Consider the following 57260-nt stretch of genomic DNA (forward strand, 5'->3'; position numbering starts at 1 on the left):
GCTTGCTCCATGACGCGGACCAGGACGGCGATGGTGTTCTTGACCGTTGAGCGGCTGAGCTCGTCGGCGATCCAGTTCTGCACGGTGCGGTCGACAGCGCCGTTGGTGATCATGCGGACCGCGAGGTGGCCCAGGGCGGGCACGACGCGCATCCGCCAGCCCGACAGGTAGGGGTCGAGTGTTTTCAGCTCCAGGCCGCGCAGGGCGAGGTCCATGTTCGCGTTGCCGTATTCGGCGAGCTTCATGGTGGCGAGCGACGGGGACAGCCCTGCCTCAGCCGCTTCGATGATGGACCGGAGCCACTCCTGCGCTTCATCCTCGTCCGCCTTCCCCTCCGACAGGGACAGACGCCGCTTCGTAGCCGGATCGAACCAGCGGACTCGCGCACGGTACGGGTTGGGGCGATCAGGCCGGTACTCGATGTCGGTGGTGAGTCGGACACCGACCGGTACCACGGCTTTCTCGGCCATCAGGCGTCTTGCCGCGGGACGGTCCGGTGGCGATGCAGCCACTCCTCAACATCGACCGCGCTGTACATGATGACGCGTTCCGACACGGAGACGAACGGCGGGCCCTGGGGAGGCCGAGCAGTGCGCCAACGGCGCAGGGTAGAGGAATCTACACGCAGGCAGGCGGCGAGGTCGCGCGTCGAATACCAAGCATTAGCAAGGAGAAACGACCGGCTGTCGTCTTGGACGAAACGGGCACCGTCCGCACTATTCGTGCGCGGCTGACGGTCTGTGTAGGCTGCTATCGGTTTGGTGGGCAAGTGTGGTGAATCTCCGGGTGGTATGGAGCACCAAAGTGATTCCGGGGAAAGCCGTCGGCGGCAGACGGCGCTGCTCGCAGGTGGATCGATCCGCCGTGGTACTCGGAGCAAACGGTGGACAACAATCGTCCGCGCAAACGCCGGTTTGGCTAACCGGCGATGTGCGGCTATGTTCCCCTCGCTTGCGACGAGATATTCGGGGGTGGCTACCGTTGGCGATGAGATTCGTCGTATGCGTCAGCCGTCGCGTACGAGACTGGGGTATCAGGGCATGTGCCGACTAACCCGATAGCCTCGTGGCCCGAGCTGTTGCGGCCCGGTCAAAGCCTCTTCAAACGCGGGTTGGCTCCGTGCCTGCAGTGAATGTTGAAGCGTTTGAGGACGCGTGGGTCCGCCCGTTCACTGTGCCGATCAACGCTGCGCGTGCATGGCAACGCCTACGAGTAAAAAGCGGTGTTACTCCTACTGGACGGCCCCTGCGTACCGAAAGAAACTACCGCAACGTGGCAGCCGGCCGACATGCCCTCCATCGCCCTGACCCGCCGCGACCGGGACTTCCTGTTCAACCAGCTGCGCTCGACCACCGCCGTACTCGACTTCCTTTGCCGAGCCGCGAAGGAACCGGCCTTCCCGCATGGTGGGGAACGAGCCCGATACCACGACTCGCCGCGACCGACGCCGACGCCCCGCCCGACTGCCTCGCGCTGGGTGGTCGACATACCGCCGGGGCTCCGCGAACTACGTTGTCGTCGCCGGAGGTGCACTCATGCCGTTGGCACCCACCGCTCTGCCGGAATCCTTCTGGGCGGAGCCAGCGGAGAGCGTAGGATTCCGGGAATATTGGTCAAGGGCCGCGTGCCGCCTGGGGGCTCCGTCTCGGAGAAAAGGGTGCCGCGGCCCCTGCTGGCGGGGGACTGTGTGTACTTGGCGCATCTGCGGGTCGAGAACTTCCGGGTCTTCGGGCCCGCAGCGCAGGGCGAGGGCGAGCGGGATGATGCGCTGAGCCTGTCGTTCACGGCCGGGACGAATGTGCTCGTGGGGGAGAACGACAGCGGGAAGACGGCGATCGTCGACGCGATCCGGCTGTGCCTGCAGTCCGCAGCATCGGATTACTACCGGGTCTCCCAGGACGACTTCCACCTCGGGAAGGACGGGAGGGCGGAGACCTTCACCATCGGGTGCGCCTTCACTGGTCTGTCGACCGAGGAGCAGGCGGTCTTCCTGGAACTGCTCACCCACGACCGCGACGGCACCGCCTGGTTGTGTGTCACGTTCAAGGCACAACGGATGGATCCACTGCGCAACCGGGTCTCGGTCACCACCCGGACCGGACCGGCCGGCAATGGCCCCGCCCTGGACGGCGCTGCTCGCGAACTCCTGCGCGCCACCTACCTGCGCCCCCTTCGCGATGCAGAGGCGGAACTGCGCTCGGGCCGCGGGTCGCGGCTGTCCCAGATCCTCGCCGGCTACCCGGCGATGAAGGACCAGGACGTCGACGACTTCGACCCGACCGGTGAGGAACCCCCGTCGACCCTGCGGGGAATCCTGAGGAGGGCTGAGTGCGATATCCGCGACAACAATGCTGTCGCGGAGGTGAGTGAAGACATCAACTCGGCATACCTGCAGCGGTTCGCGATCGGTGACGACGTCCTGCGCGCCAAAATCAGCGTCGCCACGGACGCGACGCTGGTCCGCGCACTGGAGCGGCTGGAACTGAACCTCTTCACAGCATCCGACGAGTGGACGCGACGCGGACTCGGTTACAACAACGCCCTGTTCATGGCCGCGGAACTGCTCCTGCTGGGCAAGAACGAACTGGCTCCCTTGCTGTTGATCGAGGAGCCCGAGGCGCACCTCCACCCCCAGCTGCAGACCCGGATCATGGACCTGCTGCGAGACAAGGCGCAGAGGCCGCAGGAAGGTGACAGGGCGCCTGTGCAGGTCATCCTCACCACCCACAGCCCCAATCTCGCTTCCTCGACGCCGGTCGAGTGCCTGACCCTCGTCGCCCGGGGACGTACCTTTCCGCTGCGGCGCGGTATCACGCGCCTGACCGAGGAGGACTACGCGTTCCTGACCCGGTTCCTGGACGTCACCAAGGCGAACATGTTCTTCGCCCGAGGGCTGGCGATGGTCGAGGGAGATGCCGAGGCGATCTTCCTGCCCGCGCTCGCCGACGCCCTGGGTATGCCCTTCAACGAACACGGGATCAGCGTGGTCAACGTCGGCCACGTCGGCCTGTTCCGCTACAGCCGGGTCTTCCAGCGCGACGGTGAGCAGATCCCGGTCCGCGTGGCCTGTATCCGCGACCGTGATCTCGTACCCGCCGGCACTCCAGAGGCTATGAAGGGCAAGCTCGCGCGCTGGACCGATATGACGGAGGAGGAGATCTCCGCGTACGTCACGAACCTCACCACCGGCGACGACGGCCCGGTGAAGACGTTCGTGTCCGACTGGTGGACGCTGGAGTACGACCTCGCGGTCACGTCCTGGACCATGGCCAGGCTGATGTACCGCGCAGTCAAGTTGGCATCCGTCGCGGCGCGGTCCTGGCCGGACGCCGACAAGACGAAGAAGGCCATCGCACGGGCCGACCGGGTTGTGGACACGTGGATAGGGCAGAGCCTTTCCCTGGAAGAGGCCGCCTTGAAGATCTACCGGCCGCTCAAGCTGGACAGCGTCAGCAAGCCGATCACCGCACAGTTTGCTGCCCAGTTGCTCGCCTCGACGCCGCTGGTTCGCAGCGACGTCCCGCCCTACCTGCTCGGTGCATTCACGTACCTGTGCGGCGAGGTGGCCCCGTGACCCGCACCTACCTGCCCGATGCCTTCGCCACGGACAAGGTGGAGGCCATGGTGAAACTCCTGGGGTTGGACCCGCTCGATGCCGAGCAGTGGGACTTCCTGCAGAGCGAGAGCACGCAGGACCTCCAGGCCGCCCCGGGGTCGGGCAAGACGACCTTGATCGGGCTCAAGCTCGCGCTGATGGCCGACGCGTGGACCTCCCCGACCCGCGGGGTGTGCGTGCTGTCGCACACCAACACGGCCAAGAACGAGATCGCCGACCGGGTGGGCCTTCTCGCCGCAGGACGCAGCCTGCTTCGCTATCCGCACTTCATCGGCACCATCCAGTCCTTCGTACACACCTTCCTCGCGCTGCCGGCCGTGCGGGACAGAAAAGTGGAGGTCCGGTCCGTCGACGACGCGGCCTTCGAGACCGCAGCGCTCCGGCTCCTGCAGCGCCCCGAATACTCCACCCTGCGCAGCTATGTGGAACGCCAGCACCAGGGCACCGGCATCGTCACCGGGGCGACGTTCACCTACCGGGACGGCGAACTTGTGGTTACCGGCGCGGCCAGGGATCTGCCCTTCGGCGCCCAGTCTCCCAGCGGAAAACAGCTGGACCACCTCAAACGGACTCTGGCACGCCGGGGCATCTTCCGCTTCCAAGACATGTACGCCATCGCCCAGGAGTATCTCGCCCGGCACCCGGGTATCGCCGCCGCGGTCACCACGCGCTTCCCGTTCGTTCTCCTCGACGAAACGCAGGACACCAGCGCCACCCAGCATGAACTGCTGGACCTCGTGTTTGCTTCCTCATCCACCGTGGTGCAGCGGGTGGGCGACACCAACCAGGGCATCTACAGCGACGCGGCCTCCGCAGGAGGGCCCGCCTCCCTGTTCCCGCTGCCAGGAGCCCCGGAACTGCCGGTCAGCCGCCGCTTCGGGCCTCAGATCGCGGCCGTGGCCAGCCGCCTGGCCGTCCGGCGACCCCAGCAGGTCCGCGGAGCTGGCCCCGACGGCCAGGTGGCGGTTCTGCTGTTCGACGAGACCACGGTGTCCGACGTCGTACCGACCTTTGAGCGCATGGCCGCTGTGACCGTCGCCGAGGACGTCCTGGTGCGGCGTCCACCGCGTGTACTGGGTGCGCGACAGAATCCGAAAACCTCACCCGTCTACCCGCAGTCGATATCTTGCTACCTGCCCGGATACACCCCGATCAGCCGCCCGACGGCTCACCGCACCCTGATCGGCGTGGCCCGCGCGGCAAGCGCCCGGTGGAAATCAGGCCCGGACAGCCACGAAGCGGCCACCGAGTTGTGGAACGCCGTGCGCGCGTCCGTCTCGTCGCCGACCGGCGACGGGCTCCCGGCCCTCGGTCGCCTGGAGAGGTCAATGGCGACAACCGGAGGCAGGGTGCGGATCCTGCTACGCGAACTCCTCCTCAACGCGAACGAGTTCGACGAAGCGAGCTGGGGTGAGGCCACCGAGGAGCTGGCCGTCCAGCTGAAGCTCCTCAACGGCTGCCAACTGCACGAGTCTGCTATGGAATTCACCACTGCTGCTGCGGAAGGCGTGGCCCTCGGGCCCGCTCCCGCGGCCGTCGCCGCAGTACCGGCGGCGCGGGCCGTACCAGGGACCATCCAGAGCGCGAAGGGCGAGACCCACGCGGCAACACTGATCCTGGAGTGCCTGGAGAAGACAGGCAAGAAGTTCGACGTGACCGAGGCGCTGCGCATGATCGCCGAAGGGAGCGACCCGCTGCGGGAACTGAAGAGCGTACAGGCAGCCGTGCAGCTCGTCTTCGTCGGAGCGACACGCCCTATCCACCTGCTGGTGCTCGCGGCCCACCGCGACCGCAGCAAGAAGTACGCAGACGCGATGGCCGACGCTGGATGGGATATCCGGGACCTCACCGAGCACTGAGCCTTCGCCAACTTGAATTCGCAGGTTGAGGGGCCGGGGTGGTAGATCCTCGGGATGCTCGTGCTGGTCGTGGGCGGGAGCCCTGTTGGCGGTCGGGTGCTGCGTCGTCTTCTGTGCCAGTAGGGCTCCTCGCGGTCGATGCGGGCCAGGGCGAGGGTGTTCTCGGCGACGGTGTGCCAGGCTTCGGCTTCCAGCGCGCTGCGATCTGGTCGGTGACGGTGGTGACGACGGCGTGGTAGAACAACTGGTCCGCGGAGCACAGCGCGTCCGAGCGCAGCTACGGCGACACATCGACCATCACCTGCAAGGTCCCGTCGGCACAGGAGAAATGCCCGTACTTCAGCGTCCGGCAACACGCTTTAAGGCGTAGTCCCACGCAGGTGATAAAGCAGGTGTTTAGAAGGCGCGTGCTCTATCCACTGAGCTACGGGGGCTGACCTGCGGAAACGCGGCTTCCTGGCACTGTCCCCCAAGACGCGGGGGACACATGGGGGAATCGCGGTTTCCCGGTGACCGGGGGACACGAACGCTCCGGCCGGGCCGTACGTAGGGTCTCACACCATCTTCACGTTCCCGAAGCCCCTCGCGGAAACAATTCCGCACCGCGTCGGCGTTGGTGATCTCCGAGCCGAGGAGGGGAAGGTGTCGGGCCTGAAACTGTTCCGCACGGACACGACGAACAGCGGCATGACCGAGGTCATGCCGCGTCTTGCTGAGGTGGAGGCCGATGTGCAGGGCCTTGTCGAGGCGCACATGGAGGCGCTGCTGGGCGTCCGGTTCCTGGCGAGCGAGTACGGCACCGGGCCGGTGCACGGGGGCAGGATCGACTCGCTCGGGCTGGACGAGAACGGTTCTCCGGTCATCGTCGAGTACAAGCGCGGCACGGATGCCGGCGTGATCAACCAGGGCCTGTTCTACCTGTCCTGGCTGATGGACCACCGTGCCGAGTTCGAGCACCTGGTTCGCGACCGGCTCGGGGCGACGGCCGCGTCCCAGGTCCTGTGGAGCGGGCCGCGTCTGATCTGTATCGCCGGCGACTTCACCCGCTACGACGTGCACGCCGTGCGCGAGCACCGGCGATCGATCGACCTGGTCCGCTACCGGCTCTTCGGCAGCGACCTGCTCGGCCTTGAGACCGTGGCCTCCGTGAGCAGCGGCACGCAGGTGGCCCGCCGGGCACGGTGTGATGCGACCACCAGGTCGGTGGCCGACGTCAGGGATACGGCGATGGTGGAGTTGGCGTGCGCGGTCGACGAGGTTCTGCTCGGGCTCGGGGACGGCGTGAACCGCGTCGAGCGCAAGACGTACCGGGCGTATCAGCGGCTGCGGAACTTCGCTTGCCTGTGCCCGCCTCAGAGGACCAAGGTCCTGGTCTATCTGAAGGTCGACCCGAAGGATGTCGATCTCGTTCCGGGCTTCACTCGGGACGTGTCCGGTCTCGGGCACCACGGGACGGGCGACCTGGAGGTCCAGCTCCGTACGCCGAGGGACGTGGAGCGAGCGCAGGACCTGTTCCGGGCGAGTTACGCGGCGGCGTGAACGTATGGCTGTACGTCGCCTGATGGGCTGTGCTGGGCCGTGGGCGGTTCCTTTCGACGTCCGGGCAGGTGGTGGCGGTGGACTATCTATGGTCGGCGGGATCGCCGGTTTGGCCAACCGGCGACCCCGCGGTATGTTGCCCCGTTCGTCGTAGTCGTTGATCAGCGTGACCGGCTGGCGGGGCGGCCAGCCGTGACCGCCAGGGCACTGGCGGCGAGTCGGGCCTTGTGCTCGTGGTCCGGCTGGGGCCGTCGCGTGCCGGTGTCGTGGGCGAGGGACTCGGAGAGGCCGGCCAGTAGCGGTTCCGGGGTGTGCGAGGACGCGGTGATGGCCCAGGTGGGCCGGTCCGGACCGGTGCCGGCCCAGATGGTCCAGGTGGCCGGCTTCTGGGGGCGTTGTGCGGTCAACGGGTCAAACTGGACGCCCGCGTTGCCGTCGGGAGACGTACAGCGGAAGCCTTGCCCGTTCAGGACGTACGTCCATCCGGCGTCAGCGAGTGGCTGGGTGGCTGCGGCGATCTGCTTCATCTTTGGCGTGGCACCGATAAGGGCGTCCCAGCCGTCGCCGTCGGCCAGGTGGGTCAGGAGCCTCTGCAGTACCGGGGCGGGGGTGGCGCCGGTCGCGGTGAGGACCCACACGCGGTCGGAGACGGGTGTCTCGTAGGCGGCCACGGTCCAGGCGGTCTCGTGGGCGGGGGCTTCGTGGACGCGCTCGATGCGGAGCGTCTGCGATTCGTGGATGGCGTGGGTCGTGTCGTCCGACCAGGTCCTCCATTTCTCGAACTCGCCGTGCGCGTCGAGGAAGGTGTCGAGGAGCGCGTCGTGGTCACCGGCATCGGCCAGGTAGACGGGCACGGTCTCCTGTTCCGGTCGGGAAGGTCCGGACTTGGTCGCGGTGACGTCGAAGACGGAACGAGCTGCGAGGGCGTCGCGTTCGGTCTCGGTCAGGGGCGCCGGTCCGGGCCGCATCTCGGCCGCGTGGTCGATTGCTTCCTGGAGGCGCGGGGTGATCTCGACGGTGATCCCGTCGGCTTCCAGCCGCTGGGCTGCGACCCTGGCCCAGTACGGCTCTTCGCGGTCGATGCGGGCCAGAACCAGGCGATTCTCGGCGACCGCAACCCAGTTGGCGGCCTCCAGGGCTACCTGGAGGATCCGCGCCTGGGGACCGGACAGGACGGCGGTCACGGCGCTGGGGTGTGTGGCGTGCGTGTCGAGGAGGACATGGGTGTCGAATGAGGGGGTGGCGGGCAAGGGAGGCTGGTCTCTCTCCTCTCGGTAGCAGGGCCCTTCGGCCCGGCCACCGGTGTGGCCGGGGTATGTGCACTATCGGACCCCGCGGGTGGAGCGGCCCGTCATGGTGGTCGGAGGGCCGGCTCGGGCGGGCGGCACGGGGCGCGAACGCGCCGACGGGATCGGCTCGGTGGCGTGCCTCCACCGGGTGCGCACGGATCCGAGGTCGGCGAGCGCTCGGCGAGCGCCGACGACGAGCTGGAACGGGCTGGCCGTCGGGTCGCGGGCGTATGCCTCGATGCTGCTGCCCACACGAACGGCGGTGGCCAGCAGAGAGCGCCGCACGGCGCGCTCGGCCCAATAATCCACAGCTCCGTACGGTCCGGCCAGGAGGCCCAGTACCTCGGCGGGCTCGGTGCCACCGTCCAGCAGACCCCGCTGCTGCGCCTCCCACAGAACGGTTACAGGGTCGACGGGCTCGTGGCGGCGGACCATGGCGGACAGGCACTGCCACAGCCCCGCGTGCAGGGGCCGGAGGAAGTCTGCAGGAAGAAGCCACCGTGCCGACTCGACGGCCGCGGGGCGGGCGGTGGCCGACGCGAGCAGGAGCTGCTCCTCCTCGACCGCCTGGGCGTGGTCGGGGAAGAGGACTGGTGACGGTGCCGGGGTACGGGGCAGGGTGCCGGAGCGCGGTGGGAAGAGAGCCGCGACATTGTCCACGATCGCGTTGAGTGCGTCGGCCTCGGCGAGTACCGCGCGGACGGGGTCCGGGAGCGCGGTGTCGTGGGCGGCCCGGACGAGGCGTTCGGCACCGCCCTCCAGACGGCGGCGGGCGTGTTCGCCCTGGACCATGCGCGCGTAGGCCGGAGCGTGGTCGGGCTGGGGGCAGGCGCGGATCAGGGTGTGCAGGTAGACGGGGGACAGCCCGTGCACCTCCTGGCGGGCCCGGGTGAGGACCTGGGAAAGCCAGGTGGCGGTCTTCGCATGCTCGGCCGGTGCGGGCAGGGGCAGAGTGCTGATCGCGGCGAAGACACTGCGGTGCGCCGCGGTGGAGAACGCGGCCGCGGCGATCCCGTTGACGTTGTCGCGATGGTGCGGTTGGAGGAGGAGAGCGCCGAGGAGGGCCTGCTCGGCGTGGAACACCGGGCGCGGCGAGGGCACGCTGTCGAGGTCGCCCTCCTCATCGGGCGTGGGGACAGGGGGCATCAGGCGGCCAGGGTGAAGTCGGACGGATCGAGGGCGACGCCGAGGTGCGGGGCGAGGAGGTGGCCCGCGAGCAGTGGAGGAACGGCGTTGCCGATCTGGGAGAACTGCTGCCCCTTGGACCCGGCCCACGGGTAGTCGGCGGGAAAGGTCTGCAGGAGGCCGGCCTCCTGTGCGGTGATCCTGATCGGCTCAGGCACGGCAGGACCGGTGCCGTCGTCTGCCCGGGCAGATGAGGGTTCCGCGACCCACGTGCATTCGTTCGCGCGGTGCCCGAAGAACAGCGTTCCCGCCGGCTCGTCGCTTCGCCGGACCGTGCCGTTGCTCTGGTTGTTGCTGCGCAGTGACCAGGACCATCGCTCCGTGGCGTTGCCGGACAACGCGTTGCCCTGGCGGGCGCTCCGGCGGCGGGGCGCGGCGGTACGGGCCGGCGGGGGCGCCCAGGTGCCGCGGTTTCGGGCATCGGACAGGGCCTTGCGGGAGCCGGAGGGGAACGGCTCGGGGCCGCCGCCGGGCCCGCCGCCGGCGCAGACGGTGGGGACGGGTCGGTCAGTGGCTCCCCACCCCAGCGCTTTCGCCATGCTCACCCAGCGGACGCGGCCGGGGCCGAACAACGAGTCGGGCTCCGCGACTTGGGCATGCGTCGGGGTGGGAGGGTGAGCGGTGCGGACCCGGGAGGCGAGCAGGATTGCCCTCCGGCGTGTCTGAGGAACACCGAAATCCGCCGAGTTGAGGATGCCGCACCAGACCGAGAACCCCCAGGACCGGAGGACGGCCGCGTACTGCCGCCACAACGGCAACACGTCCGGGACCTCCTCCATCGCCACCCACTCGGGTTCGCCGACGGAATGCAGGGCGTGGAGGTAGCGCATCGGCTCCGCCGCGAGCAGGGACCGAGAGTCGCGGCAGGCAGCGAGCAGCCGGTCGCGGGTGTCGCGTCCGGCGGCGAGGTCCTCCACCGCCTGGTGCACCAGCGGCTGGTCCAGCAGGCCGAGCCGCTTGCCGGCCATACTCCACGCCTGGCACGGCGGGGACGCGATCAGCCCCTGCGTCCGGCCGACGAACGGCCACGTCGGATACATCGCTACATCGGCCCGGACCGTCAGCTGCCCAGCAGCGGCGCGGGTCCGGCAGGCCCACGCGTCCCACTCCAGCCCGATGTCGCGAAATCCCAGCACACCCAGCGCTCTGCTCCAGCCGCCCGGACCCGCGAAGAGGTCAAGGATCAACTGGCCAGTCCGAAGTTCTCCTGAACCGCGTCCACGTCCCCGCGGCACGCCCAGGGCGAGCAGCCGTCCACGACGCCGTACTCCAGCTCGTCGGCCTCGTCCGCGTCGGCGAGCAGGGCAGCCCGCTCGGCGGCGGTGACATGGTCGATCGGTGCCTGGCCGAGAGGAACGCGGGACCGGTGCAGGTACGCCTCGCCGAGCAGCCGGTTTCCCGAGGCGTTGGCGCGCGCGTTTCCGTGCCGGATAGCCGCGTCGAACGCGACGACGTCCTCCCACTCGGCCGGAGAAGTGTCCCTGATATGTCTCCACTGCGCATTTCCGTGGAATGGACATCCCAGGCAGCTCGACTTCGGGGTGTCGGCGAGGCCGAGTGAGGTCAGGTATCGCGTGCAGTCGGCTCTGCTCCAGGACATATCAAGAAGAGGGTGCCGGTTGCGCATATACTTGACGTCCGCGTCTTTCGCACGATGGAATTCATCGGTCGAGATTCCTACCCACTGTTCGACGAACACCCCTTTCGGAATGGGCGTGGGGTACGGGTATCCGAGTATTTCGCGGATCTTCTGCTTGATCGGCTTTATTTTATATTCGCCAGTGCATTGGCGCCGGGTCATTCCCGGCTTCCCGTCCTTGTTCAGGATGTGGAGCGGCATCGAAGCGAACCGGTGATCCGGGTCGAGAGCATCCTCGCGGATATTCCCGGATGAAACGCGGAGGATTGGGATTCCAGCAGGTTCGGCTACTTCCTTTTCGAGCCGGTCGAGATGACGGTAGACGGATTCGGGCTCCCAGCCGGTGTCGGCGAAGATCGCGTAATCGACCTTGGGCAGGATGCCTTTCGCGGACATGGCGAGCATGCAGCTCGACTGGACGCCGGCGCCGAGGGATATGGCACGGAACCGGGGTGTCATGGAGGTGATGGAGGTGATGGAGGCGTCCTTGAGGAAGGCGTCAGCGGCTGGAACCGGTGCGGGGCCGGGGCGTGCTGACGCGAAACGGGAACGAGCGGTGATTCCGTACGCCGTCGCCGCTGCCGAGCTGTTCACTCGGGACGCGGAAGGGTCGGGCAGGTCAGACCACGGATGGTCCTGGCGGTCGGACGTGAAGCCGACGCAGAGCTCGTGTGCCGGACTGCCGGGGATATGGGCAGTCGTCCGCCAGATACTCGGATGACCAGTCGGACGGATCGTCGAGAGAGGCGATGGTGCTGCGAACGGGTTCGTACCGGGGCGGGTGGTGCGGATCAGCGAGTGCGGTGCTGCCCCGGCCCCGTGGCCGGGCCACCGGGTACGGGGGGTGAAGTCGGGCGGGTCGGCGGCGGGATCGCGCCGGGGGTGGGAATACCCAGATCGACGCGGACCGTGACACCGGTGGCATAGGCGTGAGTCTCACTGCGGACGACGGCACTCAACAGACTCGACTCCTCCGTCCTGGGCGGCTCGTAGGTTCCGTCGGCTGAGAGGACGAAGCCGTGCTGCACGAGGAGCGAGCGGGCTTTCTCCGTGAGCGCGGTCGCGGTCAGGGAAGAGCCGGTGAACATGAAGCGGAGATCGGGAGCGGGTGTGGGTGTGGGTTCCTGTGGGGCCCACCGCGTGGTCAGGGCCAGGTCGACCAGGTCGTGGGTGTGGGCCAGGAGCCCGTACATCGCCACGCCGGCTTTCTCATGAGCGTCCTCGGGGGAGCTGGGAGGCAGGAGGTAGACCGTCCGGCCGTGTACCTTGCGGGCCGTGAACCCGGCCTCGGTGAGCAGCCGGTCGGCGCCGCGGATGCGGCGGTTGAGGATGACGAAGGTGTGCTCGTCATCGGTGCTTCCGATGAATACATCGGGGATGTCCAGAATTGACATGTTGGTCCAACTGGTTCGGCGAGCGGCTCCGGTGAGGGACGGCAGTGGGCTCGCGGGGACGGACGGGAAGGAGGTGGCTTGCTGCAAGGCGGCAGGTGGGGAGGCAGGGGGTTCGCGTGTCGGCTAACGGCCGTAGGCGGCCGTCCTCGCAGGGGCGGGTGCGGGTGTCATGCCGGGCGGCCTGTGAGCAGGTGGACTGCTGATGGCGGCGGCCAGTGTGGTGGTGCCGACGGAGGTGAGACGGACTCGGTCTCGAAGCAGTCCGCCCGCGTAGGCGGAGGAGGCTGAGTTCGGGACGCGTTCCGCGAGCCCTTTCGCCTCCAGCGCCCGCAGTGTGCCGATGACCACACGCTCGTCGCGGTAGTGGACGTACTGCCGTCCCGAGGAGTTGGTGGCCACGACGTTTCCACAGGCGATCTCCCGCAGAGCAGTGTGCTGTGCGGCGGTCAGGCCGTGGTCCGGGCCGGCGCTTTCGGTCCACCGGCGGCGTCGGATCTCGTGGGCGAGGGCGTCCGCGCAGCCCATCGCCGCTTCGGGGGCCAAACCGGTGAGAGTGCGTGCCACGGCAAGCTGCTGGTCTGCGGAAGCACTGCTCAGGAAGGCGAGCTGCTGGAGGCGGACCATCGCGTCCGACAAGTTGTCACTCGGGTAGAGGCGTTCGTCGGTGACCGCCTTGAGGGCGGCGCGGGTCGCGGCGGCGAGTTGCAGGGCCGAGGAGACGTGGCTGCTGGGTTCCGGCGGCGGAGAACCAGCCCGCAAGAACCGGTCGAGCATGTCGTTGTGCTGCACGTACTGGTCGGCGAGGTGCAACAGCCGCTCGACCGGAGTCGGAGGGGCGGCTACGTCGAACAGAAGACCTTCACCGGTCGGTGTCGGTGCCGTCATGCTCGCCGCCTGGCGGCCGGGGCGTGCCGCGAGGCCGGGGCGGATGTGCTCGCGGTAGCGAGGGGGTGCTGCACGTCGAGTTCGGTGCGGGCGGCGGCCAGAGACCGCCTGGCGTTGTCGAGGTGGATCCGCAGGCTGCTGTGGTGGTCGAGCGCGTCGATACTCTGCTGGAGCGTGTCCTGCGTTGTGGTGGTGAGGGTGATGAGCGGTACGAGTGCCTGGGTGTAGTGGGCGACTGCCCGTCCGAGATGGGCGGCGCTCGCACAGAGGGCCTTGGCGGGCGGCAGGCCGGTGATGTTCGGTGCGAGCTGGTACTCGGCGTCGGCGACCATGCGCGTGGTGAGGTGGCACAGCAGGTCGACGTGCCGCATGACGTTGAACAGGCCGGTGCCGTCTACGGTGATGCGGTGGTCGAGGATGTCCGCAGTCACGGAGTCCACGGCATCGAGCGCGGTCATGTTTTCGAGGTCGCGGGGTTCGTAGGTGTGCAGGTCGTCTCCAGACATGTGGTTCACGCAGGCAACGGGCCGGCCGACGATCGCGAAGATCTGCCCAGCGGGTGGTGGTGCCAGGCTTGCCAGGACTCCTTCGCCTGGTGCGAGCGGACCGGAACGAGGTGCAGCGCGGTATTCACACGGCCTTCCCGAAGTCGGACTGTGCTGGCGCGTGCTTCGCGATGGCCCGGACGGTGATCGCTTGCGACGCGCGGGCCGACGCTGCGGACAGTTCCTCTGCGCCGGGCTCCCGGTACCACGGCCGTAGGTCGAGCATGGCGGCGCGCATGCCGGTGGCGAAGCAGAGCGCGGTGCCCTTGGGGAGGGCACGGATGGCGTCGGCGGGCAGGATCCGCTCCTGGCGCATGCTGACCGAGGTCGACTTGCCGGACTCGGAGTGCGAGGTGGACGTGGTCTCCACGTCGTGGTCGCCGATCAGACGGGAGAGCTTGTCGGCGAAGTCGGGGTCGTCGATGCCGGAGCCGATCACCTTGACGGTGGAAGCGCTCCACATGGCGTCCATGCCCGTGTCTCCCCAGACCTTCTGGCCCTGACGGTAGGACTGGAGGATGGTGATCGGGATGATCCCGCGGCTGCCGAGGTGGGAGTACAGGTCCGGGAGGTCCGAGATCTTGCACACGTTGGCGGCTTCGTCGAGGATCGCGAGCATGGGCGGGTCGAGGCGTCCGCCGACACGTTCGGCCTGCGCGGTCGCGGCCCGCATCACGGAGTCTGCGCATGCGGCGATCAGGGCCGAGGCTCCGCCGCCGCCGTCCTTGCTGAGCAGGAACAGTGTGTCCGTGGACGTGACGAATTCGGCGGGCCGGAATTCCGGTACGTCCTTCTGCGGGGTCACCCATGCGCCGATTTCCGCGTTGAGGAGGGTGGAGGCGTACTGCCGGGCGGTTTCGTAGATGCCGTCCCTCGTCTCCGGGGGGCCCTCCACGGTTCCCTTGAGCTGTGCGGCGACGGCGGTGAAGCCGTGGTCGCGCAGGATGTCGAGCGGTGTGCGGTCGGCGGGGAAGGCGAGCCATTGCATGATGTCGGTGATCGGGCGCTCGTCGAGGGCTGCGGCCAGGAGCAGTTGGGACAGGATGTTGCTGCCGGCCTTCGACCAGAAGTCGCCCTGCTGGCTGGCGTCGACCGAGGCGGCGAGGAAGTGTCCGGCGAGCCGGCCCGCGCCGTCCAGGGTTTTCGCGGAGGCGAGGGGGTTCCACCACATCTCGCGGGCGGCGTGCGCGATCTGCTGCGGGTCCATGGTCCACACCGTCCCCGCCCGGGCCCGTGCCTCGTAGGCGGTGGTGAAGGCGTCGCCGGCGGCCTTGTTCGACGTCAGCAGGACCGGGCCGGGTGCGCCGAGCATGGAGGGGATGGCGAGCGAGGTGGTTTTGCCGGAGCGGGGCGCCATGATCGCGACGGCGACGTCCTCGAACCCCATGCGTACTTCGTGGCGGCTGCCCTGCAGGTTGCCGAGAAGGATGCCGGTGGCCTTCGCGTCGATGTGCTTGGCGCCCTTCAGACTGGGGCGCAGGGATCGGGCTTTCTCGGTGATCGCCTTGGCCATCAGCGGCTCGATGTCCCGGGCCTTGGCCATGTCGGTGATCTTTTTCCGGCCACCGCTTCGGTTCTTGTGCCGGACCCACAGGACACCCGCCCCCGCCCCGAGGGCGAGGAACAGGAGAACGGGGACGACGCGGGCGCCGATGAGCAGGGACGTTTCCCCCGCGGTGGGCCAGACCTGCTCGGGATGGAGCAGCGCCTTGGTCGGCTGGTACGGGGCCGGACTGGTGCCGGTGAGGAAGGCGGTGATGTTGCCGGACAGCCAGGCCAGGTGGGACAGGGGGACGACGACGGCGAGTGCGCCTAGCAGGAGGCGCAGGACGAGGTCGTATCCATCGGTGTTGCTGCTGGAGGAGGGAGGGGGCAAGGGCTACGTGTTTCCGGGCGGGGAGGTGGGGATCAGAGGCTGCGGCCGTGTCTGGGCGGCGGTTGCTGAGAGGGGACTGGCGCCGGTGGCAGGGGGGTGTGCCGGGCAGCGAGGGAGTGGACCCGGGCTTCCAGCGCTCCTGCGATGTACGCGGCGGGTAGGGCGACGAACTTGCGGGTGACGACGTCCGGGTCGAGAGTCGGCAGACCGCGTCCGCTGTTGGTTCGGTGCACCGGCCTCGGGTCGGTCAGCGCGGCGGTGAATGCGGCGACGAGGCGGGGCGGGGTGTGGGCGTCGAAGCGGGCCTGCCAGACACTCTCCCGGTACGGACCGAGACTGACGGAGACGCACCAGGCTCCCGGATCAGCCGGTGTTCCCAGCCGTGTGACGCACACCGTGTCGTCGGGAGAAACGAAGTCGGTCTCGCCGTCCGTTTCCCAGCCCATCTCCCGGAGCGCTTCGTACGGGTCGGACGGAACATCCGGGGTCGGGGCCGGGTCAGTGAGGGCGTCGGTGAAGGCGGCGATCAGTTCGACGGGGGTACGGGCACTGAAACTGGCGTACCAGGCGGGGCGGGTGGGTTCGGCGGCATGGCGCAGGGTCCACCACTGGCCGTCGGGATGGGGCTCCAGGCGCAGGAGGGCCTTCTGGTCGGGGCTGGAGAGCAGCACGCGCGGCATCAGAGGATCGTCGCCATGGCTCCAGCCGCAGACGCGGTGGAGGGGAACGGTGATCCAGGAGGGGTCGCCCCCGCCGGCGAGGTGGGGCGGAGCGATGAAGCCGACCTCGACGGTCTCTGGAGCCGGCGTGGTCACTTCCGTGCCGCCGTTCGCCGGACGGGCGCAAGGGCCGGTGCGGGGGTGAGGGACGAGGGGGCCCCGCGGGCTGCGGTGTTGATCTCCCGCAGCGCATGGCCGTGGCTGGCCCAGTCGTCGAGGTAGCTCCACGATTCGGCCTGATGGAGTGCGAGGGCGTTGTCGAACTCTGCGGTGCCCGGGCGGAGGGTGGAGCTGTTCTCCAGCCACTCGTCCCGCAGTTCGTCGAGCTGGTCGAGTGCGGAGCGGAGCACACCGAGCTGGTAGACCCAGCGGGACTGCGCAGTGTTCGCGGGCAGGCGAACCAGCTGTACTTCGGCCGTGGCGAGAAGATGCCGTACACCTGCCTGCAGCGGTTCGAACGCGGACATGGTGTCGGCGTCGCGCTGACTGGCGCGCAGCCCGTAGGCAAGCTCGTCGTGGGGCCAGCCATCGAGGTCGGTGTGCTCGTCGGAGTAGAAGTCCCAGGCTTCTAGGATCTTCGCGCTCTCGCTCACGTAGCTGTCGAGGTGGGCCAGGAATTCTTTGTGCGTGCGGTGATTGGCGGAGATGGGCGGTTCCTTGGGTTCAGTGACGGACAGCGGGGCGGGGGATGCGGGCCAGCAGCGGGGAAGTTCGGAAAACTTGCCTCCGGCGAGTGGTGCGTGCGTGATCACGGAGCGACGTGATGCGGGTGACGTACAGGTCGGCGACCAGCTACCGGTTCAGGGCCGACGAGCGCGGTGGCAAACGCGGCCACGAGGTGCTCGGGCGTGCGCCCGTCGAATACGGCGTGCCACAGACGAAGGCCGTCGACAGCAGGCTCGAACGTGTCGAGGACCTCAAAGCGCCAGTACCCCGGAAACTCTTCACGCCAAGGCGCAGTGCAACGGACGCCGGAGGCATCCCGCCGCTCCACCACACACCCCAACGGGGCGGAGTGGGCGCTGTCGCGGGCATCGACGAGCTATCCCGCAGCCTCCAGAACCTGCTCAGCACGGGCCGGATCGACGGGCGTAGCGACGAGCGCGTCGGTCAGTCCGACAAGGGCCTCGGCAGGCACCATCTCTCCGAATTCGGCATACCAGCCCGGCTCGTTGCCGTCAGGCTCGGCGAGCAGCCGCCACCACAGACGGGGCAGCGTGTTCCGAGACGTATGGCGACGCGTCACAGAGTGCTGACCGGGCCCGCCTATGTGCTTGTCGAGCGGGAAGTCCCTGAGGAGGGCAGGGGACGTGGGACCTGCTACGGCGTCGGCCGGGTAAAGGCGTTCGGACATCGATCCTCGTTGATCCAGGAGACGGGTGGGCAGCCGGATCAGCGGCTTCTGGAACTGTCGGTGAGGCGGGGACGGCTGGTCGCGGAGCGCTGCCGGACACGCGGTGCGTTTGCTCGTGCCCAGGTAGCGGCACGAGCGGCGGTGATCCGGGCCTGCTGCCACGCGGCGAGCTCGGAGGGCAGAACGGAAACCGACCGCGTGCGGATCCGGGTGCTCGCCGGAACATGTCCCAATGGACGCATCACCGGCTCGGAACTCGCGAGTTCGGTCGAGAACCCCTGAACCAGGTGCATTGGGGTACTGGCGGACATCGCCCCGGTCCAGCCATTTCCGTGCTCGTCTCGTGAGCCGGTCCACCAGATCGCCTCGCCGCCCTGGCTCTGGCGAAACTGCATCCAGGCCGCGCCGTCCGGGCTGATAGCGGTGTAATGCCCTTTGCCGCTCGCCGTTGACCAATTATTTTCCACCAACGGGGCCCAGACATTGGGGGCGTGCGCGGAGCGGGGGCGGGCGAGGGCATCGGTCAGGCCGGCGACGGCTTCGACGGGGGTCTGTTGTCCGAACTGAGCCCACCACTCCCTGTGATGTGCGGTGGCTCTGCCGCGAATGGTCCAGCCGCCGGGCTGGGTGTATGGGTCGTACGCGACGCGGATCGCACGGTCCGGACTGTCCATGACGAGGGGGCCGCCCGTTTTGGACCTGTCGCGCCAGCCGGAGGCGCGCAGGAACTCCGAGATGTGACGGACATCGCCTCCGCCGGCCAGGGCGCGGGGCTGGACGAGGTAGTGCTGCACGGCCTGCTCGCCGGATCCCCAGCCTTGCCACTGCTTCTTTTTCACCGGCGGCGCCGTACGACGAGTGGTGCTGGTGCCGGGGGCCTCGCCGCCGTAGCGGCGGGCTGGGCACCGATGCGCTGGAGGGTATCTATGTGTTCGTCCATATCGAGGGCGATGTCGCCAAGCGCGTTCGAGGCGTGGCCCAGGGCGAGCCACACGTCCGCGGGGAGTGCACCGCGTCCGGCCTGGTCCTTGGCGAACATGCTGCCGGTGGCGACGAGGTGGGTGACGCCGCCGAGGACTCCGTTGTCCGGGTCGAGCGTGCGGGCGATGACCTGAGCGGCCTGCGGCGGGGGAAGCTGGGCGAGGTGGTCGGCGAGCTGGCCGAGCCGGCGGGTGATCTCGTCGGTCAGTCTCACCGCGTAGGGGGCGGGGTGGGGCATGCTCCTCCGTGTTGATGGGCGGTCAGCGGTCAGGGCGCGGGTCGATGCACGGTGGCTTGGCGAGGGCAGCCTTCGAGTGGAGCGCCGTCAGCGGGGAGCTGTGGTCAGGACCGGTCGGGATGCAGGCGCGCAGATAGCGGCGGAAGTGGGCCGTGGCGATTCGAGGCTTGAGTCGACTGCTGATCAGTGGGGGCGTGCGGGTTACTACGGGTTTCTCCTGGTTCGGGTGGTGAGGCGGTGGTCGGCCGATCTGGGGACGTATCGGTTTGCCCGGAAGCCGGGCTCCTTCCAGTTCACCGAGAATGCGTGGCCGGTGTACGGGGCCCGGTCGGGACAGGCGGCACGGAAGCGGGCGTGGCGGTGGGCGTGGTCCGGCCTGCGGGATGCTGGAGGGCGGTGCCGATGCCGAGTGCGTCGAGGCGCGGGCTGAGTCCGCGCAGGGCGCGGGCCTGGGCCTGGGTGTCATCACCATTCAGGCGGTAGATGCCGCTCTGCGGGTCCTGGACGAAGCCGTGGGCCGTGAGGACAGCGTCGGCGCGGTTGTCGGCGGGGGCGGTGGCGATGCTGCCGTCCGACTGCCAGGTCAGGACGAGACGGTCGGGCTGGGAGGGCTGGATGCCGCCCAGAGCGTTGTGGCGGACCTGGGCGAGGGCGGTGTCGTAGCGGGTGAGCAGGTCGTGGGCGACCTGCTCGGCACTCAGGAACGGGTCATCCACCAGGGCGATGCCGTTGGGCTCGGGGACGGCTCGGTACGCCTCGTCGGGCAGGGAGCGTGGGGCGATGGCGGCGACGAGGAAGCCGTCGCGCTCGTCGTGCCGCTCCACAACGACGAGTTGGGCGCCGTCGGGCCGGCTCAGGACGGCGGCCTGCTGCAGGGGCTGCTCGGTGAGGGAGGCGGCGACCAGGTCGAGGTCCCAGATGCGGTCGGCGAGTTCGGCGAGGGCGTCCTTGGCATCGGTCGACAGGTAGGTGCTGGTCCAGCTGTCGGGGAGTTCGCCGGCGAGGACGTCGGCGTAGGAGGCGAGGCGCTCGGAGGTGTCGGAGTGGTCGGGCATGGTGTCCTTGGGCGAGGTGGGAGTCAGCGGCGCAGTCCGGCGGCCAGTGGGGGCGGGGGGCCGGAACCGCGCGCGGCGGGGGCGGGCAGGCGCACACGGCGGAGCGTTCGTACTCGGTGGACGAAACTTCCTCGGTGCAGGTGCTGCGGCCGGGGTGCGGTGCGTGACGGTCGGCGAGCTGGTTGCGGGCCTCGGAGAGGTCGACACGGAGAACACGAAGGTGCTCGTCGGCGAGGTAGCGGAGACGCCTTGCGATGTAGGGGTCGGCCGCCTGGCCGAGACCGTCGTGGAATTCGGCGGCGGCGGTGAGGATGTCCTCCAGCGCGGCGAGGACACCATCGTGGGCGGCGGTCAGTTCGGTCAGCGCCTCGGCGGCCTCGTCCGTGGTGGTGGCCCCACGAAGACGCTCGGCGACGTGGGCGACGGAGGCGCCCAGCGGTAGGTAGCTGGCCGGACGCGAGCCGGTGTCCAAGGCCGTGTCGCAGTCGACGTGGTACCCGGCCGCTCGCAGGCGGGCGACGGCGTCGGTGGCGAGACGGGACTCGTCGTCCTCGGCGAGGCCGGTGGGGACACGGTGATACTTCTCGTGCGGACGACGGCGACGAAGCCCGCGCGCTGGAGGATGCTGTGTGCCTCGGGGTCACCGCCGCGTGCGAGGAGTTCGTCGGAGTGCGGATCGCGGCGGATGTCCAGGAAGCGGTTGGTGCGGGGCAAGGAGACGGTTCTCCTACGTGTTCGGTGGCCGTCGTGCCGTACGGCGGCTGGGGGTAGAACGGCACGGGACTGGACCAGGAAGGTGCGGTGGTGTCCAGGTCCTGCTGGATGGCGTGGAGGTGGTGGACGATCGACTGCAGGCGGTGTGCCGCATCCGCGCTGGCTGTGCCCGGCTGGCGGGCGATCCGGTGCGAGGTGTGCTCGACGAGTCCGCGCACCACGGCCAGCGGGCCGTTCTGCTCGTCGGCCAGCTGGGCGAGGATGGCCGCGAGCTGGGTCGACGCCGTCAGCGGCGCGTGGATGGCAGGCCGCGAAGAGGGGGAAGGGGCTCTTGAAGGTGCTCGGCCCACCGGACGGACGTCCAGGCCTTCTGTTCGTCGCCGAAGGTGAAGCGATCCAGGCCGGGCCAGTGGGCGACGACCGTGTGCTCCGGCAGACCCTCGTTCGGTGAGACCGGCCGGCCCAGCACCTTTTCGAGCGGGCCGTGCGGAGCGTGTGTCCGCACGTCCAGGCAGGGAATCACCGACCGTTCCGGATGTCCTCGACGTGGACCAGCTGGCCCAGCGCTGTAGTCGTGTACCAGCCGCAGTCGACCATCTCGTCGCGGCCGGCGACCCGTGTGAGCAGCGCCTCCTCCATGGCCCGGAGGTAGACAAGACAGTCCGGGCAGCGGCGCGAGAGGTGTACGAGATAGCGGGGATGGGCGGTGACGTAGGACTGGGCACCGCCGGTCGCATCGCGCAGCCGCCACCCGTCCTCGTCGGTCGGGGTGTGCCAGGACGGTGCGACGATCCGCATCGCGTCGCCCCACAACTCTCCGCCAGCCAACCCCTTCAGAACGATGACAGTGTCACCTGCCTGGAAGTGGGCGTGGCTGACGTTCCGGTCGGTGGTGAGCGGATCGGGTGTGGGTGCGAACGCGGAGGTGGGCGGGGGCTGGGACATGAGTTCCTTCCACGCGGTTGCTGGCGGGGTGGGAGCATTAATAGTCCGGAGGAATGCCGGTTTGGCCAACCGGCGATTCCCGGCTATGTTGCCCCGCCATCAGCGGAACGGATTCTCCGTCCCGCGGTCCGCCTCGCTGGCCGCGTCGAGGAGTTCGAGCAGGTCAGTGCCATCGGCGTCGCGCTGATCGATCCACCATCCAGCACGCGTGATGCCTCGGGCCTTCTCCTCCAGCTCCGCCCAGTCCGCGTCGTCCCACGTGCCCTCGACGACGAGCGCGGTGTGTGCGGCGGACATCAGCTGGTGGCGGGAACGCCCGCCCCAGTCCAGGGTCTTCTCCGAGCCCTCCAGATCCGGCATGTCGAACTGCGTCGCCCACGCGACGGCCGCCTCCTGCTCCTCGGCCCGCTTGGTCGCGAGCCACTCCTCCTTGGACTCGGAATCGGCGTCCCGCGCCGCCTTCCAGCAACTGGTGCAGTCCTTCGACGCGAGCCAACGGGCAAAACCCGCCCGCTTGTCGGCAGGACGGCTGGACAGATCGTGATCCACGCTGTGGGAACAGGCGTGATCCACGGTCCAGAGCGTACGTACCCCCGGGGAATTCCGTTTGGTGGGTCCTGCGTTCGAGGTCGGGCTGCTGGTCTGGGGCTTCAAATCGAGGGCCTTTCGTCGGCGGTTGGGGTGGTGGCCGGCGTCGTTGCGGAGGATCGTGCATCAGATGCACGATTCATGCGGCGGACGGAGGTTGTCTGGCGTGCTTGGCGGTGGCCTCGGGGGCGCTTCCGCCTTCTGCGTCGTCTCAGCGCGTCCTGCGGATGGCGTCGGTGGCCGCCGTGGCGATGGCGACGGGAGCGCTGGAGGGCCGGGGCAGGTGCAGCAAGGTGGTCCCCGGCAAGTGGCGGGACTTCGCGGTGAGGGTGAGCTGGAGTACGGCGCAGCCGGCGGTCGTGAGCTGCTTGACGCGTGTGACGGCTTGAGCGGTTTCGTCGTTGTCGTAGTGGGCGTCGGTGACGATCACGAGGAGGCGGCCGGCGCCGGGGCGGCGGAGTTCGAGGCCGTGGTCGAGTGCGTCGATGGCGTCGCCGAGGTTGTGGTGGCCGCCGTCGGCATCGAACATCTTTACGCGCTCTGGTGCTCGGTGGGTGGGCCGGGTCAATGCGGTCAGGTGCCAGTCGTAGGCGATGGTGGCGGTGAGGGAGTCGGGGTCGGTCAGGGCTGCTGCGCGGGCCACGATCCAGGCAGCGGACGCGACGGGCGCGCAGGCGGCACTCATGGAGCCGGAGACGTCGACGGCGATCCCCACGCGCAGCGGTGGGGTGGGGGAGTTGCGGCGGCGGGTGTGGGTGAACGGTTCCGCGGTGGGGACCGATCCGGCCGCGCGCTGGGCGTCGCGGGCGAGGGCCGCGCGCATGTTGAGGCGGCCGGGCGGGGTGGTGCTCGTGGTCCGCTCCTCGGTCCGCTCGCGGTAGGCGGCGGCACGCAGGGCGCGGCTCAGGCGCGCGGCAGCCTTCTGCTCGGCGGCGGTGGGCCGGCGGCTGCCGGTGACCGGATTGCTGCGGGGCGCGGGTGTGCCGTCGGGGTTGACGGTGGTGCCACGGGTGTTGAAGACGCTCTTGGCAGTGGCGGCGGCCTTACGTCGCTGGCCGGCCCGCTGGGCGCGGTCCTCAGCCTGCGCTTTGGACTTCGCGGCCATGGAGTTGGTCGCTGCTGCCTGGGCGGCGAGGTCGGCGGCGTCGGTGGCGGCCGTGCTGTCCATGACGACCCCCACGGCGCCGGACAGCAGATCGACGAGGTTCCCCGGCACGGGCAGGGCGGGAATCGCGGTGTCCAGAGCGTCGCACCACCTTTGGCCGTGCGCGAGCATGGTCGTGGCGTCGTGGTCGGCGCACTGGTGGGCTGCGGTCCAAATGCGGGTGAGTGTGGCCAGCAGGTCTGCGCCCAGCACCTTTTCGCACAGGTCGGCGACGGCCCGGGTCTCGCCGGCGTCCAGGATGCCGACGTCACGGCGGCCGAGGATCAGGGCTGCCACGGCGGCGGCCTGCTCGATCCCCTGGAGAGTGGGATGGGCGATGTCGGGCATGACCAGGGTGCGGGCGCTGGTACGCAGGTACGTGCGGTCGGTGGGCCGGGTGATCAGATGGGCGCCTTCGACGCGGCTCTCCTCCAGCAGGAGCGCGGCCTCGACGACACGGGGGTTGGCTCCGTCAGGCTGGGTCCAGACGGAGTGGGCCGCGTGCGCGGCCTCGTGGACGAACACTCCCCAGGCGGCGGGATACCGCTCCTCATCGCCCACGATCCGCGGATGGACCTCGTGGGGCTGGAGCGGGGCGAACAGCCGGGCGTCGAACTCGACCTCGCCCAGAATGGGGAAGAACGCGGCCGGTGCGCCGCTGCGCGTGCCGGGGCGGCAGGTGACGAGGAGGTCCTGACGGCCGGAGAGGGCGACGAGCCGATCGCCGAGTTCGGCTCCCACGCGCAGCCACGCGTCCGGGGAAGAACGGGGTCGCGCGGGCGGGGCGCCGTCGTCGTCCCATCGCGCGAGGTCGGCGTCGTCGTCCGGCGTGGTGGCGGGGGACTGGACGTGATGGTGGGCGCTCATCGTGAGCGTCCCCGGTGCACGGAGCCGATGCTCGGGGGCTGCCGGACGGCCGAGGCGGAGAGTTGCTTGCCGAGGGTGAGGGGCGCGACCTCCTTGACGCCGGCAGCCTTGATGACGGCAGCGGCGACGGCGTCGCGATCCTCCACAGGAGCGATGCCGACCAGGTTCGCGAGCGCGGCTTTGGTGCCGAGGACGGCCTCGGTCTTCTGGTAGCTGAGCAGTTCACGCAGTTGGGGGGCCCAGCCCAGCTCGCCGAGTTCGACCTGGTGGGCGAGGTTTCGGGCGACCCGGACCACCCGGGCATCGATCCTCAAGGCCAGGGCGAGGTCATAGTCCGTGCCGATCTGGATCTGCACGCTGAACCGGCTCGCGAGCGCCTCCGTCAACACTGCCCCGTGGACGCCGGGATTGTGGCCCGCCACTACGTAGAAGCCCGGCTCGGCCTTGATGGTCTCGCCCTTGTGGGCCTTGACCTGGATCTGCCTGCGCCCGTCCATCGCGGGATACAGCGCCGCCAGAACCTTCGGTGAGATCAAGGTGGCATCATCGATCAGCAGGGCGCGGCCCTCGGTCATCGCGGTGACCAGCGGACCGTACTGGAAGACGTAGGCTCCCGCGTCGTCCTGTGTGTACTCGCCGATCAAGTCGCCGACCGTGGTGTCGCCGTCACCGGCGACGGTGAGCAGGTCCGGGAACGCCGCCTCGACCAGACTCGTCTTGCCGGTGCCCGGAGGGCCGTAGAGCAGCACCGGCACGTCGGCGTCGCGCAGCCGATTCAGCGCCTCGACGTCGGGCAGATCGGCCAGCTCCCGGGGGTGGTAGACCTGGCCCCCCGCGCGGCGGATCGGGCCGGTCTGCCTGGGCGCGGCTGCTGGGGGAATGGTCGTGCGGGCCGTGGCCGCCTGGGCGCGGGGAGCGTGGGTGCCCGGTGGGCTGATCACAGCGGTCTGCGCGGCTGCGGCAGTCTTCGCGTTCGCGCAGAACGACGGTTGTCCGGTTCCGTCTTGGTCGGCCTCGCCGCGTCGCACCAGAGTGAGGGCGGCGTTGCGGACGGCGCCGTGGGAGTGGCCCAGCTGCCTGGCCATGTCCCCGATGGTGAGCCTATCCGCCGGCCGGTCGGCCAGCAGTCGGGCCACCTTGGCCCGTAGTTCGCCGCCCTTGGTGCGCGCAGGACTGGAGGGCGGTCCGGGTGTGGTCAAAACGAAGCCCCTTCAACAGGTGCGGCTGCGGCCGGGGTTGGTGATGACATGGAGAAGCTGCCGCGCTCGGAGCGGGTCACGGACTGTGCCGACATCGGCGACCGGGCCAACCGGGACATGCTGTCGGCGCTCACCGGCCGACCGCGGGCTCGGACCAGGTGCAGGGGATGGTCGGCGACGAGCAGCTCGCCTGCTGGCGAGCACGCCCGTGCGTCCGCCCCGTACCGGGTTCCGTCGCTCGGCAGGCGCAGCCTGGCGTCTCTTCGAAACCGTCCTGGAGCAGGATCCGTAGGGCGGCGGCGTTGTAGCCGGTGGTGGTGATCTCGCCGGTGATGGTGTGCCGGATCGTCATGAACGGCTCTGCTGGTACATCGGGCAAGGCGGAACTCCTATCGGTGGTGGTGGGAAAGCGGTGGATTGGCGCGGGGCGGTGGCGTAGACGGCGTGGTGTCCACGGCCGGGCGCGGCCGGGAAGGCAGGATGGGCGTGCGGTGCGGGGGCAGCACGGCGACGGTCGCACCGAGGTCCTCGGCCGCTCCTTCGACCTCGCGGATGAGGAACTCGATCTGCCGGCCCAGCGCTGAGAGGCGGGCGGCGATCTGGCGCCCCTGAGCGGTCTCAAGAGCGCCGGAGAATTGGGCGCTCGCCTCCAAGAGCTCCTGCAGCCGAACCATGGGGCCGGCACCGAAGCCGCGTTGGACGGCCTCCAGGAGAGCATTCGACGCGTCACTGGCACTACGGCCTTCGACTACGTCCCGGATGAGGTCCTGCAAGGACAACTCCGGAGCTGGCTCCGGGCGGTTGAAGCGCGAGGCATCTGCCCGCAGCACGCCGGGCGGGACCGGAACAGGAAGGACCTTCCCTGCCTCGTAGCTATGGGCGTAGTGCCCGACCACCTGCCAGCCGGGTACATCCGGATCGCCGCGCAGCGCGACCACTGTGGAGTCGTCGTCTTCGACCAGGTATGCAAGAGTGATCGGCTGCCCGTCGGCGGCGTACCACGACTCTGTCAGCTCCAGGTCGCCGCGCAACTGTGCGGCCCGGGCTCTCTCGGCCCACCTCTGCTGTTCCTCGCCGGTCAGCGGAGCCTTGTGGTGCCGGCCGTCGCGCTGGCCGACGAGGTTGCTGGCGATCGGCCCGTGTTCCGCCCAGATGACGAGGTACGGCCACAGAGCCGTGTTCTGAGCACGGTCGGCCGGGGAACCAGGGACGGCCGGCCGGTCCAGGGCCAGGCGGATCTCGGCGGCGGAGGCGGCCAGGCCGTCCAACACGGTCCGCCACCCGGCCAGGTACCGGGCTGGGGGCAGTTCGTCGAGCACGAGACGGGCGGCGTCGAGGAGAGCCTCGGCGTGCGGGGCGAGGTGAGTGGCGTACGCCTCGACCGCTGCTTTGTCGCGGTGGGCTCGTACGGCTGCCGCGGCGCCCTCGTTGACGGTGCGGCCGTACCGATTGCGTGTCGCATCGAGTGCGACCTCGGTCTCGCAGTCGATGCCCTCCATACGCGCGCAGAACCTGAGTGCTGCGTCCGCCAGATCGGGGGCCGCCTGCACGGGATCGCCGGAGGCTTCCCCCTTCGCTGCTGTCATCGGGACCGCCCGTCGGTTGCGGCCGTCAGGCCGACGGCCGGAGCGTGGGCGGGCTTCGGCGGGATCGGCCGGCCCGCCGACGGGGAGGTGACAGGAGGTACGGAGCGCTGAGTCGTCCGGCCGGTGGCGGCCCGGGCGAGCCGACGTCGGCGCTCCTGGAGCCCGTTGGGTCGTGCGAGGTGTGACGGTCCGGCCGAGAGGGACGGGTCGAGACGGATGTCGGCCTGCACGGTGTAGCCGTGTCGGCGCAGGCTGTGGACGGCCTGACGAGTGCGGCGGACTCCGTCGCGGTCGGGCTCGCTCAGCCGGTACAGGCCGGGCTCTTCGGGGACGGGCTCGAACTGCTGGCGCTCCAGACACCATTGGGCAAGACGAGAGGGCAGGGAGGCGGGGAAGGAGGCCACGAAGCCGTGTTCCTCGTGGTCGTGGAACGCGAAGTGGGTGCCGGGCTGCAAGGGGGCGGGACTCTCCTCGGGGCGTGGGCGTGGGCCGTGGGGCGAAGGGGATCAGAGGCCGCGGCGCGGGGCCGGGGCCGCGGTGAGGGGGAGAGCTGGCGCGGCGACGGGCAGGGCCGGACGTTGGTGGGGTGCGCTGATGCGGGCCTGACGAGAGAACCGTTCGCCTTCGACGAGCCAGGTCTCGATGGCCGGCCACGCGCGCGCCCAGCGCTCCTGCTTCGGCACGGAGCCGCTGTGGACCGTGTCGTCGACCAGGGCCGCGGCGTTGGCCATGGCGTCGGCCAGACGGGAGAGGGCTGTGGCGTCGTCGGGCCACGGGCTGCTTTCCGGTCGGCACCGGCCAAGCAGCGTCGGGGCGTGGTCGATGACAGTCCGGAAACGGCGCCAGGCGTGGTCGAGGAACAGCTCCGTCGCGGCACCGAAGTCGGCGGCGCTCACCGGGGTGGCGTCGCCGTACCGGCCGGAGGCATCCACAGCCTGCCAGGTCGCGTGCTCAGAGCGGATATCCCCGAGTGCACCGGCGATGGCCGCCGCCCGACGGGCGTGGACGGCCTGGTCGTAGGCCGGAAGGAACTGGTCGGTGAGGAGCTGGGCAGCCAGCCCGGGGAATGACGGCAGGACAATACTGTGCGGGGCGTGGGGATCGCCGTAGCCCTCTTCGAGCCCTTGGGGGGAGAAGGCTCCGACCAGGTAGCCGGGCTGATGGCCGGGCCGCTCGACGAAGAGCAGCGCGGTGCCGTGGACAGTGTCGGTGAGGGTGGCGGTGTACGGGATGCGTTCGCTCTGGAGGGCGCGACCGAGTTCGCCGCTGTCCCAGATCCAGGGAACCAGGTCCTCCTGCCAGGCGGGATGCGAGTAGATCTCGACCGAGGCGTGCCACTCGCCCGGCAGGAGGCGCGCGAGGTCTCGGGCAGCGTCGCCGATGAACCGTCGGCTGCTCGTGCGCACGCGGGTATGGTGCCGCTTCGCGCACTGGACAAGGTCGGCCATGGTGGTCTGGGTGCCGTCCGGGGGCAGGTGCCAGACGCCGTCGTCGTCCCGACGGAAGCCGCTCTTCGCGAGAGCGGTGTGTGCCCACGGGTACTGCTCGCCCGAGGCGATGGCGACGATCCCGGACTCGCGGCTCTGCGACAGGACGATCTGCGCCTCAGCCATGGAACGGGTCTTCGCAGTGCAGAACGGCGCGGCCGTACGTCCAGACGGCGTTGAGTCGTGTGGCCGTCGTTTCGTCGGAGGCGATCCGACATCGCCCGCCGCAGGGGCCGGGGGCGGAGCCGAGGGAGAAGTGGTCAGGCAGAGGAGGGTCCTTGAAGTCGGCGCTCAGGGCGACCCCGAGCGCGGGGGCGGCTACATGTTCCTGAAGGGAGGCGGCGGAGCGGCCTCAGCGTGTGAGCCGCGGCGGCGTCGGCGGAAGGGCCCGTGGCGGAAGAGACGGTGCCCGAGCCGGTGTGGAGCATGCCTGCGGTGAGGGCGGGACCGGGCTGAGGGCCCGCATCCGGTTCTCGGCCGCGTGCAGGACTTCGCCGAGGGCGCGGATCTCGGCGGCGGCGTCGGCGAGGTCGTACGACAGGTCGAAGCCGTCGTCCTCCTTGGCTTCCTTCGCCTTCTCGCCGGCCGCCTCGAAGAAGTCGCCGAGCTGCGCCAGCAGACCGTCTGCGGGTTCCAGGACCTGGTGCAAGAGGGCAGCAGCATCCGCATACGACTCGGCTCCGTTGAGCTGGTCGGTCAGATCGCGCAGCGCGTCGCCGTGGACGGAGACGAGGCCACGGTCTGGTGTGTCGGAGGCCCTGCGGGCGGGGTGCTCGGGTGCCGGGTGGACGCGGGGGCTTTCGGGGAGCGGGAGAGGGTTTGGCAGCAGGCCGAGTCGGGAGAGATGGTGGTCGATCGCCTCGATCAGGGGCTGGACGCTGCTGCCGTGGCGAGCTTCTGGCTGTTCGGGGCCGCCAGCGTGGCCGGGCGGAGCCGAGTCGTAGATGCGCTCGAACAGGTGCGGCCGGTCGCTGCTGTGCTCGCGGGTCACGATCCAGCCCTCGGGGTCTCCGGGCGGGCGGTCGGAGGGCGGCTCCTGCGGTGGGCCGATGATCAGGTAGCTGTCGTCAGGGAGCGAGACGCGCACGATGTAGGCACTGAGGCCGAACTCGATATCGCACCGAAGTCCACGTGCTCGCAGCGGAGTGGTGATGTGCGCGTGGCGACGCCACAGCTCCTGCCACCATGGCGTGTTGACGTCGCGGTGGTCAGGAAGTGGCGCGAGGGCATCCACGGCCTCTGCCTCGTCAGCGGCCACGGCTTCTCCTGCGGTGCGCCGGTCGGAACGGCGGAGGCGTTCGGCGAGCGAGGCCGGCTTCCGGTGCCGGACCCGGACCGACGCCGAGTTCGTATTCGTCGCAGTCGTTGATCAGGTCGTGTTCTCTCTGGGTTTCACGGTCGACTTGTGCCATGAGGTAGTCGTGTTCAGCTTGACGCTGCTGGAATTCGGCCCAGTCGGCGTCGCTGATGTGAGCGGGGCGGTTCAGAGCGATCCTTCGGGATGGGAAGTGGACGGGGCCCGGTTGGCGCGCTCAGCGGTGGCGACCGCCTGGATTGGGTGGCGGAGGTGCTGGCGGGCCTTCCTGACGCATGAGCGTCGTGAGGAATCGTTGGAAGTCGAGGTGGTCGTTGAGTTCCTTGACCGTGTTACGAAGGGACTCCGAGGTGCGGCGCAGGCAGGCCCGGGCCGAGGCGTGGTCGATGACCATGCGGTTCGTGAGGTCGTGCCGGTCGGTCGGGGTGGCGCACCGGGCCAGGGCCAGGACGCACTCGGCAGTCTCGGCGAAGAGCGGCGCTGCGCGGCTCGACGTGGTTGCCGCCACGCCGAGATGCCTCAGAACCGCGCTGCCGACGCGAGTGGCATGGTGAGGGCCTCGGGCGAAGGCGGCCGTAACCCGGAGGATGTCTCGGGAGAGGTCCTGCGCGTCGATGGCGTGCTGGATCAGCTCGGTGTAGGCGGGGGCGTCCGGAACGTGTCCGTTCTCGTCGAGCAGCTCCCACTGCTGGGCGGCGTCGCGCGTTTTGTCCGCCAGTGCGTACAGCGCACCGACAAGGCGGTGGGCGGTGTCGCGCGGGATCAGGTCGCGTGGGGAGTCGGGCGGCACGGGCCCTTGCTCCTGTCTCCACTCTCGTGGGTTCGGTTGGAAGCGGGAGGAGGGTCACCGGCGACGCGGTGCACGGTTGGGAGGCGCGCTGGGGGCTGCCGGGCGGATCGGGGCTTGGCCTGTGTGATGTGCGGGTTGCGCGGTGCCGTTGTCGAGGCTCGCCATGTGCTGGTAGGCATGGATGACCTGTTTGAGGCGCTCGACGGCGTCGGCGCGGCGGGCGGCCAGGATGTCGATCTGAGTGGCGCTGTTCTGCAGGACGCCCAGCGAGTTGATCTGTGCCTTTCCGGTGGCCACGCGTGTCAGCACGGAGGCCGCGTTCTGGGCGGCGTCGGTGAACTCTTCGTGTACGTGGTCCAGGTGGCGGGCGGCCACGTCCACGAGGCGGGCGACGACACCCTCGGCGGAGTTGGTTCCGTGGAGTTCGCCGAGGCGCCGCGGCGATGTGCCGAGCGTCTCGACCACCATCTGGGAGCCGACGGCGAGCCGGGGAGCGGGGCCTTGGGCAGGATGCGTCATCAGCCCATCACCCGCGGGTTCATAGGGATTGAGACGTCAGTATTCGTGAACTCACGGACCTTTCATTGCATGCGGGCGTCGGTGTCGAAGAGCGCCAGTTCGTGGGTGTGCAGGAGGTGCTGCACGATGAAGCTTCTGCCTGCGACCTTCCATAGACCGCGCCCTCGGTTGAGGTGGGCGATGGCGTCCATCTCGACGGAGGTCAGGCCGAGGAGTGAGGCCGCGGCGCGGAGCTGGTCCGTTTCCTGGCGGTAGATGATCCGGGTGCTGCAGTCGGCGAGGAGTCCTTCGGCCAGGGCACGGCCCTGTGATCCGGCGTCGCCGGCGGTGAGCAAATCGCTGAGCCGGTGGATCACCAAGAGGTTGGCGATGCCGAGGCCGCGACTCAGCTTCCACTGGGCCTGCATCCGCTGGAGAAGGCCAACGTGCCGCATAAGCCTCCACCCTTCGTCATACACGATCCAGCGTCTGCCGCCACCAGGGTCGGAGAGGGCGGACTCCATCCAGGCGCTCGCGCAGGTCATCGCGAGGACAAGGGCGGTGTCGTCCCCGCTGCCGCCGAGGCGGGACAGGTCGATGGTGAGCATCGGCGCGTTCGGGTCGAATCTCACGGTGGAGGGGGCGTCGAACATGCCGGCCAGGTCGCCGTGGACCAGGCGACGCATGGCGTGGGCCAGGTCCCGGGCGGCGTCGCCGAGTTGGCCCGACACCATCCCGGCGGCTTCGTCGAGTGCCAGCGGGTTGTTGAGGGTCGCGGCGACGTCGCCGAGGAGCGGGGTGCGGTGCGTGTCGGCGGCGCGGGTGACGACGGCGTCGAGGGCGATGTCCAGGGCGGTGTGCTCCATGGGCTTCAGGTCCCGGCCCAGGACGGTCCGGGCGAGCGAGCCGAGCAGGAGGAGGCGTCGTTTGCGGATCTCACCGACCCAGTCGGCCTCGGGCACGCTCTCCGGCCGCGGCGCCGCGTCCAGGGGGTTCAGGCGTCCGGGCAGTCCGGGACCGAGCGCGACGGACCGTCCGCCGAGGGCTTCGGCGACCGGTGTCCATTCGCCTTTCGGATCGCACGGGACGTAGACGCGGTATCCGAAGGCAACCGACCGCAGCGCGAAGGACTTGGCGAGGGCGCTCTTTCCCTGCCCGATCACGCCAGCGAGCAGGAGGTTGGGGTTCGTGAACCCCTCGACGCGGCCGTACAGCGCGAACGGGTCGAAGACGAACGAGGCTTCGGCGTGGACATCACGGCCGATGTAGATGCCCTCAGCGCCGAGTCCGCCCTCGGCGAGGAAGGGATAGGCGCCACCCGCGACTGCTGTGGTCATGCGGTGGGCGGGCAGCTTCAACCGGTTCCCGCGAGCGGAGGCGGGTCCGGGGCGTCCGCTCGGCGGGTGGAGCGGGGCGGGCATCTGGCGCTCGGTGACGGTGCTGTCGTCCTGGTGGGCGCTGGCCTCGGCGCGGGCTTTGGCGGCGGCCTCGGCGAGCCGGCGGCGGGCGGCCCTGCGGCTGGCGCGGTCAGCGCCGTGGGGAGTGAACAGGGGGCTGGTGGAGGCGCGGCGGGCGCGGCGGGCGGGCCGGTGGTTCATCGGGGGCTGTCGATTCTGCGGGTGGTGCTCATCGCACGCAGGCCGTCGTGGTGTACGGGCGGAGGTCCGTGGGGGTGGTCTTGCGGCGCACGACGTGTCCGGCCGCGAGGTGTCGCTGGCAGATCGTCAGTACGGGTGGCCCCTCGGGGAGCCGCTCCGGGTGGCAGGAGCTTGTCTCGGTGCCGGTCGGGAGCGGGCCGGGCAGCAGGTGGAAGGCGGCGTGGACTTCCGTGGTGGCCTGCCAGAGCCTGGTGTGGGCGGTGGCCAGGTGGTGTCCGGCGGCCGGGTGCGGGGGCCGGGTGTTGATAGCGAGCCGGTCCAGTAGGTGGAGCAGGGCGGTCAGGTGGGCGTGGAACACGTCGAGGTGCGGACGGTCTGCGGGTGTGAGGGCCCGTGCGTGATGGCGGATGCCGGCGCTCGCGGCGCGGAGGTAGGGGTGTGCGTCGTCGGGCCGGGTGGGAGACGTCAAAGGGGTGGTTGTCCTTCCTGCCACCGTTGGGCTGGGCGGTGAGGGGCGTCCTGCTGCGGGTGAACCGGAGTGCGCGGACTCAGGCGTACGGGTGCGGCTGGTTCACAGGGCGGTGCGGGCGAGCGGGAGTGCGGCGAGAGTGAAGGCGTCCGGCTGCTGATAGTTGAGCCGGCGCAGGTCGACGCCGGAGGTGATGGCATGGGTCTCGATCTGTGCGCAGGCGGCGTCGAGGAGGGTGTCAGTCTCGGCGGTGACGGTGACCAGGCCGGTCAGCGCGACATCGGCGTGTCCGGCGATGAGTTGGCGTTCGCGGGCCTTGACATCGGCGTACTCGACGGAATCCTCTTCGGAGTCGACCTGGCCGCGGCGGGCTCGCTCGTTGGCGTCGGAGATGATCGCGGCCTTCTTGCGCTGGACGTCCCGCAGTGCGGATTCGAGCCCCTGCGGCACGTATATAAGGGAGAGGCTGCGGCGCACGCCGGCCGTGAACATGATCCCGTGCAGGAATCCGGCTCCCGTCTCGGTGCGCGGCCAGTTCTCCACCCAGTAGGTAGCGTGCCGTGCGCTGTCGGTGGCGAGGCGGTCGTACTCCTCGAACTGGACGACGGGGCCGGCGGCGGCGGGGTCGGCCTCGGCATGGCCGGTGTCAGACCACTGCTGGAGGGCTGCGAGGGCCTGCGGGTCGTAGGCGGTGCGGATGACGGCGGCGACCTCCCGCGCGCTCAGCCAGCCGGTGACCTGGAGACCTGCGGTGCGGGCGGCCTGTGCGATGGAGGCGGTGGTCTGCTCCATGACGGTGAACGCGCCGGGTAGTCCTCCGCCGGCCTGGGAGATCAGGCGCCGGGCGCTCTTGAGGTCGAGGGAGATGGCGAGGTAGGTCTCGTGCGGGGCTGCGGCGGGACCAGCCGAGGCGACCAGCTCGGAGTAGATCTGTCCGGCGACGGGAGTCTGGGGCTGTCCGTGTTGGGTCCAGTGACGGGTGAGGGTGTCGCCGCTGTCGGGAACGGTGCGTTCCAGGACCTGGACGGTGGCGATGTGCCCGGTGCGGGCGATACCCGCGAGCGCGCGTCCCCAGCTGGCCACGTTGTGGTTCTGCGTGGCGGGATCGAGAAGGACGAAGGCCCGGGAGGTAACGCGGGCGATGGCTGTCAGGGTCTGCCGATGCGGGTCGTGGACGGCTGCGGCCCCGTTGGCGGAGTCGCCGGGGGTGACGACTTTCAGGGAGGCGGCGGTGCCGGGCAGATGGAGGATGCCGTCCTGCCGGGGCCGGGTGACGGGCCGGGCGAGCCAGAGGATTTGGCCGCTGCGGCGGCGGTGCGCGTACCGGGCCGCGATCGGCGCCCAGTCGATGAGGGAGCGTCCGTTCCGGCGGATCGCGACGAGTGCGCCAGACGTGGCCCACAGTGGTGCCAGGGCGATGGCACCGAGCAGTCCTGTGGAGATCACCGTCATCAGCAGGAGCGCCAGTGTGCCGGATACGAGGAGGAGTTGGGGCAGGGAGAGGCCGAGGAGGATGCCGCGGCGGGACCGGTGCGGGAACTTCACCGTGACCGGGGCGACGGAGAGATCAGTCAAGGGGCGGGTCCTGGAGGCGCGGGTGGGACCCAGGGGCGGGACGGAGAGTGCGCGTCCCGCCCCCGGGAGTCGGGCAGAGGGTCAGAGGCCGGTCTGCGGCGGTGGCGGGGAGCCGCTCGCGCCGCTGGACGCAACGCCCGTACTGGAGGACGGAGGCGCCCCCTGAGGCGGTGGGGTGGTGGTCGGCGGGGTGGACTGCCAGCCGCCACTGCGCCCCGATGCGGCACTTGCGCCGGATCCGGCAGGTCCCGGGCTGCCTCCCACCTGCCCGCTGGTGTCATCGGACACGCTCGTCGGCGCGGGCTGGACGGCCTTCTCCAGGCCGGACTTGACCGCGGTGCCGCCGGGCGAAGCACCCGTTCCGCCGCTCTGCGATCTCCCCTTGCCTTCGCCGCCTCCACCGGTTGGGTTGGCGGCGATGTCACCGGGGAAACCGCCTCCGGCTGCGTCGGCGCCCTGTGGTGCGGCGCCCGCACCGCCTGCCGCACCGCCGGCTCCGGCGGTGGCAGCGGCCGCCGTTTTACGGGCGGCCTTCTCGGCGTGGGCCTTGGCGATCTGGGCTCCGGCCCCGCCGGCGCGGTGGATGGACTCGCCGTCGGTGCCCTCGGCCGCCCAGTGCACGAACTTGAAGACCGCGTAGGGACAGAGCAGGACCAGGACCATCACGACGATGCCGGACATGACGTCGGCGAGCGCGGCGATTCCGTCCTTGGCCTCGGACTTCCCCATGGCCGCGATCCCGAGCACGAAGATCACGGTCATCAGCAGCTTGCTGACGACGAGGGTCGCGGTGGCCTCGATCCAGCCACGGCGCCAGCGCCGTGCAGCTTCCCAGCCGCCGCCGGCCCCGGCGAAGATCGCCAGGGTGACCATGACGAGGATGCCGACCTTGCGGACCATCATCACGCACCAGTAGAGGATCGCGCCGACGGCTGCGCCGAGACCGGTGACGACCGGGACGAGCCAGCCCAGCCCCGACAGGGAAGCGATCATGTTGACCATCACGATGCGCCGCACTGCCGACTCGATGCTCAGGTGCGCGGTCTCGAAGAGACCGTCGCTGATGACGTCGACCACCTCGACGGCGACCGTGGTCAGAGCGATGGCGCAGAACGCGAAGAGCACACCACTCGCCGTGCCGGTGAACGCCTGGGCGAGGGCCTGGCCGTCGCGCCGGATCGCGGCACGGACGAGCTGGGCGCAGAACGTCGCGACGAGCAGGGTCAGCCCCAGCGGCAGCAGCATTTCGTAGTTGTCGCGGAACCACGTCGCGTTCAGGTCGACGCGTGTGGTGGTGTTGACCGCCTCGGCGGCCAGGTCGGCCGAGGTTGCGGCGAGCTCGCCCGCGGACCGGGCCAGCCATTTGCCAATGGCCGCAGCGGGGTTCGCGGCGAAGGAGATCGCGTCACCGGCGTCGCACAACTTGTCCGCCACGGGAATGTCGCAGAATCCCACGAGCTACTCCTCCTTTCTGTCGGGGCGGGCGCGGGTCACTGGATGACGCCCGGAGCGATGGCGGCCAGCGCACAGTCGTGGCCGGGGCGGCACTGCACAGCCAGGGTCACCGCGCGCTCCTCGGCGCCGCTTCCGCCGCCCTTCCAGCTGATCTCCTGCTTGCCGTTGACGGTGACGACGTATACGTACGCCTTCGTGATCGCGGACGGGTCGTCGGCAAGGGCGTCCTTGAATGCGGTGGGGTAGTGGCCGTCGACGACCGAACCGGTGGCGTGCTGGTCCTGGTCGGCCATCCGGGACCACAGCACCGGGCCGGGCACCTGGCCTGAGGCAGAGGTCCAGTCGGCGTACGTTCCATCGGTGGTCATCCAGGCGCGCATGCCGACGAGTTGCTGGTCGCGGCTGGTGGTCCGGGTGTCGTAGGACCACAGCATCTCGGCAGCGGCCCTGGCGTAGGCAACCGGCTCGGAGATCTGCGGGGGAGCGGGTACGGAGCCCGGGCCGACCGTGGCCGTGGGGGCGGCCGGAAGGATGGTGGGGCTGTGCGACGGGGGTGCAGCAGTACGGTCCTGGCGACCGTCCTCGCTGCCGGTCAGCCAGGCTACGACCGCCGCTACGGCGATGAGCAGGGTGACGACAATGGCGACGGTGGCGACGCGCCGGTTGGCCGACCAGCCCGTGCCGTACGACGGCAGGGAGGGAAGTCGAGTCCGCATCAGTGGACCTGCGAGCCCAGGCCGGAGAAGAAGGCCACGATGCCGTTTGCGGCGCCGAGCCCGAGGGCGGCGCCGGCGGAGACGAGGACGCCCTTCTTCCCGTTGGCCTCGGCCTGGTGGCCACCGGTGTGGTGGCCCCAGGCCCAGACCCCGAACGAGACAGCGAGGGCACCGACGACAGCGATGATCCCGAACATGTTGATCGAGTTGACGACGTTCTTGAGCACGCTCAGACCGGGCAGGCCACCGCCCTTGGGTGAGATGCCTGGGTCGTAGGCGAGCTGGATGACGCGGTCTGCGAGGGGGATGGACATAGGGGTGGTGGGGCTCCTTGCATGCGCGGGCCCAGACAGGGCCGGCGGGAAGGCGAAAGCGGAGAGGGAGGTGCGCGCGAAGTGCGCAGAAGTGGCCGAGGGGCCTGGCCGGCCGGGCGGGACGTCAACGGATTCGTCCGGCCGATCTGTCGAATTCCCCAGCTGACACAGCCCATTCGGGCTCGGCTGACAGTTCGGTGGCAGGTCGGCCGGACACTGATAAATTGGGTCGGAACCTACACAAGGCGAGTGCGGCGTCAGAGGATGCGGCGGGCCGCGAGGATCGTCCAGTCCTTGATCGGGGTGATCCGGACCGGTTTGGTGGTGCGTGGCGCCTCGATGACGAGGCCCTCGCCCATGTACATGCCGACGTGGTCCGGCCGTGCGGCGCTGCCGCGGCTGAAGATCAGGTCACCGGGCCTGAGGTCTTTCGCCGAGATGGCCTTGCCCTCGGTGACCTGCGTGTACGTGGTACGCGTGAGCGTGACACCGGCATGGGCGTACGCCTGCTGCATCAGGCTGGAACAGTCGCAGCGGCCCATGGGGTCGGGACCGTGCGAGTTCGTGCAGGATCCGCCCCACTGATAGAGCGTCCCGAGCTGCTGCATCGCCCAGACGATGGCCTTGTGCGCCTTCGGATCCGCGTCCTTGGGGATCGAGTAGCCCTTCGGGACGCTCCCCTCGGGGATACGGCCGAACCCGGAACCGTCCCGGCAGCCGGCCGTGGCCGACGGTTCCTTGTCCCGGTCCGGTTCCTTGCCGCCCGTGCCGCTGCTGCCGGGAAAGGTCTTGGCAATGGCGGCTTGCAGCGCGGTGGCCAACTTCTCCCATTGCGCGTACGCGTCCGGCAGACCGGACTTCTGGACGGCTTGGGCAGCCTGAGCGACCGTCATCTGCTGCCATCCGTTCACCTTGAGTAGATGCTTGTAGAACTGCTCGCTCGCGTAGGTGGGGTCGCGGATCTGCTCGGCACTGCCCCAGCCCTGAGAAGGGCGCTGCTGGAAGAGGCCGAGGGAGTCGCGGTCGCCGTAGCTGAGGTTGCGCAGTCGGCTCTCCTGCATCGCCGTGGCGAGCGCGATGACCTGCCCCTTGGCGGGGACATCGAGGGAGAGACCGGCTGCCACGATCGTCTGGGCGTTGGGGATCTGCTCGGCCGGCAGGTCCAGGCCCTCGACGTGTATGTCCTTGCCGGACGCGCCGTCGAGGATCTCGGCGACCTGTTCAGCGACCTTGTCGCTGTCGATGTCGGTCAGGCACCTCGTGACGGGGCCGCTGCTCTGTACGGCGTCGGCCGAGACAGCCAGCACCATGCCGGTGCCGGCGATCAGGATCGGGGAGAGGAAGACGACGCCGATGCCGGCGGCGAGCCCCTTCAATCCGAGCGGACCGCGCGCCGGTCAGCGGGGTTCGGAATGGGTCGGTAGCGCGATGTCATGAACGTGTCCTTGGGGGTGTGTCCGGCGTGCCGCGTGCAGGGGGACGCTTCGGAAGGGCGCGACAGCCGGGGTGGGCGATAGGGGAGCGGATTGCCCGGGGCGAGTTGCCGCTCGCTCCAGGAGGCCGAGTCGCGAGTTAGGCGCTCCGGGGCATGGGACCTCCGTTAGGTGTTGCAGAGGATTCGCCGACAGCGGAGTGCGTCGGGCGGTTCAAAAACAGTAGGCGTGGATCGGCGGTTGACCAAAAAAGTGGCGTGAGGTGCCGGAGATCGATACCTCGACACGCACTTCTTGGTCGTCGGCGTTTTCGCCTCTACAGTTTTTGAACTCCCCCTCGCCCTCCTCGGGCTGCGCGATTGGGCTTCTGAAAGCCCGCTTCCGGCCCCGAGGACTCCTGCGCGAGGCGGCAGTTCCCTCCGCTTTTCCGCACTCGAATTGAGGTTCCTCTTTGCCTTTTTCCCTTCATCAGGGCGACGCCCTGGCCGTGCTCTCTGATCTTCCGGACGACTGCGTCGACTCCGTCATCACCGACCCGCCGTACAACAGCGGCGGCCGGACCGCGAAGGAGCGCACCGCTCGCTCTGCGAAGCAGAAGTACACCTCTGTCGACGCCAAGAGTGACCTCGCCGACTTCACCGGCGAGAACATGGACCAGCGCTCCTACGGCTTCTGGCTGACGCAGATCATGACCGAAGCGCACCGGTTGACGAAGGCCGGCGGGACCGCGCTCCTGTTCACCGACTGGCGCCAGCTCCCGACGACCACGGACGCGATCCAGGCGGCCGGCTGGCTGTGGCGCGGGATACTGGCCTGGCACAAGCCGCAGGCCAGGCCCCAGAAGGGCCGTTTCACGCAGAACTGCGAATTCGTTGTGTGGGGGTCGAAGGGGCGTCTCGACGGCTCCCGGAATCCGGTGTATCTGCCGGGGATGTACTCGGCGTCGCAGCCCTCGGGAGCGAAGCGCCAGCACATCACGCAGAAGCCGGTAGAGGTGATGCGCGAGCTGGTCAAGATCACCCCCGAGGGCGGCACGGTCCTCGACTTCTGCGCCGGCTCCGGCTCCACCGGTGTGGCCGCCCTGCTGGAGGGCCGCGACTTCATCGGCGTCGAGAAGACCGCGCACTATGCGTCGATCGCGACCGACCGGCTCACCGAGACGGTCCGCGCAACCCTCACGCAGGACGACGTGATTCTCACCGCCTGATCCCTGACCGCCGCCCGGACGGCCAGCCCCCACGTGAGGCCGTCGCGCGATCCAGCCGGAAAACCGTGGAATCCGCCGACGGCTCCGCGAGGGCCCCGTATTTCTCTCATTCCGTTTCCTGTAGGAGGGTGAAATCCTCAATGCCTGAACCAGAAATGCCAGACGGACAGTTGGCCCCGATTCGCCTTTCGGATCAGCATCTGGAGGGAATCGAGGCGAGCGTGCGACGGCTCATGGAGCAGTCGGCACAACAGGCCCAGCAGCTCGACCACCTCGCCTCCGCCCCGTCTCCGGGTGCCCCACCGTTCGCCGCGTTCGGCATGCCGGGACTCGGCGGTCTGCCGACCGCCGTTCCACCGGAGCCCCGTCCCATCCTGGAACTTGACGGGGAGGCGCGTGAGGACGAACTCGACGGCCTGTCCGACTGGGTTGACGACTTCTTCCTCCCGGTCTACGGAGCGGAGGTCACCACCGCGGCGCCCTGGTGCCTGCAGTGGCAGGAGCACGACGACGTCGTCGCCTGGCTCCACGCCTTGTGGCTGGCCTACCAGCATCACAAGGACCCCGAATCCGGGCCCTCCGGCCTTTTCGTGTGGCACCGGGACTTCCTCACCCACGCCGTCGCGGCGATCCGCGCACCGGGCGGCCCGCTGTCGGCCTGCATGACCTCGCCCGACCGGCCCGCACACCGCCGCCTGCCCGGCCCGCCGCCGTCCGTACGTGCGGAAGCGGCGACTATGGCACATGCCGCCGGAGACGCCGAGCCGGACGAGCCGGCGCCGTGAGCGCGGGGCAGCCCGCCTTCGGGCTGAGCTTCGACCCTCGCGCGCTCACCGACCTCCTCCAGGCCCCCGGCGACATACGCGACCTCACCCTCGCCTACCTGCAAGAAGTCGTGAACGCCGAGCGCTTCGGCCTGCGTCTCGACGGCGATCTGGAGGGCTTCCGGAAGCTGGTCGTGGACTCCCGCAAGGACTGGCGGGCCGTCTACGCCGTCCGCCCGGCGCCCGCAGAGTCCGCCCACCGCAAGGAGATCCACGTCGTCGCGATCCGGCCGCGCGCGGGCAACGACATCTACGACGAGGTCGGCCGCCGTCTGGGCATGCGCCGCCGACCGCTGAGCGCCCGCACGCACGCGGCACGGTCCCGGTCTCCGCAACTGGTCACCCGGCCTGGACTGCAGCCCACCGCAACGCCAGGTCTGCCCCGTCCCGTACCGAACCCCGCGCACCACCACTCCATCCGCTGACCGCACGGAGCCTCGCCTATGCCCCCTGAACCCGCGCCGGCCACCCGGCGCGCGGTCTCCCCGCTCGACCACCGCCTCGAAGCCGCCACCGGGCACGACATCGACACCTTGTGGGCCTACCGCGACCGTGGTGTCCTCGACGACCAGTACGCCCTGCTGGTCGACCGGCACCGGGAACTGGCGAAGGCCCAATCCGGCGTCCTCTTCCATCTGCGCCTCCTCAACCGGCTGTCCAGCCGTGAGTTCGAGGTCGATAGAGCCTTGCTCACGCGCATCACCCGCACCGTGAACCAGCTGGAAGAGGCCGTTCGCGCGCGGGATACCGCCGCCCGGGCCATGCTCGCCGCCCTGGAACCCGCCGAAGCCGCAGCAACGTCCACCAGGCCCGAAACTCAGCCGCTCTCGACGGACGATCAGGCAGCTCTGCTTGCCATCGCGGGCGGCGCCAAGCTCTACCAACACTTGATGACCGGCCGGATGTCTGTCACAGCCGCCTCCGGAACCCGTATCTCCCACGTCAAGCTACGCCGGCTGGAAGACGCCGGCCTGATCGCCCGGGACACCGGCCACCCCGTACACGCCGGCCAGCCGGTCGTGCTCACCGACGCCGGACGAGCAGCGCTGTTCGCCGCCCGCCGCGTCCCCACGACACAGAAGCCGAGAGGCCCGGCTCGCCCCGCCGCATCGCCGTCACCTACGGCGCACCGCTGACCTCAACCGAAGGGTTCCCTTTTGCCTCCCACCGAGCCGACGCCGGCCCGGCCCTCCATCCCCCGGGTCGATTTCGATCTGGACGGCCTCGGCGCCGACAAGGAGAAGTGTCTCGACTTCTACCGCAAGGTCGGTGTCCATGAGGACATGCTGGTCCCTCTCGCCGAACACCACGACGGGCCGCACAGCTACTACGTCCTGTTCGATCGCACCGCGACCTGGGGACACCCCGGCATGCCCCAGGTGCTCGCCGTGCATCTGCAACGGGATCACGAGAAGCAGACGTTCAGCTTCGAGCGGAACCAACTGCCGCTGCCCGCGCTGGCACAGTCCTGGCTCGTCCACCGAGGTTGCCCGCACGACGCCATCGGCCTTGATCCGAAGCTCGGCCCGCCGCCGGCGGACGCCGCCACGCGAGCGCTGGAGCAACGCCTTGTCGGCGACGGCGATCACTACGCCATGGGCTACTCCTACACCAGCGACGACCCGGACGACATGGTCATCGTCGTGGTTCTGCGCGCCCTGGACGAGCACGCCACGTCGCCGTTCCGCGTCGTGGTCGACGAGGTCGACACCGAGACGTGGACGCACACCCTGCGCGAAGGCGGCTTCGGCACGGTGGGTGAGGCCCTGCAGTGGTGTGACGACCGGCTCACCGGAGAGGCCGGCCCTCTCCCGCCGGTCCGCCCGGCAGATGCCGTCAGCCGTCCGACCGGCGTGGCGAGAGCCCATGTCGCGCGACCGTCCGGCCGATCGCGTTGAGTGCTCGGCCCAACAGGGCGACGGAACATAGCCGACGATCGCCGGTTAGCCAAACCGGCGATTCTCCGGACTCTTATACGGCCGCCGGGTCAACCCCCGAGGCACTCAACTTCCCTGCGTATCGGCCTACCCAGAACAGGAGACCTCTATTGCCGGACGGCATATCCGAAGATTCCGCAGATGTCGTGGCTGTGCTCACCGAACGGATCGAAGCACGTTTCGACATGGGAATGGACCAGCTGAAGGCTGCGGTCGCCGCCGCGCCGACCGCGAACCCTGACGCGACCGACGTCGTCAAGTGGCACGGCCTTCTCGTCGAGGCCCAGTCCACGCTGGACCGTGCCGAGGAGGACCTCCTCGCCGCACTGCAGACCCAGCCCAGCGAGGTCGACGATCCGACGATGGGCCTCGCGTACCGGGTGAACGCAGCCGTCACCGCACGCGACGGGCGGGCCATAGTCGTGCGATGGCTCCTCGACCCTGACGCTCCAGGGAAGAAGGGTGTCGCCGCAGAACGCCTCGCCCGCCTTCGGCCCCGTACCGGGCCAGCGGTGCAGACCACCGCCCCCAACCCGCCGGCGGCTACCACCGCACCGGCGTCGGCGTGGCCACCGGCACGGGCCGCCCGATGACCCGGGACAAAGCCAGCACCCTGGACGCCGAACTGCAGAAGGTCTTCGGGAAACCGGTCCCCGGGCTGTACGAGGAGGCTGTCGGGCAGGATGCTTCACCCGCGCTCGCCCGAGCCCTGGAGCTGCGCTCCTTCCTGGCGCTCGCCGAGGAGCAGGTCGCCCGGGTCCGCGACCGTGTCCACGCCGACATGGATCCGGACCGCGACATGGGCGAACTGTCCGCAGACAAACTCCGGTTCGACGCACAGTGGCTGGCCGCAGCGCTCGACGCCCGCGACGGCTACCGCACCGCCCTGGGTGAACTGCTGCGCACCATGCCACCGCCCGCCCAGCAGGCCAGGCCCGTCCTCACGGCCCAACCCAGGATTACCGCCCCCCGGCCGCCGACTGCCGCCCCGCCCCAGCGTGCCGGGGTGGCCAGGGCCCGCCGACCGTGAAAGCCCACGCTTGCTCCATTCCACGTCCACCGACATAGCCGGACGGATCGAGGACCTGTACGGCGCACCGCTCGCCGACCTCAAAGCCCACGTCCGGGACCAGCCGCTCGACATGCTCTCCGCCCTGCTCGGCATGCACGACGACCTCGCCCTCGCCGAACGCAGCATTGGCTTCCACCGCGACCGTCTAGCCCGGCTCATCCACCCCGAGCGACAGATCGGCCCGCACGACGTCTCCCACCTCCTCGACGGGACCCGCCGACTCGCCGAAGCCGTCGCCGTCCACGAGGTCCAGGCCAAAACGGTCGTCGCCGTCTTGCAGAGCCTGGCCCCGATCCCGGCCCCCGCCGCTCCCTCGCCGCCGGTCCCGGCTCCGCCTCTTGCGGCGCCGAGTCCCGCGCACAGCCGCTGACCCGCAGACGACCCCCTCATCCACCCAGGAGTTCCTGCCTTGACCATCACCGCTCTGCCCCCGGACACCGACGCTGACATCTCCCGGGTCACCGAGGCCCTCGCCATGATCACCCCGCGCTGGAACGTGAGGATTCTTCTGGCGCTCTCCGGCTCGCCGCTGCGCTACAGCGAGCTGGCGGCAAAGGTGCCCTGGCTGCAGAGCGGCCAGCTCCACCCCAAGCTCAAGAGTCTGTGCGACGCCGGCCTCGTCGAACGCACCGAACACACCACTCGGCACGTGACCTACGGCCGCACCGAGCGTGGCGCAGCCCTGCTTCCGGTCCTGCCGCTGATCGTGACCTGGGCCGAAAAGCACCTGGAGAACGTGGACCGCCCGCTGCCCGCGATCGAGCAGATCGAGGACAGCCTCACCCTGCTCACCCGGCGCCATGCCGCCGCCATTTTGTGGGTGCTCAAGTCCCGCCAGGACGTCAGCGGCCGAGCTCTGGCCCGGATCGTGATGCCCGCCCAGGACTGGACCAACGTGTACCCGCCTCTGCGGCAACTCGTCTCCGACGGTCTGGTAGACACCGACGGTGTAGGCCAGCCCTACCGGCTGTCCGCAGCAGGCGACGGCCTGGGCCCCGTGCTCGGAACGCTGTCCGCATGGTCCGCCGGGAAGTCCCTCGACCAGGCGGCCGGGCATCCGGTCTGGGGGCATCCGCAGACGAGGCCCGCGCCGAAGCAGTGGACCAGCAGCCAGCCCCGGTCGGCCCTCACGGCACTTCCAGCCGCACGGACAGTTCTGTCCCTTCCAGCCTGGCACAACGGGGACCTGTTCTCCCACGCCACGGCAGCCCGGCCGAAGGCCGCCATCCCGGCGGGAGGGCCGCGCCGATGAAGATCCCCTTCACCGCCACCGAAGCGCGACGCACCGTTGAACTGCTCGCCTCGCGGCCCTTGGTCCGTCTCGTCACCGAGATCGACGACAATGGCGCCATACCGCCCCGGCGGCTGGCTGGTACCCTGCCCGACCTCTCCGCGCACCAACTGCGCAGCGCCGTCGATACAGCCCGCGCCCACAGCCTCGTCCGGATCGCGCCCGGCACCGGTCTGGAACTGACCGAGACCGGGGAAGAACTGGCCGACCTGTACGACGCAATGGCTCGCTGGGCCCGGCGTCGCGCCCTACCGGCCACCGTCTGTGACTTCAACAGCCGAATCCAGTGCGTCCTCGATCTGCTGGCACCGTCGCTCACCACCGAACACACCAACAGCTCGGATGAGGACCTGGGCCGTATCCGCACGCTTCTGATCCAGTGGCTGGCCAACACCCCTCGGACAGCCGAGGTGTTCGAACCTGAGCTGGCGGCGTGAGCGAAGCGATCACACCCCGGCACGCATGCCACAACGGCGGGCTGATGCGGAGCATCTACCTGCCGCGCACAACCGATGCGATGGCGCTCGCGATGTCCACCTACGGCATCCCGCTGCTCGTCCTGGCCACGACGCGTTCCGCCGCTCTGACGGGCGCCGCCTTCGCTCTGGAGTGGATCCCGCGGCTCAGCACGTTCGCATGGGCCGGATCGGTCGTCGACCGGCGCGGAGCTGCCGTCGTGCTGCACCTGGCGTCCCTGGCACGCGCGCTGGCCCTGGCCGCCGGCGCCGTCGTGCTGCACCTCCACCCCTCTGGGACAACGGCGATGGTGGCCGTGCTGGTGGTCGCGGCGGCGACCGGTGTTTGCAGCGAGTTCGGATACATCGCCGCCGAGACGGCCGGCGCCGCAGCCAGCCGCAGGGCCGGTGACCGGGCCCACCGCATCCAGGCCGCCCTGCTCGGCATCGACCAGACCGCGACCCTGGCCGGACCCGCGCTCGCCGGAGTACTCCTGCTCGCAGGACCGTCGACGATGCTTGCCGTGATCACTGTCCTGTCGCTGCTCACTTCGGTCCTCGCTCTGCGCACACCGCCCTCACCCGTCGCTCCGGCCCGCGCTCCGAGAAAGGGATATCTTTCCGGACTTGGCACTGGATGGCGCACCATCCGCGCCCTGCCCGCACTCGGATGGCTCGTGTTCGGACTGACCCTGTCGAACCTGGCCTCCGGCATGCTGCAGGCCGCTGGTCCCGTGATCGTCGTCCAGAGGCTCGGCCAGACCACCACAGCGGTCGGCCTGGTCTGGTCCGCAGCCGCCGCGGCCACCGTCGTCACCGTCGCCCTGTGCCGGGTCGTGATCGACCGCGTGGGCCTGTGGCCCGTGGGCGCCGCGTGCGCCGCCGTCGCCTCGCTCGCCTGCTTCGCCGCCGCCTGGGCGCCCGACTACTGGACCTACCTGGTCCTGGTCGCGATCCTCATGGCAGCAGAGGGCGGCATGTCCGTCGTGCTGCGGACCGTACGCTCCCGCCTCATTCCAGCGACCGGTCAGTTCGGCAGCGCGCTGAGCGTGAGCATCCTCATCCTTCTGCTTCCCTTCCCCGTCGCCGGGATACTCACCGCCCTCACCCCGCCGACCGCGCTCGGCCACATCATCACCGCCTGCGCCGCACTGCAGGCCATCGGCCTGCTCTGGGCCTTCGCCCGGCTGCGCACCGACTCCGCTCTGCGTACCTGAACCGCGCCGTTCCATACGCGCTTGGTATGCCGACGCCAGGCCAGCGGACAGATCGAGTCGATCGTCCGGACCCTCGCCAACCAGGGGCTCGCCCTGCACGGCTTCGGAGTGAAGACAGCTGGCCTCACCTCGTACGCCGACGGCCTGGTCGAGGCCGACTCCATGGCGTGGCCCATGGGGCCCGACGCCGCCCTCCGCTGTCCGGCCACCGCCACAAAAGCTGCAGCAACTGCCGGGAATGGGCGCATCGCTGGTACGACCGCGTGACCGCCCAGCTCCCCGAATCTCACTGACAACCCAGCAAGGAGCACCCCCATTTCCGCCTCGCAGACCCGCCCCGTCGTACTCGTCGTCTCCCCGGGCGACGAGGTCTATCGCCGCTACTGCCTGGAGCAGGTGGCCACGGAGTACCGGGTGGTGGCCATCATCGACGCCCCGCCGACCTGGCACACCACCCTGGTCGACGACTGGGAGGTAGCCGACCTGTCCGACCCGGACAGCGTCGTCGCCGCCGGCCGAGAGCTGGCCGCCCGCCACGACGTCTCCGGCGTGCTCACCTGGGACGAGTACCAGATCGTCCCCACCGCCTGCCTCGCGCAGGACCTCGGCCTTCCCGGGCCCAACCCCGACGCGATGCGCGCCTGCCGGGACAAAACTCGAACCCGTGCGGCCCTGGCCGAGCACCGGGTCGGCTCGGCTTCCTCGATCCGCACCACCTCGCTCCTGGAAGCCGTGCTCGCAGCCGAATCCATCGGCTACCCCGTCGTACTCAAGCCCGCCTCCAATGCAGCCAGCCTCGGCGTGATCCGCGTCGACAACGGCGAAGACCTGTCCGAAGGATGGCAGTTCGCCTCCGCTGCCGTCGGCGGCGTCGGAAGCGAGTGCGACGACATCCTTGTCGAGGAGTACCTCGACGGCCCCGAGGTCTCCGTGGAATGCGTCACCCACCGCGGCGTCACCGCCGCCGTCGCCGTCACCCGCAAGACCGTCGGATTCGCCCCGTACTTCGAGGAGACCGCCCACTCGGTCGACGCCCACGACCCCCTGCTCGTCGAAGTCGCCCCCGTCGCCACGGCCGCCGTCGCCGCACTCGGCATCAGCACCGGCATCCAGCACGTCGAACTGCGGCTGACCAATCGCGGCCCGCGCGTCATCGAGGTCAACGGGCGCATCGGCGGCGACCTCATCGGCCGCCTCGTCTCCCTCGCCACCGGGCTCGACCTCGCCCGCATCGCGGCGGACGTGGCCCGCGGAGCAGCCCCCGACCTCACTCCCACACGATCCCGGGCCGCGGCCATCCGCCTGCTGTACCCGGACACCTCCGGCACCCTCACCGCCCGCTCGATCGACCCGCAGCTCGTCGACACCGCCGACTGGCTCGAAGAAGTCCGCTGGCTCCGCGACCGCGGAGACACGGTCACCCTTCCGCCCTACGGCGACCTCGACACCGCCCGCATCGGCCACCTCCTCGTCACCGCCCCCTCCGCCGATACCGCCCAGCAGCGGCTTCATCATGCTCAGACCCGCGTGACGCTCACCATCGAAGCACCGGTCGACGCCCCGCACGACTGACCGCCTCCCGATGCAGATGCCGACCCCGGAAGAGGTGACGCCCTATCAGCACAACTGATCTCGACGGTGACGTTTACGTCTCCCCCCGATACCTGGCCGGAACCACCGGCATCGGCGACCCGGCTCTCGCCCCGCTGCTAGACCTCGGCTGGGACCTGCGGTACGACGACGGAAATGTCTATGTGAGCGCTCCCGACCACCGTGTACGCCTCGGGTACCTGCCCGAGGGCGACGACGACGGGCTGTGGCGCATCAACGCCTACTCTGACCCGTTCGCGCCGCCCGTCTGGGGCGTCTGCTTCAACGACCGCGTCCCCACCGAGTTCGTGACCGCGGCCACCACCGTCCTCGCGATAGCGTACGAGCAGGGACCGGACGTCTACCTCGCCCGGCCGGTCCCCGGGAACGACGAGCACGATCCCTTCCGCGTGGTCTTGCCTCTGCTCAAGCAGGGCTGGGAGGCCGATCGCCCGCGCGGGGGCGTCTTCGCGGTCCAGTCCCCGGACGGGCACGCCTGCATGGAGTTCACCACGGGTGACCTTGACCCGGAAACCGAACTGACCACACGCGAGGCCCGCTGGCAGCTGTGGGCGGGGAAGTCCGTCGACCGGCCCGTCTGGTACGCCACGGCCAGCACCGGTACCCCCGTCGCCCTTCTCACCGCAGTCACCGAGTGCGTCGCCGACCCGGCTCCACTGCCCCGGTGGCGCGATGCGACCTCCACCTACATCAAGGGCATGGCCCAGCTCACCCCGATCCTCCCGCCAGCACCCACACCGCTAGACGTGCGGCGGGCCGTCCCCTCCCGCCGCCCGGCTGCGCTGCCCGCCACCAGCGTCCCGCGCTGGAGCACCACCACCCGCCCGGCCCTTCCCGGCCCGCGCCGGTAGAACCAGCCCCACCCGGAGAACCATCTTGTCCTTGCGAGCCCCAGAGTTCTTCGCCGAACTCCGCCTTCCGTTTCCGAGCGGGACGACTGTAGGCAGCACCTACTACGCCACCCCCATCGCGGGCGCACCGCTACGTCTGCAGATCAGCTTCACCGGTACGAGGTACAGGAACACGTACGGCGGTCTGCGCCTGGCGGTGGTGCACTCGGACCGAGGTGAGATCGACGCCGTAGCACTCAGCTTCGCCGACCACGGAACCTTCTCCCACGAAGGCCCCACGCGCCAACGCAACCAGCTGGACACCTTCAACATCACGCTCGCCACACCAGGCCAGCCCTCCTGGGAAGGGGCCGACACCACGGGACTGCGTGATGCCATCGAGCGGTACACCAGCATCTGGTTCCCCGGCGCTTGGACCGCGAAGGCCCCCGGTCGCTCGGCGGGCCGCACCGCGCTCAAGGCCGCAGCCCCACCGGCCCCTCACAGCGGTGCCCGTACCCGCTGATCCCTCACCCAGTCTTCCCGTTCCGCAACTCTTCCCCCTCACCCGATTCAAGGAGTCTCTTCGTGCCCCGAACCGTTCGTCGCGGTGCTCTCCGATCCTTGGCCGTGATCACTGCCGCAGGCGTGGCGGGCACTCTGGCCTGGGCTCCCGCCCAGGCGGCCCCCGCCATCTCCCCGGGCCCCGGATACACGATCCCCGACTCCGACGGCAACGCCGACGCGTCCCACATCGGTGCCTACGGTCCGCCGGGCCCGGCCGTTCACGGCGACACCGAGACGTACTGTGCCGACCCCGAACGCCGGGCCCCGGCCGACGCCGACGGCTACAGTGCCCCGAAGCCCGTCACGTCCTGGACCTCGTCGGTGACCGGCAGGACCGTGCCCAGGGAGCGTCTGGAGCAGGCGGCGTACATCATCGGCAAGTACGGCCAGACCCGCGACAACGCGAGGGCGGCTGCGGTGGACGCCGTGGTGTACGAGTACCTGGCCGGCGGCGTCTACGCACTCGACGGCGCCCGCGGCAAGGCACGTCTGGCCTACCCGGTGGTCTCCCCGACCTCCCGCACCCTGGCCCAGGGCTATCTCGCCGAGGCCGAGCGCCTGGCCGGCCCCTACACCCTCACGATCACCCCCGCGACCAAGACCACCACCGCGGGAACCCAGGTCGCCGTCGCCGTGAAGATCACCACCAGCGCCGGCACTCCGGTACCGAAGGTGAGCGTTGCGCTGGCCGAGTCCGGCTCCGGCACCGCTTCCGGCAAGGTCACCACAGACAGCACCGGTACCGCGCACTGGACGTTCACCGCGAAGACGGCGGGCACCGCGAGCGTCACCGCCACCGCCGACGGCCTGCCGGCCACCGACCTGCAGGTCCTCACCCCGAAGAACCCCGCCGCCCAGCGCATGCTCCTGGCCGGAGGCGCCACGAGCATCAAGGACGAAGCGACCGTCGCCGTGGGCGAGGCGACCGGCGGTCTCACCATCCGCAAGAAGGACATCGAGGGCACCCGCATGGTCGGAGCCTCCTTCCAGCTCCTGGACAAGGACGGAAAACAGGTCGCCGAAGGCACGACCGACAAGCACGGCGTCCTCGTCCTCGACGGACTCCGGTCCGGCACCTACCAGTTGCGCGAGACCTCATCCGGCAGCCCCCTGCACGACCTGATCCCCGAGCAGACCATCACCATCACCGCCGGCCGTACCGCCCAGGTAAACCCCCTCGACCTGATCGACCCGTTCAAGAAGGCCGACTTGTCGGTGAAGAAGGTCGACAAGAACACCGGCCAGCCTCTCACGGGCGCGGTCATCACCATCCGCGCCGACGAGACGAACAAGGCCGGCAAGCACAGCCCCGGCAAGATCGTCACCACCCTGACGACCGGAACGAGCGGCACCGCCCGCACCGCGCTCGACGTCACCCTCCGGGCCGGCACCCGCTACTGGGCCGCCGAGACCACCGCCCCCAACGGCTACCAGCTCGACACCACCCCGACCGCCTTCACCGCGAAGCCCGGCGCCGATGTCGCCGTCACCCTCGCCGACCACCCCGTTCCGACCACGCCGCCCACCACCCCTGCGCCGAGCCCGAGTACCCCGCCCACCACCCCTCCGACCCAGCCGAGCACCCCGTCCTCCGGCTCCCTCGCACACACCGGAGCCAACACCACACCCTGGCTCCTGGCCGGCGCCACCGGCCTGCTCCTGGCAGGCGGCACCCTCTACCTCACCGCCCGCCGCCGACGGCAGACCAGCACTCCGCCGGCCAACTAGCTCCCCTTACCCCGACGTCATCGGAGAGTCAGGACGTCCCCGACGCCACCCGCCGCGCCCTCGACAGGCAAGCACCAGCACGGCATCACACCCACAGCTCCTGGCCTCCGGCCACACCCGATGACCCTCCCCGTCCCCTGCCCCAAGGAGCATCCTTCCCCGTGCACGCCCGTCTCCTCCGGTTCGCTGCAGCCGTCGCCATCGCGGCGGCCGGCACTCTGACCTGGGCACCGGCCGCCAGTGCCGAAGCCTCCGAAACACCCCCCCCGGCCTCCGCCGCCCCGGCCGAGACCCCCGCCCCGGATGCGGGCACCGTCGAGATCACCACGAAGGACACGGCCGGAGACCCCGTGCCCGGCGCCACGTTCCTGCTGCTCGACTCCGCCGGCCAGGAAGCCGGACGCGGACAGACCGACGCTCAGGGCAGGGTGACCATCCCCGACCTCGCGCCCGGCACCTACCGGATCAAGCAGACGGCCTCCGGCAGCCCGTTCCACGAGGCCGTCGCCGACCACGACGTCATCGTCACCCCAGGCGCGACCACCCGGCTGACAATCACCGACCCGTTCAAGGCCGCCAAGGTCCTCCTGCAGGCCAAGGACGACACGACCGGCAAACTCCTGCCCGGCGCGACCGTGAACATCGGCACCGGCACCTCTACACTCCTCACTCTGACTACGGGAGCCAAGGGGACCGCGTCCGGCGATCTGCCCGTGCCGAGCCGCAGCACGAAGTTCTGGGTCGTAGAGACCAAGGCCCCCATCGGGTACGACCTCTACAAGCCGAAGAAGACGTTCACCGCAGGCCCGGGCGCCCCGGTGACCGTGACCGTCACCAACGCCAAGACGACCACTGCTCCGAAGCCCGACCCTTCGGACAAGCCGACACACAAGCCCACCAGTTCCCCGTCAGGCCCCGACGAACCGAGCAGCGGCACCGGAGGGGGAACCGGAGGAGGAACCGCGACCTCGGCTCCGAGCAGCCACGCACCGGATGCCGACTCCTCGTCCGTGTCCGCCACCCCGGTCGGGGACTCCACGTCGAAGGCGCCGACGGGCTCCCTCGCCCACACCGGAGCCGACGCCGCACCGTGGCTGATCGGTGGCGCGGCCGCGTTCATCGCAACTGGAGGAGGTGTTCTCCTCCTGGCACGCCGCAGTCGCACGGACACTCGCCCCGACGATCCGGCCGAGAGCTGACCCGCCCTTCACACCCTGAACGAGCCCTCGGATTCCGCAGCCCGGAATCCGAGGGCTTCGTCGTACGCCGTGGCACGTTCTTGCCGCCCGGCACCTCAGGTCCGGCCCTGCTGCCGCCCGCGGCCAACCTCCACGACGGCAAGGACTTGAAACCGATGCCGCGCTCTCCCGTATGGGAACGAATCCCACGCGACGGGATCGAGGACCAGCGGCTTCACGAAGGCAAGGGCCTACGGCATCCTCATGACCGCAGCGAGCGGCTCGGCCGTCACAACTGGGCTGTCGAACTTACACATCCCGGCTGGCCAGTGCTGCCGACTCAGCCACTGCTGCTGGAAGAAACTGGGCAGCCACTTGGCCTTTCTCGGACCGGAAGCTTCTGCTGCTTCAGGAGGCTCCTCAGGCTGACCATGCAGGGAACGATCCAAAGCTCTGTCTTGGCACCCCATCGGCGTGAGAAGACTTTGGCGACCTTCACCCTAACGGGTGCATACCTAGCAGGGTGGCGCAGGCCAGCTTTCACGGTGGCGCGCAGGCTTTCGGATCGGAACTGGTCGATTGGTTTCGTTCATGCACGGTTTCTTCGCCTGCGGGGCTGAAGCATCCTGGCTCCGTCGTACTGGCGCGCCTCGAAGTAGAAGTTCCCTGTTCCGTTTTCACAGTTATCGGGGAATCCCGCTGATCAGACGCTGCGACTAGTGTCCGGGCAGGCACGGAAAAGGGGCCCCGAGTATGGTTGACGTCAGCCTCGAAGCCCCTCCATCCGCGCTGGAACTGTCCAACGACCTATGGAGACGTCGATGATCCAGCACGTCCGCCGAAAGCTCGCTAGCGCTCTTCCGGCGGTGCCAGAGATTAGCATTCCAATTCCGAGCCTCTTGCAAACCGCTGTGGAAAGTGTTCTTCTGCTGCGGTTTCGCTTGGGCACCGCCCTCATGGCTGGCGTGATCGCCACGTCCCTGGTCAGGCCGGAGTCGATTCCCACCCGGGTCCTGCTTACCGTCTCGGTCGCCGTATGCACCGACCGTAGCGGCTTGGTGTTCCTCAAGGTCCGCCGCTTCCGCTGACCCCGCGCCGCTGCTGGCCGACGCGTTGTTCACGTGGCGGCCGGCAGTTCGGCGCCTCCACGGAGTCCGTCTCCGTAAGAGCCGGGGGTATTCCGCGCCCGGTCCGAATCGAGGTGACGAGCATGCATCAGTGCTCCAGCCGACCGAGGCTGAGAGCGGACGACGAGCACGATCACTGGATGTGCCGCCTCGACGGCGAGCCACCGGGCCGCCGCTGTGCCGAGACCGCCTACGCCGCCTTCTGCCGCGAACACTGGTGTCTCTACTGGCAGTTCGCTGTGGCGGTAACTGGTGGTGCAGCAGCCGCCCCGAGCCTGGCCCGAGCCGCCCTCAACATGTTGGGGGACCAGTGGGGGGCCGCTCTGCGAAGCGCGTCGCCCTCCGGCTACTCGTGGACCCTGCTGACGGATGCCCTCGCACCTCATCGAACAGGGGGTGTTCGAGTCCTGTACGGGGACCTGCGAACGCCGGAGGCCGACGCCCTGGTGCTGCGTCACCGGCTGGGATGCTCTGCGGCCGCCGCAGGCCGTGCCATGGGTCTGTCGCCCGATGCCTTTGAGCTGCTGCGGCGTACGGCGCTGACGAACGCCGTCGCCCTCGAAAGTGATTGTCATATGCCTGCGTCGGATGCCGTCTGACCTGCAGCGGCGTGCGCCGGGCGCGCTTCGGGTCGATGCGGGATCGCTTTCGCTCCGAACGTGTTTCGCCCGTTGGTGGCTCGGGTAGCCGTGGAGCGAGCTGCCCTCATAGCATGTGGTCCCTACCTTCGGAGAGCCGCTGCCCCCAGGGGAGACGTGTGGCCGAGAGCGTGGGGAGCCTCTCATCCTTGACCTCAGCAAGCCCAGCGTCGCGAGAATGTATGACCATCTTCTCGGTGGAACCGACAACTATCAGGTAGACCGGGATGCCTGCGCGGAGTTGCTTCGAATGGCACCGAGTACCCGGGATCTCGCCCTCGTGAACAGGGCGTTCCTCGTACGTGCTGTTCGGTATCTCGCGGACCGCGGAGTGCGCCGGTTCCTTGACCACGGATCTGGCCTGCCCACCAGCCCGAACGTCCACGAGATCGCGCAAGCGGTGGACCCGTCGTGTGAAGTCGTCTACATCGACAACGACCCCGTTGTGGCCGCCCATGGAAACATGAGCCTGGCCGAAGACCCGTCAACGACCGCTGTCCTGGAGGCCGACATGCGGGAAACGGAGAAGATCTTCGAATCCCCGCAGGTCAAGCGGCTTCTGCGCGGGCAGCAACCCGTTGCGGCACTGTTCGTCTCTGTTCTTCACTGCATTCCAGATTCCGACGACCCGTGGAGGCTGATCCGCCGGGTCGCCGAACGGCTTCCGGCCGGGAGCTACATGGTCATCTCCCAGCTCGCCAGCGACGACGCCGATCTGCGTGACCGGATCACTCGCTTCATGGCCGAGTCGACCGGCAACAACTGGGGCGACGTTCGTTCGTTCAGCGAGGTGAATCGCTTCTTCACGGACCTGGAACTGCTGGAGGCGAAGGAGCAGAAGCCGGTGGAGGTATCCCGCTGGCGGCCCGACAGTGACCTCGCCCCTCGTCAGAACAGCGAGGAATGGGTCGAGTACGGCGGTGTCGCACTCATCAAGTAGGACCTGGGGCGGCGGACTCAGCCACTGAGCCGGTCGATGTACTGCTGGAGCAGCGCCATGGACTCCTCCTTGTCGCAGGCGGCCGTCCAGAGGTCATCTTGCGAGGCCATATAGGCTTCGACCTCGCCCTGATCGGTGATCATTTCGCCGCCCCGGTTCCTGTTCTCCAGATAGACCGCCCGGCCTCTGGCCTCGTTGAACGGCTTGAGGAGGGTCATGGCGTTATGCAATGCCGATCCCGCATGAGGGGATGAGCCGCGCAGGATCCGAAGGCGCACCCGGGGCTTGTTCTCCGCCACGCTGTACAGGTGCCGCAACTGTTCCCGGTGAACGCGGCGGCCACCTACCTGCATGAGAAGGGCAGCCTCAGCAATGACCGCCTCGTACCAGGGAGCGTTGTCCCCGTCGATGAGCATCTGACGCCGCATCCGGAACTCAAGACGTTCTTCCAGCTCTTCCCGGCGCCTGTGCTGCCGGTCGACATCGGGCTGGGCCCGACTGAAATCACCCATCAACGCCTTCGCGTAGGAACGGGTCTGCAGCATTCCCGGAACGCTGGACTCCTGATAGACCCTGATCACCTTGGCGCACGACTCCATCGCGAACAGCGCGCGGAATGCTTCGGAGGAGCCGGGGGGTGGGGCCCAGCCCGGTATCTGCTTCGCTCGCGCCAGGCACTCCAGTGCCTCGTCGACATCCTTCTGCTTCGCTTCGTAGTAACGGAGCAGCGCGACGACCTTCTCCGGCTTCATCTCGACGCCGGCGTTCTCGTAACGACTCAGTGTGGGAACGGAGCCGATCTCCGGAACGGCAGCGACAACATCGCCCTGCGGCTGATCGCCGCGGTGCTGCTTGAGCATGTCCGCGACGGCCTGCTCAAGCAGGTGAACAGACCGTCGCGGCTTCTTCCCTTCGGAAGTCACCAGCGAAAGCGGATGACGGGACAAATCCAACTCCCTGAACGTGCACGGCTTTTGCCGCCCATTTAATCAGAGGATGGACAGATCAACGGCATCCTGGCAACCTATGGCCGAAGCATTTCAGACAGTCATGGCATTGAACTCGCCCTTTGAGGCCCCGTCGACGAAAGCGGCGAGTTCGGTCCGGGTGAAGATCAGGGCCGGACCTTCAGGGTCGCGCGAGTTGCGCATCGCCACATTTTCACCCACCTCGGCAAGCTCTACGCAGTCATCCCTGCCATCGCTCGCGGACGCCTTACGCCACTGCGCGCCGACCAGTGATCCGGCGGCCACCCCGTTGCGGAGAGTCTCCACTTTCATACCCGCTTTCTGTATTCGGCCAGCGCTAGCGCACGCCAGCAGCCTGTCGAAGATTCCTGATATCGCGACGCCGTGAAATTTTCACGATCAAGTGCGGCCGGATGAAATGCTAGACCTCGACGGTGGGATGCCGCTGTCCCTCGAAAGGGCGTTATCAGCGGCATCGAGAATTCACACATGGTGATTATCTTAATAATGTGTCGTGCGTGGTGGGCGGTGTCCCGTCGGCGTGCGCGAGGCCCTCTTTGTCCGGCGGTGCGAGCACCGTGCCGGCTGGCGCAGAGCAGGCCGTTCGCCGGTCACCGCGCAGGGCTCGGGCAGTTCGCCGGGGGCAGACAGGAAAGATCGCAGAAAGACTGGCCAGCGAGTGCGAGGGCATGCCAACGTAAACGACCCTGCAGAAAACCCCAGGTCAATGAGGTGATTGCCTGTGACCGTAGCCCCTGTGGGCCCCGGTTTTTCCACTACCCCCCAGGCCCTGCGACTGCGGG

Annotated in this window: 60 protein-coding genes and 1 pseudogene (1 of these 61 running past the window's edge); 24 read left to right on the plus strand and 37 right to left on the minus strand. The window is 69.3% G+C overall.

The annotated features are described in order from the left end of the window. Nucleotides 1-470: pseudogene (locus ACIQGQ_RS34800) on the minus strand (site-specific integrase); the annotation flags it as partial. Beyond that, nucleotides 470-880 (minus strand): helix-turn-helix domain-containing protein, encoded by a 411-nt coding sequence (locus ACIQGQ_RS34805; protein WP_402403921.1) that lies wholly within the window; start codon nt 878-880, stop codon nt 470-472. The pseudogene ACIQGQ_RS34800 and the gene ACIQGQ_RS34805, both read right to left, overlap by 1 nt. An 813-nt stretch (nt 881-1693) precedes the next feature. On the opposite strand from ACIQGQ_RS34805, the gene ACIQGQ_RS34810 reads away from it, so the two are divergent. The 3 genes from ACIQGQ_RS34810 (at nt 1694) to ACIQGQ_RS34820 (ending at nt 7014) form a co-directional block, all read left to right on the plus strand. Next, nucleotides 1694-3574 (plus strand): ATP-dependent nuclease, encoded by a 1881-nt coding sequence (locus ACIQGQ_RS34810; protein ID WP_402403924.1) that lies wholly within the window; start codon nt 1694-1696, stop codon nt 3572-3574. Then, entirely contained in the window at nt 3571-5475 is a 1905-nt protein-coding gene (locus tag ACIQGQ_RS34815; RefSeq protein WP_402403926.1) for a UvrD-helicase domain-containing protein, read from the plus strand. Before ACIQGQ_RS34810 ends, ACIQGQ_RS34815 begins: the two co-directional genes overlap by 4 nt. A 642-nt stretch (nt 5476-6117) precedes the next feature. Next, nucleotides 6118-7014 (plus strand): DUF5655 domain-containing protein, encoded by an 897-nt coding sequence (locus ACIQGQ_RS34820; protein ID WP_402403929.1) that lies wholly within the window; start codon nt 6118-6120, stop codon nt 7012-7014. A gap of 161 nt (nt 7015-7175) precedes the next feature. On the opposite strand, the gene ACIQGQ_RS34825 is transcribed toward ACIQGQ_RS34820, so the two are convergent. From ACIQGQ_RS34825 to ACIQGQ_RS34895, 15 genes are all read right to left on the minus strand, one after another. Next, nucleotides 7176-8264, minus strand: coding sequence for a DUF317 domain-containing protein (locus ACIQGQ_RS34825; protein ID WP_402403931.1), 1089 nt, complete (start codon nt 8262-8264; stop codon nt 7176-7178). Nucleotides 8265-8336: 72 nt separating this feature from the next. After that, nucleotides 8337-9449 (minus strand): DnaB-like helicase N-terminal domain-containing protein, encoded by a 1113-nt coding sequence (locus tag ACIQGQ_RS34830; RefSeq protein ID WP_402403934.1) that lies wholly within the window; start codon nt 9447-9449, stop codon nt 8337-8339. After that, nucleotides 9449-10675 carry a DNA cytosine methyltransferase gene (locus tag ACIQGQ_RS34835; RefSeq protein ID WP_402403936.1) on the minus strand — a complete coding sequence of 409 codons (1227 nt, stop codon included), beginning with the start codon at nt 10673-10675 and terminating at the stop codon, nt 9449-9451. Before ACIQGQ_RS34835 ends, ACIQGQ_RS34830 begins: the two co-directional genes overlap by 1 nt. Further along, the gene (locus tag ACIQGQ_RS34840; RefSeq protein WP_402404073.1) at nt 10672-11532 is read right to left on the minus strand and encodes a hypothetical protein; all 861 of its coding nucleotides are present in this window, start codon (nt 11530-11532) and stop codon (nt 10672-10674) included. The genes ACIQGQ_RS34835 and ACIQGQ_RS34840 overlap by 4 nt, the downstream gene beginning before the upstream one ends. 386 nt (nt 11533-11918) lie before the next feature. Then, nucleotides 11919-12521: a hypothetical protein gene (locus tag ACIQGQ_RS34845; protein ID WP_402403939.1), complete on the minus strand. Its 603-nt coding sequence runs from the start codon at nt 12519-12521 to the stop codon at nt 11919-11921. Nucleotides 12522-12644: 123 nt separating this feature from the next. Next, the gene (locus ACIQGQ_RS34850; RefSeq protein WP_402403942.1) at nt 12645-13406 is read right to left on the minus strand and encodes a hypothetical protein; all 762 of its coding nucleotides are present in this window, start codon (nt 13404-13406) and stop codon (nt 12645-12647) included. Then, nucleotides 13403-13912, minus strand: a complete 510-nt coding sequence (locus ACIQGQ_RS34855; RefSeq protein ID WP_402403944.1) for a hypothetical protein — start codon at nt 13910-13912, stop codon at nt 13403-13405. The genes ACIQGQ_RS34850 and ACIQGQ_RS34855 overlap by 4 nt, the downstream gene beginning before the upstream one ends. 124 nt (nt 13913-14036) lie before the next feature. Further along, nucleotides 14037-15827 (minus strand): type IV secretory system conjugative DNA transfer family protein, encoded by a 1791-nt coding sequence (locus ACIQGQ_RS34860; RefSeq protein ID WP_402403946.1) that lies wholly within the window; start codon nt 15825-15827, stop codon nt 14037-14039. A gap of 32 nt (nt 15828-15859) precedes the next feature. Then, a complete protein-coding gene (locus ACIQGQ_RS34865) occupies nt 15860-16642 on the minus strand; it encodes a DUF317 domain-containing protein (protein ID WP_402403949.1) in 783 nt (260 codons plus the stop codon). Next, on the minus strand, nt 16639-17139 hold the full coding sequence (locus ACIQGQ_RS34870) for a hypothetical protein (protein ID WP_402403951.1): 501 nt from the start codon (nt 17137-17139) through the stop codon (nt 16639-16641). Before ACIQGQ_RS34870 ends, ACIQGQ_RS34865 begins: the two co-directional genes overlap by 4 nt. A gap of 155 nt (nt 17140-17294) precedes the next feature. Continuing rightward, complete coding sequence (locus tag ACIQGQ_RS34875; RefSeq protein WP_402403953.1) at nt 17295-17543, minus strand: DUF317 domain-containing protein; 249 nt, start codon at nt 17541-17543, stop codon at nt 17295-17297. 45 nt (nt 17544-17588) lie between these two features. Next, the gene (locus tag ACIQGQ_RS34880; protein WP_402403956.1) at nt 17589-17900 is read right to left on the minus strand and encodes a DUF317 domain-containing protein; all 312 of its coding nucleotides are present in this window, start codon (nt 17898-17900) and stop codon (nt 17589-17591) included. Between the two features lie 38 nt (nt 17901-17938). Continuing rightward, nucleotides 17939-18739, minus strand: coding sequence for a DUF317 domain-containing protein (locus ACIQGQ_RS34885; RefSeq protein ID WP_402403959.1), 801 nt, complete (start codon nt 18737-18739; stop codon nt 17939-17941). Further along, entirely contained in the window at nt 18736-19119 is a 384-nt protein-coding gene (locus ACIQGQ_RS34890) for a hypothetical protein (protein ID WP_402403962.1), read from the minus strand. The genes ACIQGQ_RS34885 and ACIQGQ_RS34890 overlap by 4 nt, the downstream gene beginning before the upstream one ends. A gap of 293 nt (nt 19120-19412) precedes the next feature. Continuing rightward, entirely contained in the window at nt 19413-20174 is a 762-nt protein-coding gene (locus tag ACIQGQ_RS34895; protein ID WP_402403965.1) for a hypothetical protein, read from the minus strand. Nucleotides 20175-20337: 163 nt separating this feature from the next. Here ACIQGQ_RS34895 and ACIQGQ_RS34900 point away from each other — a divergent pair, with 163 nt between their 5' ends. After that, nucleotides 20338-20616, plus strand: coding sequence for a hypothetical protein (locus ACIQGQ_RS34900; protein WP_402403968.1), 279 nt, complete (start codon nt 20338-20340; stop codon nt 20614-20616). Nucleotides 20617-21407: 791 nt separating this feature from the next. Here ACIQGQ_RS34900 and ACIQGQ_RS34905 read toward each other — a convergent pair. The 18 genes from ACIQGQ_RS34905 to ACIQGQ_RS34990 form a co-directional block, all read right to left on the minus strand. Continuing rightward, nucleotides 21408-21833 (minus strand): hypothetical protein, encoded by a 426-nt coding sequence (locus ACIQGQ_RS34905; RefSeq protein ID WP_402403970.1) that lies wholly within the window; start codon nt 21831-21833, stop codon nt 21408-21410. A 99-nt stretch (nt 21834-21932) separates the two neighbouring features. Next, entirely contained in the window at nt 21933-22406 is a 474-nt protein-coding gene (locus ACIQGQ_RS34910; RefSeq protein WP_402403973.1) for a hypothetical protein, read from the minus strand. A gap of 226 nt (nt 22407-22632) precedes the next feature. Further along, nucleotides 22633-24432 (minus strand): hypothetical protein, encoded by a 1800-nt coding sequence (locus ACIQGQ_RS34915; protein WP_402403976.1) that lies wholly within the window; start codon nt 24430-24432, stop codon nt 22633-22635. Then, nucleotides 24429-25568 (minus strand): AAA family ATPase, encoded by a 1140-nt coding sequence (locus ACIQGQ_RS34920; protein WP_402404076.1) that lies wholly within the window; start codon nt 25566-25568, stop codon nt 24429-24431. Before ACIQGQ_RS34920 ends, ACIQGQ_RS34915 begins: the two co-directional genes overlap by 4 nt. Nucleotides 25569-25761: 193 nt before the next feature. After that, the gene (locus ACIQGQ_RS34925; RefSeq protein WP_402404079.1) at nt 25762-25983 is read right to left on the minus strand and encodes a hypothetical protein; all 222 of its coding nucleotides are present in this window, start codon (nt 25981-25983) and stop codon (nt 25762-25764) included. A 37-nt stretch (nt 25984-26020) separates the two neighbouring features. After that, nucleotides 26021-27130, minus strand: a complete 1110-nt coding sequence (locus tag ACIQGQ_RS34930) for a hypothetical protein (RefSeq protein WP_402403979.1) — start codon at nt 27128-27130, stop codon at nt 26021-26023. A gap of 83 nt (nt 27131-27213) precedes the next feature. Next, nucleotides 27214-27672 (minus strand): hypothetical protein, encoded by a 459-nt coding sequence (locus ACIQGQ_RS34935; RefSeq protein WP_402403982.1) that lies wholly within the window; start codon nt 27670-27672, stop codon nt 27214-27216. A gap of 51 nt (nt 27673-27723) precedes the next feature. Beyond that, on the minus strand, nt 27724-28830 hold the full coding sequence (locus ACIQGQ_RS34940; protein ID WP_402403985.1) for a hypothetical protein: 1107 nt from the start codon (nt 28828-28830) through the stop codon (nt 27724-27726). Nucleotides 28831-29056: 226 nt separating this feature from the next. Next, nucleotides 29057-29962 carry a hypothetical protein gene (locus tag ACIQGQ_RS34945; RefSeq protein WP_402403988.1) on the minus strand — a complete coding sequence of 302 codons (906 nt, stop codon included), beginning with the start codon at nt 29960-29962 and terminating at the stop codon, nt 29057-29059. 274 nt (nt 29963-30236) lie between these two features. After that, nucleotides 30237-30809 carry a hypothetical protein gene (locus ACIQGQ_RS34950; RefSeq protein WP_402403991.1) on the minus strand — a complete coding sequence of 191 codons (573 nt, stop codon included), beginning with the start codon at nt 30807-30809 and terminating at the stop codon, nt 30237-30239. Nucleotides 30810-30863: 54 nt separating this feature from the next. Then, nucleotides 30864-31328, minus strand: a complete 465-nt coding sequence (locus ACIQGQ_RS34955; protein WP_402403994.1) for a hypothetical protein — start codon at nt 31326-31328, stop codon at nt 30864-30866. 62 nt (nt 31329-31390) lie between these two features. Beyond that, nucleotides 31391-32905: a VirB4 family type IV secretion system protein gene (locus ACIQGQ_RS34960; protein ID WP_402403997.1), complete on the minus strand. Its 1515-nt coding sequence runs from the start codon at nt 32903-32905 to the stop codon at nt 31391-31393. A 28-nt stretch (nt 32906-32933) separates the two neighbouring features. After that, nucleotides 32934-33374 (minus strand): DUF6238 family protein, encoded by a 441-nt coding sequence (locus tag ACIQGQ_RS34965; RefSeq protein ID WP_402404000.1) that lies wholly within the window; start codon nt 33372-33374, stop codon nt 32934-32936. 102 nt (nt 33375-33476) lie between these two features. After that, entirely contained in the window at nt 33477-34949 is a 1473-nt protein-coding gene (locus tag ACIQGQ_RS34970; RefSeq protein WP_402404003.1) for an SCO6880 family protein, read from the minus strand. A gap of 81 nt (nt 34950-35030) precedes the next feature. After that, nucleotides 35031-36404: an ATP-binding protein gene (locus tag ACIQGQ_RS34975; RefSeq protein WP_402404006.1), complete on the minus strand. Its 1374-nt coding sequence runs from the start codon at nt 36402-36404 to the stop codon at nt 35031-35033. 35 nt (nt 36405-36439) lie between these two features. Continuing rightward, nucleotides 36440-37120, minus strand: a complete 681-nt coding sequence (locus ACIQGQ_RS34980) for a hypothetical protein (RefSeq protein WP_402404008.1) — start codon at nt 37118-37120, stop codon at nt 36440-36442. Further along, entirely contained in the window at nt 37120-37434 is a 315-nt protein-coding gene (locus ACIQGQ_RS34985; protein ID WP_402404011.1) for a DUF6112 family protein, read from the minus strand. The genes ACIQGQ_RS34980 and ACIQGQ_RS34985 overlap by 1 nt, the downstream gene beginning before the upstream one ends. A gap of 257 nt (nt 37435-37691) precedes the next feature. After that, nucleotides 37692-38810, minus strand: a complete 1119-nt coding sequence (locus tag ACIQGQ_RS34990; RefSeq protein ID WP_402404014.1) for a C40 family peptidase — start codon at nt 38808-38810, stop codon at nt 37692-37694. Between the two features lie 508 nt (nt 38811-39318). Between ACIQGQ_RS34990 and ACIQGQ_RS34995 the strand changes: the two genes are divergently transcribed. The 19 genes from ACIQGQ_RS34995 to ACIQGQ_RS35085 all read left to right on the plus strand — a co-directional run bounded on the left by ACIQGQ_RS34995 (nt 39319) and on the right by ACIQGQ_RS35085 (nt 55489). Next, complete coding sequence (locus ACIQGQ_RS34995; protein WP_402404017.1) at nt 39319-40074, plus strand: DNA-methyltransferase; 756 nt, start codon at nt 39319-39321, stop codon at nt 40072-40074. Between the two features lie 233 nt (nt 40075-40307). Then, complete coding sequence (locus ACIQGQ_RS35000) at nt 40308-40859, plus strand: DUF4913 domain-containing protein (protein WP_402404081.1); 552 nt, start codon at nt 40308-40310, stop codon at nt 40857-40859. Next, nucleotides 40856-41323, plus strand: coding sequence for a hypothetical protein (locus tag ACIQGQ_RS35005; protein WP_402404020.1), 468 nt, complete (start codon nt 40856-40858; stop codon nt 41321-41323). The genes ACIQGQ_RS35000 and ACIQGQ_RS35005 overlap by 4 nt, the downstream gene beginning before the upstream one ends. Nucleotides 41324-41341: 18 nt before the next feature. Next, entirely contained in the window at nt 41342-42034 is a 693-nt protein-coding gene (locus ACIQGQ_RS35010; RefSeq protein WP_402404022.1) for a hypothetical protein, read from the plus strand. A 21-nt stretch (nt 42035-42055) separates the two neighbouring features. Next, the gene (locus ACIQGQ_RS35015) at nt 42056-42796 is read left to right on the plus strand and encodes a hypothetical protein (RefSeq protein ID WP_402404025.1); all 741 of its coding nucleotides are present in this window, start codon (nt 42056-42058) and stop codon (nt 42794-42796) included. A gap of 149 nt (nt 42797-42945) precedes the next feature. Next, nucleotides 42946-43428, plus strand: coding sequence for a hypothetical protein (locus ACIQGQ_RS35020; RefSeq protein WP_402404028.1), 483 nt, complete (start codon nt 42946-42948; stop codon nt 43426-43428). Further along, on the plus strand, nt 43425-43865 hold the full coding sequence (locus ACIQGQ_RS35025; protein WP_402404031.1) for a hypothetical protein: 441 nt from the start codon (nt 43425-43427) through the stop codon (nt 43863-43865). The genes ACIQGQ_RS35020 and ACIQGQ_RS35025 overlap by 4 nt, the downstream gene beginning before the upstream one ends. 10 nt (nt 43866-43875) lie before the next feature. Further along, nucleotides 43876-44277, plus strand: coding sequence for a hypothetical protein (locus ACIQGQ_RS35030; RefSeq protein ID WP_402404034.1), 402 nt, complete (start codon nt 43876-43878; stop codon nt 44275-44277). 39 nt (nt 44278-44316) lie between these two features. Further along, on the plus strand, nt 44317-45159 hold the full coding sequence (locus tag ACIQGQ_RS35035) for a winged helix-turn-helix transcriptional regulator (protein ID WP_402404036.1): 843 nt from the start codon (nt 44317-44319) through the stop codon (nt 45157-45159). Continuing rightward, nucleotides 45156-45635 (plus strand): regulator, encoded by a 480-nt coding sequence (locus ACIQGQ_RS35040; RefSeq protein WP_402404039.1) that lies wholly within the window; start codon nt 45156-45158, stop codon nt 45633-45635. The genes ACIQGQ_RS35035 and ACIQGQ_RS35040 overlap by 4 nt, the downstream gene beginning before the upstream one ends. After that, nucleotides 45632-46870: an MFS transporter gene (locus tag ACIQGQ_RS35045; protein WP_402404042.1), complete on the plus strand. Its 1239-nt coding sequence runs from the start codon at nt 45632-45634 to the stop codon at nt 46868-46870. The genes ACIQGQ_RS35040 and ACIQGQ_RS35045 overlap by 4 nt, the downstream gene beginning before the upstream one ends. A 21-nt stretch (nt 46871-46891) precedes the next feature. Continuing rightward, complete coding sequence (locus ACIQGQ_RS35050) at nt 46892-47137, plus strand: hypothetical protein (RefSeq protein WP_402404044.1); 246 nt, start codon at nt 46892-46894, stop codon at nt 47135-47137. A gap of 129 nt (nt 47138-47266) precedes the next feature. After that, on the plus strand, nt 47267-48442 hold the full coding sequence (locus ACIQGQ_RS35055) for an ATP-grasp domain-containing protein (protein ID WP_402404047.1): 1176 nt from the start codon (nt 47267-47269) through the stop codon (nt 48440-48442). Nucleotides 48443-48486: 44 nt separating this feature from the next. Continuing rightward, entirely contained in the window at nt 48487-49332 is an 846-nt protein-coding gene (locus tag ACIQGQ_RS35060) for a DUF317 domain-containing protein (protein WP_402404084.1), read from the plus strand. Nucleotides 49333-49357: 25 nt separating this feature from the next. Further along, nucleotides 49358-49837 (plus strand): hypothetical protein, encoded by a 480-nt coding sequence (locus ACIQGQ_RS35065; RefSeq protein ID WP_402404050.1) that lies wholly within the window; start codon nt 49358-49360, stop codon nt 49835-49837. A 104-nt stretch (nt 49838-49941) separates the two neighbouring features. After that, nucleotides 49942-51606 (plus strand): collagen binding domain-containing protein, encoded by a 1665-nt coding sequence (locus tag ACIQGQ_RS35070; RefSeq protein ID WP_402404052.1) that lies wholly within the window; start codon nt 49942-49944, stop codon nt 51604-51606. A 161-nt stretch (nt 51607-51767) separates the two neighbouring features. After that, complete coding sequence (locus ACIQGQ_RS35075; RefSeq protein WP_402404055.1) at nt 51768-52805, plus strand: SpaA isopeptide-forming pilin-related protein; 1038 nt, start codon at nt 51768-51770, stop codon at nt 52803-52805. Nucleotides 52806-53605: 800 nt separating this feature from the next. Beyond that, on the plus strand, nt 53606-53872 hold the full coding sequence (locus ACIQGQ_RS35080; protein ID WP_402404057.1) for a hypothetical protein: 267 nt from the start codon (nt 53606-53608) through the stop codon (nt 53870-53872). A 777-nt stretch (nt 53873-54649) separates the two neighbouring features. Then, nucleotides 54650-55489, plus strand: coding sequence for an SAM-dependent methyltransferase (locus tag ACIQGQ_RS35085; protein ID WP_402404087.1), 840 nt, complete (start codon nt 54650-54652; stop codon nt 55487-55489). Between the two features lie 17 nt (nt 55490-55506). Here ACIQGQ_RS35085 and ACIQGQ_RS35090 read toward each other — a convergent pair whose 3' ends face one another. Both ACIQGQ_RS35090 and ACIQGQ_RS35095 read right to left on the minus strand, forming a co-directional pair. Further along, complete coding sequence (locus tag ACIQGQ_RS35090; protein ID WP_402404060.1) at nt 55507-56412, minus strand: DUF5753 domain-containing protein; 906 nt, start codon at nt 56410-56412, stop codon at nt 55507-55509. 117 nt (nt 56413-56529) lie between these two features. Then, nucleotides 56530-56769, minus strand: coding sequence for a DUF397 domain-containing protein (locus ACIQGQ_RS35095; protein WP_402404063.1), 240 nt, complete (start codon nt 56767-56769; stop codon nt 56530-56532). Between the two features lie 430 nt (nt 56770-57199). On the opposite strand from ACIQGQ_RS35095, the gene ACIQGQ_RS35100 reads away from it, so the two are divergent. Next, nucleotides 57200-57260: the 5' end (the start) of a DUF317 domain-containing protein gene (locus ACIQGQ_RS35100; RefSeq protein ID WP_402404065.1), read on the plus strand. It continues 293 nt past the right edge of the window; the window shows 61 of its 354 coding nt (coding positions 1-61); its start codon is at nt 57200-57202; its stop codon lies off the right edge, out of view.

Source organism: Streptomyces sp. NPDC092952 (assembly GCF_044754785.1).
Classification (GTDB): domain Bacteria; phylum Actinomycetota; class Actinomycetes; order Streptomycetales; family Streptomycetaceae; genus Streptomyces.

What these genes read in the sequence shown, in the direction of transcription:
- ACIQGQ_RS34830 (WP_402403934.1), bottom strand. Translation starts at nt 9,449, where the DNA reads ATGCCCCCTGTCCCCACGCCCGATGAGGAGGGCGACCTCGACAGCGTG.
- ACIQGQ_RS34840 (WP_402404073.1), bottom strand. Translation starts at nt 11,532, where the DNA reads ATGCTCGCCATGTCCGCGAAAGGCATCCTGCCCAAGGTCGATTACGCG.
- ACIQGQ_RS34845 (WP_402403939.1), bottom strand. Translation starts at nt 12,521, where the DNA reads ATGTCAATTCTGGACATCCCCGATGTATTCATCGGAAGCACCGATGAC.
- ACIQGQ_RS34850 (WP_402403942.1), bottom strand. Translation starts at nt 13,406, where the DNA reads ATGACGGCACCGACACCGACCGGTGAAGGTCTTCTGTTCGACGTAGCC.
- ACIQGQ_RS34855 (WP_402403944.1), bottom strand. Translation starts at nt 13,912, where the DNA reads ATGTCTGGAGACGACCTGCACACCTACGAACCCCGCGACCTCGAAAAC.
- ACIQGQ_RS34880 (WP_402403956.1), bottom strand. Translation starts at nt 17,900, where the DNA reads ATGTCCGAACGCCTTTACCCGGCCGACGCCGTAGCAGGTCCCACGTCC.
- ACIQGQ_RS34890 (WP_402403962.1), bottom strand. Translation starts at nt 19,119, where the DNA reads ATGCCCCACCCCGCCCCCTACGCGGTGAGACTGACCGACGAGATCACC.
- ACIQGQ_RS34895 (WP_402403965.1), bottom strand. Translation starts at nt 20,174, where the DNA reads ATGCCCGACCACTCCGACACCTCCGAGCGCCTCGCCTCCTACGCCGAC.
- ACIQGQ_RS34905 (WP_402403970.1), bottom strand. Translation starts at nt 21,833, where the DNA reads ATGTCCCAGCCCCCGCCCACCTCCGCGTTCGCACCCACACCCGATCCG.
- ACIQGQ_RS34915 (WP_402403976.1), bottom strand. Translation starts at nt 24,432, where the DNA reads ATGAGCGCCCACCATCACGTCCAGTCCCCCGCCACCACGCCGGACGAC.
- ACIQGQ_RS34925 (WP_402404079.1), bottom strand. Translation starts at nt 25,983, where the DNA reads ATGACGATCCGGCACACCATCACCGGCGAGATCACCACCACCGGCTAC.
- ACIQGQ_RS34930 (WP_402403979.1), bottom strand. Translation starts at nt 27,130, where the DNA reads ATGGAGGGCATCGACTGCGAGACCGAGGTCGCACTCGATGCGACACGC.
- ACIQGQ_RS34940 (WP_402403985.1), bottom strand. Translation starts at nt 28,830, where the DNA reads ATGGCTGAGGCGCAGATCGTCCTGTCGCAGAGCCGCGAGTCCGGGATC.
- ACIQGQ_RS34955 (WP_402403994.1), bottom strand. Translation starts at nt 31,328, where the DNA reads ATGACGCATCCTGCCCAAGGCCCCGCTCCCCGGCTCGCCGTCGGCTCC.
- ACIQGQ_RS34960 (WP_402403997.1), bottom strand. Translation starts at nt 32,905, where the DNA reads ATGAACCACCGGCCCGCCCGCCGCGCCCGCCGCGCCTCCACCAGCCCC.
- ACIQGQ_RS34980 (WP_402404008.1), bottom strand. Translation starts at nt 37,120, where the DNA reads ATGCGGACTCGACTTCCCTCCCTGCCGTCGTACGGCACGGGCTGGTCG.
- ACIQGQ_RS34985 (WP_402404011.1), bottom strand. Translation starts at nt 37,434, where the DNA reads ATGTCCATCCCCCTCGCAGACCGCGTCATCCAGCTCGCCTACGACCCA.
- ACIQGQ_RS35000 (WP_402404081.1), top strand. Translation starts at nt 40,308, where the DNA reads ATGGAGCAGTCGGCACAACAGGCCCAGCAGCTCGACCACCTCGCCTCC.
- ACIQGQ_RS35010 (WP_402404022.1), top strand. Translation starts at nt 41,342, where the DNA reads ATGCCCCCTGAACCCGCGCCGGCCACCCGGCGCGCGGTCTCCCCGCTC.
- ACIQGQ_RS35025 (WP_402404031.1), top strand. Translation starts at nt 43,425, where the DNA reads ATGACCCGGGACAAAGCCAGCACCCTGGACGCCGAACTGCAGAAGGTC.
- ACIQGQ_RS35040 (WP_402404039.1), top strand. Translation starts at nt 45,156, where the DNA reads ATGAAGATCCCCTTCACCGCCACCGAAGCGCGACGCACCGTTGAACTG.
- ACIQGQ_RS35080 (WP_402404057.1), top strand. Translation starts at nt 53,606, where the DNA reads ATGATCCAGCACGTCCGCCGAAAGCTCGCTAGCGCTCTTCCGGCGGTG.
- ACIQGQ_RS35095 (WP_402404063.1), bottom strand. Translation starts at nt 56,769, where the DNA reads ATGAAAGTGGAGACTCTCCGCAACGGGGTGGCCGCCGGATCACTGGTC.